At 66.5% G+C, this 55868-nt stretch carries 51 protein-coding genes and 1 pseudogene (1 of these 52 running past the window's edge); 25 read left to right on the top strand and 27 right to left on the bottom strand.

Translation table 11 applies throughout. The annotated features are described in order from the left end of the window. Positions 1-403: integrase core domain-containing protein (locus FVQ98_RS16540; RefSeq protein ID WP_147914562.1), on the top strand; the 403-nt coding region annotated here is incomplete at its 5' end. Between the two features lie 56 nt (positions 404-459). Here the strand turns inward: FVQ98_RS16540 and FVQ98_RS16545 are convergent. Together FVQ98_RS16545 and FVQ98_RS16550 are read right to left on the bottom strand one after the other, a co-directional pair. Next, a complete protein-coding gene (locus tag FVQ98_RS16545; protein ID WP_147914563.1) occupies positions 460-1437 on the bottom strand; it encodes a GMP reductase in 978 nt (325 codons plus the stop codon). Between the two features lie 121 nt (positions 1438-1558). Next, positions 1559-2236: a hypothetical protein gene (locus FVQ98_RS16550; protein ID WP_147914564.1), complete on the bottom strand. Its 678-nt coding sequence runs from the start codon at positions 2234-2236 to the stop codon at positions 1559-1561. 131 nt (positions 2237-2367) lie between these two features. Here FVQ98_RS16550 and FVQ98_RS16555 point away from each other — a divergent pair, with 131 nt between their 5' ends. Next, positions 2368-4770 (top strand): UvrD-helicase domain-containing protein, encoded by a 2403-nt coding sequence (locus FVQ98_RS16555; RefSeq protein WP_147914565.1) that lies wholly within the window; start codon positions 2368-2370, stop codon positions 4768-4770. Between the two features lie 117 nt (positions 4771-4887). Here FVQ98_RS16555 and FVQ98_RS16560 read toward each other — a convergent pair whose 3' ends face one another. From FVQ98_RS16560 to FVQ98_RS16575, 4 genes are read right to left on the bottom strand one after another with little or no spacing between them, the layout of a single operon-like run. Continuing rightward, positions 4888-6450 carry an AMP-binding protein gene (locus FVQ98_RS16560; RefSeq protein ID WP_147914566.1) on the bottom strand — a complete coding sequence of 521 codons (1563 nt, stop codon included), beginning with the start codon at positions 6448-6450 and terminating at the stop codon, positions 4888-4890. Between the two features lie 29 nt (positions 6451-6479). Continuing rightward, on the bottom strand, positions 6480-7475 hold the full coding sequence (locus FVQ98_RS16565) for a Bug family tripartite tricarboxylate transporter substrate binding protein (RefSeq protein WP_147914567.1): 996 nt from the start codon (positions 7473-7475) through the stop codon (positions 6480-6482). A gap of 38 nt (positions 7476-7513) precedes the next feature. Continuing rightward, complete coding sequence (locus FVQ98_RS16570) at positions 7514-8485, bottom strand: NAD(P)H-dependent flavin oxidoreductase (protein WP_147914568.1); 972 nt, start codon at positions 8483-8485, stop codon at positions 7514-7516. A 29-nt stretch (positions 8486-8514) separates the two neighbouring features. Then, positions 8515-9249 carry an enoyl-CoA hydratase/isomerase family protein gene (locus FVQ98_RS16575; RefSeq protein ID WP_147914569.1) on the bottom strand — a complete coding sequence of 245 codons (735 nt, stop codon included), beginning with the start codon at positions 9247-9249 and terminating at the stop codon, positions 8515-8517. Positions 9250-9351: 102 nt separating this feature from the next. On the opposite strand from FVQ98_RS16575, the gene FVQ98_RS16580 reads away from it, so the two are divergent. Next, complete coding sequence (locus tag FVQ98_RS16580) at positions 9352-10248, top strand: LysR family transcriptional regulator (protein ID WP_147914570.1); 897 nt, start codon at positions 9352-9354, stop codon at positions 10246-10248. 159 nt (positions 10249-10407) lie between these two features. Beyond that, on the top strand, positions 10408-11460 hold the full coding sequence (locus FVQ98_RS16585; protein WP_147914571.1) for a porin: 1053 nt from the start codon (positions 10408-10410) through the stop codon (positions 11458-11460). 55 nt (positions 11461-11515) lie between these two features. Here FVQ98_RS16585 and FVQ98_RS16590 read toward each other — a convergent pair whose 3' ends face one another. The 3 genes from FVQ98_RS16590 to FVQ98_RS16600 are packed head-to-tail and all read right to left on the bottom strand — an operon-like array spanning position 11516 to position 13708. After that, on the bottom strand, positions 11516-12334 hold the full coding sequence (locus FVQ98_RS16590; RefSeq protein ID WP_147914572.1) for a BPSS1780 family membrane protein: 819 nt from the start codon (positions 12332-12334) through the stop codon (positions 11516-11518). Further along, complete coding sequence (locus FVQ98_RS16595) at positions 12331-13317, bottom strand: homoserine kinase (protein ID WP_147914573.1); 987 nt, start codon at positions 13315-13317, stop codon at positions 12331-12333. Before FVQ98_RS16595 ends, FVQ98_RS16590 begins: the two co-directional genes overlap by 4 nt. Positions 13318-13345: 28 nt before the next feature. Further along, positions 13346-13708, bottom strand: coding sequence for a hypothetical protein (locus tag FVQ98_RS16600; RefSeq protein WP_147914574.1), 363 nt, complete (start codon positions 13706-13708; stop codon positions 13346-13348). A gap of 136 nt (positions 13709-13844) precedes the next feature. Between FVQ98_RS16600 and polA the strand changes: the two genes are divergently transcribed. Together polA and FVQ98_RS16610 are read left to right on the top strand one after the other, a co-directional pair. Beyond that, positions 13845-16631 carry a DNA polymerase I gene (polA, locus tag FVQ98_RS16605; RefSeq protein WP_147914610.1) on the top strand — a complete coding sequence of 929 codons (2787 nt, stop codon included), beginning with the start codon at positions 13845-13847 and terminating at the stop codon, positions 16629-16631. A gap of 60 nt (positions 16632-16691) precedes the next feature. Beyond that, positions 16692-17069 carry a hypothetical protein gene (locus FVQ98_RS16610; RefSeq protein WP_147914575.1) on the top strand — a complete coding sequence of 126 codons (378 nt, stop codon included), beginning with the start codon at positions 16692-16694 and terminating at the stop codon, positions 17067-17069. Between the two features lie 59 nt (positions 17070-17128). On the opposite strand, the gene FVQ98_RS16615 is transcribed toward FVQ98_RS16610, so the two are convergent. The 6 genes from FVQ98_RS16615 to FVQ98_RS16640 all read right to left on the bottom strand — a co-directional run bounded on the left by FVQ98_RS16615 (position 17129) and on the right by FVQ98_RS16640 (position 26590). Continuing rightward, entirely contained in the window at positions 17129-18145 is a 1017-nt protein-coding gene (locus FVQ98_RS16615; protein WP_147914576.1) for a class 1 fructose-bisphosphatase, read from the bottom strand. Beyond that, the gene (gene pepN / locus FVQ98_RS16620; protein WP_147914577.1) at positions 18142-20940 is read right to left on the bottom strand and encodes an aminopeptidase N; all 2799 of its coding nucleotides are present in this window, start codon (positions 20938-20940) and stop codon (positions 18142-18144) included. The genes FVQ98_RS16615 and pepN overlap by 4 nt, the downstream gene beginning before the upstream one ends. Positions 20941-21026: 86 nt before the next feature. Next, positions 21027-22131, bottom strand: a protein-coding gene (prfB, locus tag FVQ98_RS16625) for a peptide chain release factor 2 (protein WP_147914578.1) whose coding sequence is annotated in 2 segments (ribosomal slippage) — positions 21027-22049 and positions 22051-22131 — 1104 coding nt in all. Because the reading frame shifts where the segments join, the coding sequence is not laid out codon by codon here. 151 nt (positions 22132-22282) lie between these two features. Beyond that, on the bottom strand, positions 22283-23944 hold the full coding sequence (locus tag FVQ98_RS16630; RefSeq protein WP_147914579.1) for an L-lactate permease: 1662 nt from the start codon (positions 23942-23944) through the stop codon (positions 22283-22285). Positions 23945-24144: 200 nt separating this feature from the next. Further along, a complete protein-coding gene (locus tag FVQ98_RS16635) occupies positions 24145-24795 on the bottom strand; it encodes a response regulator transcription factor (protein WP_147914580.1) in 651 nt (216 codons plus the stop codon). Beyond that, positions 24737-26590: a sensor histidine kinase gene (locus FVQ98_RS16640; RefSeq protein ID WP_370512980.1), complete on the bottom strand. Its 1854-nt coding sequence runs from the start codon at positions 26588-26590 to the stop codon at positions 24737-24739. Before FVQ98_RS16640 ends, FVQ98_RS16635 begins: the two co-directional genes overlap by 59 nt. 150 nt (positions 26591-26740) lie before the next feature. Between FVQ98_RS16640 and dsrO the strand changes: the two genes are divergently transcribed. The 4 genes from dsrO (at position 26741) to FVQ98_RS16660 (ending at position 34447) form a co-directional block, all read left to right on the top strand. Further along, a complete protein-coding gene (dsrO, locus tag FVQ98_RS16645) occupies positions 26741-27547 on the top strand; it encodes a sulfate reduction electron transfer complex DsrMKJOP subunit DsrO (RefSeq protein WP_147914581.1) in 807 nt (268 codons plus the stop codon). A gap of 19 nt (positions 27548-27566) precedes the next feature. Then, positions 27567-28601, top strand: a complete 1035-nt coding sequence (gene nrfD, locus FVQ98_RS16650) for an NrfD/PsrC family molybdoenzyme membrane anchor subunit (RefSeq protein WP_147914582.1) — start codon at positions 27567-27569, stop codon at positions 28599-28601. A gap of 25 nt (positions 28602-28626) precedes the next feature. Beyond that, a complete protein-coding gene (locus FVQ98_RS16655; protein WP_255507831.1) occupies positions 28627-31914 on the top strand; it encodes a molybdopterin dinucleotide binding domain-containing protein in 3288 nt (1095 codons plus the stop codon). A gap of 610 nt (positions 31915-32524) precedes the next feature. Then, complete coding sequence (locus FVQ98_RS16660) at positions 32525-34447, top strand: hypothetical protein (protein ID WP_187265771.1); 1923 nt, start codon at positions 32525-32527, stop codon at positions 34445-34447. A gap of 147 nt (positions 34448-34594) precedes the next feature. Here FVQ98_RS16660 and FVQ98_RS16665 read toward each other — a convergent pair whose 3' ends face one another. Further along, positions 34595-35584, bottom strand: coding sequence for an alpha/beta fold hydrolase (locus FVQ98_RS16665; protein WP_147914584.1), 990 nt, complete (start codon positions 35582-35584; stop codon positions 34595-34597). Between the two features lie 25 nt (positions 35585-35609). Here FVQ98_RS16665 and FVQ98_RS16670 point away from each other — a divergent pair, with 25 nt between their 5' ends. From FVQ98_RS16670 to FVQ98_RS16700, 7 genes are all read left to right on the top strand, one after another. Further along, positions 35610-37514 (top strand): acyl-CoA synthetase, encoded by a 1905-nt coding sequence (locus tag FVQ98_RS16670; RefSeq protein WP_255507832.1) that lies wholly within the window; start codon positions 35610-35612, stop codon positions 37512-37514. A gap of 52 nt (positions 37515-37566) precedes the next feature. After that, positions 37567-37950: a VOC family protein gene (locus FVQ98_RS16675; RefSeq protein ID WP_147914585.1), complete on the top strand. Its 384-nt coding sequence runs from the start codon at positions 37567-37569 to the stop codon at positions 37948-37950. An 83-nt stretch (positions 37951-38033) separates the two neighbouring features. Further along, positions 38034-39092, top strand: coding sequence for an aldo/keto reductase (locus FVQ98_RS16680; protein WP_147914586.1), 1059 nt, complete (start codon positions 38034-38036; stop codon positions 39090-39092). Between the two features lie 111 nt (positions 39093-39203). Continuing rightward, positions 39204-39473, top strand: coding sequence for a hypothetical protein (locus FVQ98_RS16685; RefSeq protein ID WP_147914587.1), 270 nt, complete (start codon positions 39204-39206; stop codon positions 39471-39473). A gap of 21 nt (positions 39474-39494) precedes the next feature. Then, positions 39495-39992 carry an aminoacyl-tRNA deacylase gene (locus FVQ98_RS16690; RefSeq protein ID WP_147914588.1) on the top strand — a complete coding sequence of 166 codons (498 nt, stop codon included), beginning with the start codon at positions 39495-39497 and terminating at the stop codon, positions 39990-39992. Positions 39993-40256: 264 nt separating this feature from the next. Beyond that, positions 40257-40892 (top strand): glycerol-3-phosphate 1-O-acyltransferase PlsY, encoded by a 636-nt coding sequence (gene plsY / locus FVQ98_RS16695; protein ID WP_147914589.1) that lies wholly within the window; start codon positions 40257-40259, stop codon positions 40890-40892. Then, complete coding sequence (locus FVQ98_RS16700) at positions 40889-41248, top strand: RidA family protein (RefSeq protein WP_147914590.1); 360 nt, start codon at positions 40889-40891, stop codon at positions 41246-41248. Before plsY ends, FVQ98_RS16700 begins: the two co-directional genes overlap by 4 nt. 91 nt (positions 41249-41339) lie before the next feature. On the opposite strand, the gene FVQ98_RS16705 is transcribed toward FVQ98_RS16700, so the two are convergent. The 3 genes from FVQ98_RS16705 to FVQ98_RS16715 form a co-directional block, all read right to left on the bottom strand. Further along, positions 41340-41993: a retropepsin-like aspartic protease family protein gene (locus FVQ98_RS16705; RefSeq protein ID WP_255507833.1), complete on the bottom strand. Its 654-nt coding sequence runs from the start codon at positions 41991-41993 to the stop codon at positions 41340-41342. Positions 41994-42123: 130 nt separating this feature from the next. Continuing rightward, entirely contained in the window at positions 42124-42609 is a 486-nt protein-coding gene (locus FVQ98_RS16710; RefSeq protein WP_147914592.1) for a YajQ family cyclic di-GMP-binding protein, read from the bottom strand. 49 nt (positions 42610-42658) lie between these two features. Next, positions 42659-42925 (bottom strand): DUF2164 domain-containing protein, encoded by a 267-nt coding sequence (locus FVQ98_RS16715; protein WP_147914593.1) that lies wholly within the window; start codon positions 42923-42925, stop codon positions 42659-42661. Positions 42926-42984: 59 nt separating this feature from the next. Between FVQ98_RS16715 and murB the strand changes: the two genes are divergently transcribed. Then, on the top strand, positions 42985-44037 hold the full coding sequence (murB, locus tag FVQ98_RS16720) for a UDP-N-acetylmuramate dehydrogenase (protein WP_147914594.1): 1053 nt from the start codon (positions 42985-42987) through the stop codon (positions 44035-44037). 93 nt (positions 44038-44130) lie between these two features. Then, on the top strand, positions 44131-44562 hold the full coding sequence (locus FVQ98_RS16725; protein ID WP_147914595.1) for a hypothetical protein: 432 nt from the start codon (positions 44131-44133) through the stop codon (positions 44560-44562). Positions 44563-44690: 128 nt separating this feature from the next. Here FVQ98_RS16725 and FVQ98_RS16730 read toward each other — a convergent pair. Further along, positions 44691-44966, bottom strand: a pseudogene (locus tag FVQ98_RS16730) (RNA recognition motif domain-containing protein); the annotation flags it as partial. Positions 44967-45033: 67 nt separating this feature from the next. Continuing rightward, on the bottom strand, positions 45034-45291 hold the full coding sequence (gene infA / locus FVQ98_RS16735) for a translation initiation factor IF-1 (RefSeq protein ID WP_147914597.1): 258 nt from the start codon (positions 45289-45291) through the stop codon (positions 45034-45036). A gap of 611 nt (positions 45292-45902) precedes the next feature. On the opposite strand from infA, the gene FVQ98_RS16740 reads away from it, so the two are divergent. Next, a complete protein-coding gene (locus tag FVQ98_RS16740; RefSeq protein ID WP_147914598.1) occupies positions 45903-46100 on the top strand; it encodes a hypothetical protein in 198 nt (65 codons plus the stop codon). A 42-nt stretch (positions 46101-46142) separates the two neighbouring features. Here the strand turns inward: FVQ98_RS16740 and FVQ98_RS16745 are convergent, their stop codons facing one another. Next, positions 46143-46547, bottom strand: a complete 405-nt coding sequence (locus tag FVQ98_RS16745; protein ID WP_147914599.1) for a c-type cytochrome — start codon at positions 46545-46547, stop codon at positions 46143-46145. After that, complete coding sequence (locus FVQ98_RS16750) at positions 46544-47113, bottom strand: ferritin-like domain-containing protein (RefSeq protein ID WP_147914600.1); 570 nt, start codon at positions 47111-47113, stop codon at positions 46544-46546. Before FVQ98_RS16750 ends, FVQ98_RS16745 begins: the two co-directional genes overlap by 4 nt. A 193-nt stretch (positions 47114-47306) precedes the next feature. Here FVQ98_RS16750 and FVQ98_RS16755 point away from each other — a divergent pair, with 193 nt between their 5' ends. Next, positions 47307-48020 carry an RNA polymerase sigma factor gene (locus FVQ98_RS16755; protein WP_147914614.1) on the top strand — a complete coding sequence of 238 codons (714 nt, stop codon included), beginning with the start codon at positions 47307-47309 and terminating at the stop codon, positions 48018-48020. 61 nt (positions 48021-48081) lie between these two features. On the opposite strand, the gene FVQ98_RS16760 is transcribed toward FVQ98_RS16755, so the two are convergent. Then, positions 48082-49344, bottom strand: a complete 1263-nt coding sequence (locus tag FVQ98_RS16760; RefSeq protein ID WP_147914601.1) for an MFS transporter — start codon at positions 49342-49344, stop codon at positions 48082-48084. 592 nt (positions 49345-49936) lie between these two features. After that, a complete protein-coding gene (gene ppnP, locus FVQ98_RS16765) occupies positions 49937-50257 on the bottom strand; it encodes a pyrimidine/purine nucleoside phosphorylase (RefSeq protein ID WP_147914602.1) in 321 nt (106 codons plus the stop codon). A gap of 62 nt (positions 50258-50319) precedes the next feature. On the opposite strand from ppnP, the gene FVQ98_RS16770 reads away from it, so the two are divergent. The 3 genes from FVQ98_RS16770 to FVQ98_RS16780 all read left to right on the top strand — a co-directional run bounded on the left by FVQ98_RS16770 (position 50320) and on the right by FVQ98_RS16780 (position 52650). Next, complete coding sequence (locus tag FVQ98_RS16770; protein ID WP_147914603.1) at positions 50320-51180, top strand: RNA methyltransferase; 861 nt, start codon at positions 50320-50322, stop codon at positions 51178-51180. Positions 51181-51326: 146 nt separating this feature from the next. After that, complete coding sequence (gene cysE / locus FVQ98_RS16775; RefSeq protein ID WP_147914604.1) at positions 51327-52097, top strand: serine O-acetyltransferase; 771 nt, start codon at positions 51327-51329, stop codon at positions 52095-52097. A 52-nt stretch (positions 52098-52149) separates the two neighbouring features. Then, positions 52150-52650, top strand: a complete 501-nt coding sequence (locus FVQ98_RS16780) for a hypothetical protein (protein WP_147914605.1) — start codon at positions 52150-52152, stop codon at positions 52648-52650. Between the two features lie 320 nt (positions 52651-52970). Here the strand turns inward: FVQ98_RS16780 and mog are convergent, their stop codons facing one another. Both mog and yjgA read right to left on the bottom strand, forming a co-directional pair. Continuing rightward, complete coding sequence (mog, locus tag FVQ98_RS16785) at positions 52971-53567, bottom strand: molybdopterin adenylyltransferase (RefSeq protein WP_147914606.1); 597 nt, start codon at positions 53565-53567, stop codon at positions 52971-52973. A 35-nt stretch (positions 53568-53602) separates the two neighbouring features. Further along, positions 53603-54301, bottom strand: coding sequence for a ribosome biogenesis factor YjgA (gene yjgA, locus FVQ98_RS16790; RefSeq protein ID WP_147914607.1), 699 nt, complete (start codon positions 54299-54301; stop codon positions 53603-53605). A gap of 1147 nt (positions 54302-55448) precedes the next feature. On the opposite strand from yjgA, the gene pmbA reads away from it, so the two are divergent. Then, positions 55449-55868, top strand: partial view of a metalloprotease PmbA gene (gene pmbA / locus FVQ98_RS16795; protein WP_147914608.1) — the beginning only. 954 nt of this gene lie beyond the right edge of the window; 420 of the gene's 1374 nt are visible here — the first part of the coding sequence; it begins with the start codon at positions 55449-55451; its stop codon lies off the right edge, out of view.

Below are 55868 nucleotides of genomic sequence, written 5' to 3' on the forward strand. Positions count from 1 at the left end.
GATGCTGCCCGATGAGTCCGCCAGGAGTGCATGCGCGCACCTGCTGGCGGCGCTGCGCTACTACAAAGGCCTGCGCGTGAAGATCGAGCAGGTGATGACCGACAACGGCGCGGCCTACAAGTCCAGACGCTTTGCCAGGCTGCTGCGCCGACTGAAGATCAGGCACATCCGCACAAGGCCGTACACACCCAGAACCAACGGCAAGGCCGAGCGCTTCATCCAGACGCTGCTCAAAGAGTGGGCCTATGCGTATTGCTATCCGAGTTCACAGCACCGTGCAGACGAACTGCTGGCGTGGATGCATCATTACAACTTCCATCGGCCTCACTCAGCCACCGAACACCTGCCTCCCATCACGCGACTCGCATTCGACGGGAACAACGTGTTGAGAAACTACACCTAGGGCTGTCGGCTGATTCCATTCAAAAAACCGGCCGCGCGCGCCTGCAGTGCAGTGTCTTACATCAGCAGGTGTTCACCCGCGTTGTCGCCGCCCAGGATGACGTAGTTCACCTTGCGGATGTCCAGCAGCTTCTTGCCGCCGGCGTAGCTGATGGAGCTTTGCACGTCCTGCTCCATCTCGGTCAGCGTGTCGGCCAGCTTGCCGCGCACCGGCTCCAGGATGCGCTTGCCTTCCACGTGGCGGTACTCGCCCTTGTTGAAGTCGCTGGCCGAGCCGTAGTACTCCTTGAACAGCTCACCGTCGACCTCGACGGTCTTACCCGGCGACTCTTCGTGGCCAGCGAACAGCGAGCCGATCATGATCATCGTCGCGCCAAAGCGGATGCTCTTGGCGATGTCGCCATGGCTGCGGATGCCGCCGTCGGCAATGATCGGCTTGGTGGCCACGCGCGCGCACCATTTCAGCGCCGACAGCTGCCAGCCCCCTGTGCCAAAGCCAGTTTTCAGCTTGGTGATGCACACCTTGCCCGGGCCTACGCCGACCTTGGTGGCGTCGGCGCCCCAGTTTTCCAGGTCGATCACCGCTTCAGGGGTGGCCACGTTGCCAGCGATGATGAAGGTGTCAGGCAGCTTCTTGCGGATGTGCCAGATCATGTCGCGCACCGTGTCGGCGTGGCCGTGCGCGATGTCGATGGTGATGTACTCGGGCGTCAGGCCTTGCTCGGCCAGCGTGTCGACCGTCGCGTAGTCGGGCGCCTTCACGCCCAGCGAGATCGACGCGAACAGTCCGCGCCCTTGCATGTCGCGCACGAAGGCCACGTTGTCGATGTCGAAGCGGTGCATGACATAGAAGTAGCCGTTGGCCGCCAACTGCTGGCAGACCTTTTCGTCCACCACCGTCTTCATGTTGGACGGCACGACCGGCAATTTGAAGCGGCGCCCGCCAAAGTCGATGCCGGCATCGCACTCGCTGCGGCTTTCCACGCGGCACTTGCGCGGCAGCAGCAGCACCTGGTCGTAGTCGAAGATTTCCATAAGATTCCAAGCTCCATAGATACAGACAATCTGGGCGCTTGGTCTGACCGCGGCTTGCTGCGCCGCGCAGCGAGCGGGCACAAAAAACCGGGCCAAGAAAACTTGGGCCCGGTGATTGATTTTACGGCTTTGCGGCGCAGCGTGCTTGCGCCAGGACGACCAGCCGCCCGTGGGCGTCGGTCACCCAACCGACCACCCCCAGACGTTCAGCTCGCGCGCCTTCCGGGATGTTCATCGGCCGCCACAGCTGGTAGGGCCAGTCGGCCGAGGGTTGCGGTGCGATGGGCTCGGTCAGCAGGTTGCGCACCAACTGGCGCGGCACGGGCGAGCCCTCTGTCCCCTTCGGCAGCCATTCAACCAGCGCCAGCCACCCGATGAAAGGGCCTTTCGCGCCTGGTTTCGCGTTGAACCTGAGCGACGCGCCGACGTAACCGCCCAACGCCAAGCCGTGCTGCACGCGCAGGCGGTGCCGGCCAATGGGCTCGCTCTCGCTCTGGCTTTGCGATTGGGTGAAATGACCGCTTTCGGGCATCGGCAGGCTTTGGGCATCCAGGCGCTGTCGGGCTTCGCGGCGCGCGACGGCGGACATGGGGGCATCGTCACCACTGTCCGCCGGGACCACCCAGTCCAGCACGATGGCGCCACGCGGCGGCGCCGCGGGCGGGGCCGCGGTCCAGCACTCGGGGCAATCGGCGCTGATGAAGCGCTCTGCCAGCCATCGACGCGCGGCCTGTCCATCGCTGCTGCACGAGGAGGGTGGCTCCGCAGCGGCCGCAGCCTGCGCTGTCAGTGCGAACACGGCGGTTGCCGCGCGCAGTGCCCGCTGCGCGCGGGCCGAGCGGCGTGTGCGTGCGGGGTCAGAGCGAGGGGTTGGAGTGGGCATAGGCGACGGGAGGCTGCGCGCCGGCAACGGCTTTCTACAATCGGGTCATGTTCCCACAATCGGATGCCGCCGCCCAGGCGGAGATGCCCCTGCTGGCGGGGCTCAACCCCGAACAACGCGCCGCCGTCACCCTGCCGCCCGAACCCGCGCTGATCCTGGCGGGCGCCGGATCGGGCAAGACGCGCGTGCTGACCACTCGCATCGCCTGGCTGCTGCAAACCGGTCAGGTGTCGCCCGGCGGCGTGCTGGCCGTGACCTTCACCAACAAGGCCGCCAAGGAGATGTTGACGCGCTTGACGGCCATGTTGCCGCTGAATGCGCGCGGCATGTGGATCGGCACCTTCCACGGTCTGTGCAACCGCCTGCTGCGCGCGCACCACAAGCTGGCCAACTTGCCGCAGACCTTCCAGATCCTGGACACGCAGGATCAGCTCTCGGCCATCAAGCGCCTGTACAAGCAGCACAACGTGGACGAAGAGCGCTTTCCGCCCAAGCAGATGCAGTGGTTCATCGCCGGCTGCAAGGAAGACGGCGAGCGGCCCCGCGACGTCGCGGTGCACGACGGCGACGCGCGTCGCAAGGTCGAAATCTACCAGCTGTACGAAGAGCAATGCCAGCGCGAAGGCGTGGTCGACTTTGGTGAGCTGATGCTGCGGAGCTACGAGCTGCTGCGCGACAACGACGCCGTGCGAGAGCACTATCGGCGGCGCTTTCGCCACATCCTGATCGACGAGTTTCAGGACACCAACCGCCTGCAGTACGCCTGGATCAAGATCATCGCGGGGTTGCCGGCTGAAGGCGGTGGCGGCGCCATCATGGCGGTGGGTGACGACGACCAGAGCATCTACGCTTTTCGCGGCGCGCGCGTCGGCAACATGGCCGACTTCGTGCGCGAATTCCATGTGCAGCACCAGATCAAGCTGGAGCAGAACTACCGCAGCCACAGCCACATCCTGGACTCGGCCAACCAGCTGATCAGCCACAACAAGAAGCGCCTCGGCAAGGAGCTGCGCACCGACCAGGGCACCGGCGAGCAGGTGCGCGTCTACGAAGCACCCAGCGATTTCGCCGAAGCCGAATGGGTGGTCGACGAGATGCGCCAGCTCGTCAAGGGCGAAGGCCACGAGCGCAAGGAAATCGCCGTGCTGTACCGCAGCAACGCGCAAAGCCGCGTGCTGGAAACGCAGCTGTTCAACGCCGGCGTGCCTTACCGTGTGTACGGCGGCCTGCGCTTCTTCGAGCGCGCCGAGGTCAAGCACGCGCTCGCTTACCTGCGCCTGCTGGAGAATCCGCGCGACGACACCAGCTTTCTGCGTGTGGTCAACTTTCCACCGCGCGGCATTGGCGCGCGCAGCATCGAGCAGCTGCAGGACGCCGCACGCGACGCCGGCACCGCGTTGGTCGACGCCGTCGGCAACGTGCCGGGCAAGGCGGGCGGGAATCTGGCCGCCTTCGTCGCCAGGATCGACGTGCTGCGCGAACAGACCGAAGGCCAGACGCTGCGCGAGATCATCGAACGCACGCTGGACGACAGCAGCCTGCTGGAGCATTACCGCGCCGAGCGCGACGGCGCCGACCGGGTCGAAAACCTGGAAGAACTGGTCAACGCGGCCGAGAGTTTCGTCACCCAGGAAGGCTTTGGCCGCGACGCCGTGGCGCTACCCGTGGACGAGACGGCCGGCCTGACCCAAAGCCCAGCCAGCCAGGGCCTGGACCCCAACGCGCCGCTGCTGGACGAGCGCCTGCCCGAGCCGCCGCCCCCGGTCGACACCGATACCGGCGAAACGCGCAGCCCGCTGGCCGCGTTCTTAACGCACGCCGCGCTGGAGGCGGGCGACAACCAAGCCCAGGCCGGCCAGGACGCGGTGCAGTTGATGACCGTGCACGCCAGCAAGGGGCTGGAGTTTGATGCGGTCTTCATCACCGGCTTGGAAGAGGGCCTGTTCCCCAACGAAAAGGCGATGAGCGACTTTGAAGGGCTGGAGGAAGAGCGCCGCCTAATGTATGTCGCCATCACCCGCGCGCGCAAGCGCCTGTACCTAAGCCACGCGCAGACGCGGCTGCTGCACGGCCAGACGCGCTACAACATCAAGAGTCGCTTTCTGGAAGAGTTACCCGAAGGGTCGCTCAAGTGGCTCACGCCGCGCCACGGCGGATTTGCGTCGATGATGCCTGGTGCGCATTCAGGAGCAAACCACGCGCGCCCCGCCTGGGGGAACAGCGCTATTTACCCTGACATGGTGGCCAGCGCCGCACCGCTGCCGCCGCGCAAGGCCGAGCCGGCGCATGGCATTCGCGCGGGCATCAAGGTGTTCCACACCAAATTCGGTGAAGGCCAGGTGATGGCGGTGGAAGGCGCGGGCGACGACGCGCGCGCGCAGGTCGACTTCCCGCGCCATGGCCTGAAGTGGCTGGCGCTGGCGGTGGCGAAGTTGACCGTGGTGGAGTAGCCGGAAGGTTCTGGGGTACTCCCAAAACCATAGCTGGCAGCGCCCGCCAGTCAGCCGCTAGAGCCGGATTCGCCTGTATTTTCCGTTTCCGGCCCGCGTCTGACGGTCGCCTTCGGTTCAGGCGTAGGTCGTCGCCCCGGTGTCCTGCATGAACTGCTGGCGCAGCCCGGCCTTCAGGATCTTGCCGCTGTCCGTGCGCGGAAACTCCGTGCAGAAGCGGATCAGCTTGGGCGTCTTGATCGCACCGCCTTCGGCCTTGCAATACGCCTGAAGCGCCTGGGCGGCAGCGGCATCGCCCGCCGCGCCATGGGCCAGCTGCACCACAGCGGCGAGCTTTTCTCCGAGATCTTCATCCGGCACGCCGAACACGGCCGCATCCTGCACGTCGGGATGCGACAGGAGCGTGTTTTCGACCTCCTGGGGGTAGACGTTGACGCCCCCGGAAATGACGGTGAAGCTGCGCCGATCGGTGAGGTACAGGTAGCCGTCGGCATCCAGGTAGCCAATGTCGCCATAGGTTTTCCAGCCTTGTGGACTGATGGCGGCGCGGGTCTTTTCAGGGTCGCCCCAATAGGCGAACGACGTGGGCGCCTCAAAGTAGATGTTGCCCACCACGCCTGCGGGCTGGGGCCGGTGATCGTCATCCAGCACATGCACTGCGAGCTGGCGGGGCTTGCCCACCGAGCCCGGATGAGCGAGCCATTCATGCGAGTCGATGGCGGTGCTGCCCAGGCCTTCCGAGCCGGAGTAGTACTCGTACAGGATCGGTCCCCACCAATCGATCATCGCGCGTTTGAGCGGCACGGGGCAGGGCGCCGCACCGTGGATGGCGTGGTGATGGTGTTCCCCGCGGTAGCGCGCGCGAACGTTCGGCTCGAGCTTCAGCATGCGGTGGAACATCGTGGGCACCCACAGCGAATGCGTGCAGGCGTACCGGTTCAGACATTCGAGAGCCAGTTCGGCGTCGAAGTGCGAAAGCACGACCACCGTCGCACCGACGCTCAGGCTGGCGCTCAGGTAGCGGTGCGGCGCGCTGTGGTAGAGCGGTGAGGTGGAGAGGTACACGCTCTTCGCCGAGAGTCTGTTGGCCTGCGCCGTCGCCACGTTGCGCGGATCGGGGGCATCCCAGGTGGGCGCGGTGATGGGTTTGCGCACGCCCTTGGGGCGCCCCGTCGAGCCGGACGAAAACACCATCTCGATGCCAGGTTGCGGATTCTCCGGCAGGCTGACGGGTTGCCTGGCAAGCAGCGCTTGCCAGGGGCCGGGCGACTCGGGCTCGTCGCTGCTGAACATGACCGTGCGATCCGGTGCGAGCCGGACTGCCAGCTCGCTGCCCACGGGCGATGCGCTGTCGAGAAGGAGAAGCTTGGCGCCGGCGTTCGCGCAGATGTACGCGATGTCGGACGCCGAGGCCTTGGTGGGCAACGGTGTGTAGTACAGGCCCGCACGAGCCGCCGCGAGCATCGCGATCGCGAACGCCTCCCCGTTGGGCAGGCTGAACGCGATGCCGTCGCCGGGCTGCAGGCCCAGCCCCCGCAGCGCATGAACGCCGCGGTTGGCCTCGCGCTCGAGATCCGCATAGGTCAGCCGGCGGCCGCTGGGCACACAGACGAGGGCGTCCTTGTCGGGGTGGCGCGCGGCTGCCTGTGTGACATGCTGAATAGGCAGGTCGGAGATCATGAAACCTCGGTCAGCTCGGAAGAAAGAGGTCACTCTTTGTAGAGGTTGTAGGTCTTGATGGCATGCGCGAACACAGGCATCTGCTCGATGAGTATCTTGCGCATGGCGTCGGGCGAACTGGCTTCCAGAACGGAGCCGCGCGCTTTGAAGTACTCCTGGAGCTTCGCCTCAGAAAACACGGCGGCACACGCGGCCGAGAGTTGCTCGACGATGGGCATCGGTGTCTTGCCCGGCGCGAACAAGGCCGTCCAGGCGCGGGTCGTCACGGGGGCCAGCTTCGATTCCGCCAGCGTCGGCACCTCAGGCAACAGGGCGCTGCGCTTGGACAACAGGGTGGCGACCGGCCGTGCCTTGCCCTTGCTCTGTTCGACCAGCTCGAATCCGCCGATCATGATCTGGATGCGATTGCCGATGAAGTCGACGTAGGCGTTGGAGCTGCCCTTGTACGGCACGTGGATCATGTCCAGGTTGGCCTGCGACCTGAGTTGGGCCATCGAGACCAGCTGCGTCGAATCGCCCGTGCCGTAGGCCAGTTTGCCGGGGTTCTTGTGCACGTAGTCCACCAGTTCGGCCATCGTCTTGACCGGCACCTGGTCGTTGACATAGATGAAGTAGGCGAGCGAGCTGAAATGGCTGATCGGCGTCAGATCCTTCAACGGGTCGTACGGCGGACGCTTGGGCGTGAGCTGCGGGGTGTAGAGCAGCGCGCTGGGCGTGCCGAACATGATCGTGTGGCCATCGGCCGGCGCGCGCAGCAGTTCCTGCACCGCGATGACGCCGTCCCCGCCCGGCCGGTTGTCAACGATGACTGGCACGTTCAGGTAGGCGGCGAGAGGTTCCGCCATCACGCGGGTGGACGAGTCGCCACCGCCGCCGCCCGGGAAAGGAACGATGATCCGCACGGGCCGCGTGCCGAGCTTCTCGCTGGCGGCGAGTGCCGGGGTGGCATGGGTCAGCCAAGGTGCGACCAGAGTGCTGGCGGCACCGGCGAGCACCTGCCGGCGCCGAATCGACATGGGTTTCATGGTTTGTCTCCTCAAGGCGATTTGTGTTTATGTGAAGGTCAGGCTGCGCGCAGGTTCAAACGTGCCCGCGCCGCTTCGTACTCGTTGGCGAAGCGGTCGACCAGCTCGCCTGCGGTCGGGATGTCGTGCAGAACGCCGATGCCCTGGCCGCAACCCCAGACGTCTTTCCAGGCCTTGGCTTTGAAGCCGCCTTCGGGGCCGTTGAATTTCATCCGGGAGGGGTCTGCGCCGGGCATGTTCTGAGGGTCAAGCCCCGCTGCCACGATCGACGGCCCGAGGTAATTGCCCCACACGCCCGTGAAGAAGTTCGTGTAGACGATGTCGTCCGCAGTGCCTTCCAGAATGGCCTGCTGGTATTCGGGCCGCGCGTTGGCTTCCTGCGTGGCGATGAATGCGGAGCCCACGTAGGCGAAGTCCGCGCCGAGCGTCTGCGCCGCCAGGATCGACGCACCATTAGCGATCGAGCCCGAGAGGGCGATGGGGCCATCGAACCAGGCGCGTGTTTCCTGCATCAACGCGAACGGAGACTGACGGCCCGCATGCCCGCCAGCGCCCGCGGCCACCACGATGAGGCCGTCGGCACCTTTTTCGATCGCCTTGTGGGCAAACTTCTGGTTGATGACGTCGTGCATCACCAGACCGCCATACGAATGGATCGCGTCGTTCACCTCCGACTGGGCGCCCAGTGAGGTGATGATCAACGGCACCTTGTACTTGACACACAGCTCCAGGTCGTGCTGAAGCCGATCGTTGGTCTTGTGCACGATCTGGTTGACGGCAAATGGCGCGGAAGGACGGTCCGGGTGATCGCGGTCGTGCTGTGCCAACTCCGCCGTGATGCGCTGCAGCCATTCCTCAAAGACATGGGCGGGCCGCGCGTTCAACGAAGGAAATGAGCCGATGATGCCGGCCTTGCACTGGGCGATCACCAGTTCGGGATACGACACGATGAACATCGGGGAGGCGATCACCGGGATGCGCACGCGCGATTTGAGTTCCTGGAGGGTCATGCTGAATCTGTCGATGGAAGAAGTGAAGGTCAACGGCCGCTGAATTTGGCGGGGCGCTTCTCGCGGAAGGACGCGATGCCTTCCTTGCCGTCATCGCTGGACGCGATTCGGGCGAGAAGGCGGTTGGTTCGGTAGTTCGCTTCCATCGGCCCTTTGGGCACGGTGCTCAGCGCAAAAGCCTTCATCGCCTGCACCACCAGCGGCGCGTTGCGGTTGATGAGTTCTGCCAGGTGCAAGGCGCGCGCAGTGGCTTCGCCGTCCTCGACCACTTCGTTCACCAGGCCAATCTCTCGGGCCCGGTGGGCGACCATGGGCTCGCCAGTCATCAGCCACTGGAGGCCCGCCTTGTACTGCAGTCGACCGGGAAAGCCGCCCATCATTCCCTGGAAGAGGCCGAGCTTGGCCTCGGGGTACAGGAAATACGCACTTTCGCCGGAGACGACCATGTCGGCGAGCAGGCAGAACACAGCCGCATAGCCGATGGCGCCGCCTTCCACCGCACAGATGATGGGTTTGTCGCACGGCACCGATAGGTTGGGCATGGCCAGCGTACCCAAATCCATGGGCGGATGCTTCAGATCCATGCCCGACGAGAAGAAGCCGCCGTTGCCGGTGACGACGCAGCACCAGAGCTCAGGGTCGGCTTCCAGTCGTCGCCAGGCATCGTGCAGGCCCTGGGCCACTTCGGGGTTCCAGGCGTTGCGCACGGCAGGCCTGTCAAGGGTCACGACCAGCGTGTGGTCGCGGACTTCGAGTTGAATCATTGAGTGTGTCTCCATCTGGCCTGACGGCGATGTCACCGACGACCGCTGTGGACTCTAGGGCTTCATTGATTGGCTGGGTCTATTTGGATATAGACTTTTCCAATGAATATCACCTTGGTGCAAATGCGATCGTTCCTGGCTCTGGCCGAGTCTTTGAGCTTCAGTCGCGCCGCAGACCGGTTGGGCGTCACGCAGCCCACGCTCAGCGCCTCCATCCGCAACATGGAGGAGTCGATCGGAGGCAAGCTCTTTGACCGCGACACGCGCAAGGTGGCGCTCACGGCGCTGGGTATCGATTGCAAGCGGTTGGCGACCCAGTTGCTCGAAGAGGCAGAACGCGTCGAGAGCCAGTTGCGAAGCCATGTGCTGGGGCGGCGCGGTGCGGTGCGGATTGCGGCGCCCGCCAACCTGTTTCCCGGCTTGCTGGCGCCAGGCCTCGTGGCATTTCGCGCCGCGCATCCCGATGTGAGGCTGGAGTTCGCGGATGTCACCACCGACGAGGCCGTGCGGCGCCTGCACCTGCACCAGGTGGACCTGGCGATCGGCTTGCGCATGGACAGTGACCCCGATCTGCGCGCCCGTCCGCTGAGCCATGTGCCCTATGTGGGCATCCTGCCGGAGTCTCACCCGCTCGCCAGTCGGCGCACGCTGCGGTGGCAGGACATTCGATCCGAGGAGGTGATCGTGCTGCAGGCGAGGGACTCCGTCACGACGCGGGTCACCCAGGCACTGGGCGAGGCGGGTGTCACGCCCAGGGCGGCCTACCGCGTCAACGAGCTTTCGACCGCTGCGGCCCTGGTCAACGGGGGCTTCGGCATCGGTTTGATGGGGTACTGGTCGGCGCTGCACATGCACCGGCCGGGACTCGTGATCAGGGAGCTTTCTGCGCCGGCGTTCAGTGGCGTGGTCAGCATGATGACCCTGGCGCGGGTGGATGTGTCGCCGCAGGTGCGCGAGTTGCAGACGGCCCTGCGACGCAACGCGCCATCGCTCCCCTGAATCCCGTTCGTTCTTGGCCGGCTGCGCTCGCTTGCGTGGGCGCGTCGCTTTCGCCGACTCATAGACCAAGACAATGAACTTATAGACCTAAGTCGCAGATCGCGCCGATATCTTCGGTCGCTCTTGAAACGGACTTGAACTTTGGTTCAAGAAAAAAGAGTGAATCCGAACGAGGAGACGATGGTGACAAAGGTGATTTGGAAAGCTGTGGCGGTGGCCATGATCGGGACCGGTGGCGCGATGGCGCAGGGCTCGAATGTGACGATGTACGGGATCGTGGACGCGGCCGTGGAGCATCAGGGCGGCGTGGCCAGTGGCGATGCCACCCGGATGCGCTCAGGTGGTCTGTCGGGCGGACGTTTCGGTCTGCGAGGCAACGAAGATCTGGGTGGTGGGATGCGCGCGGTCTTCACGCTCGAATCGGGCGTCGAGGTGGACAAGGGTGCCGCATCAGATCCAGCGCGGTTCTGGAACCGGCAGGCCTATGTTGGCATCGGGGGGCGCTGGGGTGAACTGACATTGGGACGCCAGTACACGGGCAGCTTCCTGGTGCTGACGGGCTACATGCCCAAGCACTTCGCGCTGTTGTATGAACCGGTGGGAACGGTGACGACCTCTCGCGTGAACTCTTCCTTCGTCTACGACGGAAAGTTTGACGCCTTTCGCGTGCGCGCGCACGCCAGCATGAAGAGCAGCCTGCCCGGTGGCGCAGGTGCGACGCACGGCGTTGGCGTGTCGTACGCACTGGGCAACGGAAGCATTGCGGCGTACTACGACAGCGTGGACGGCGACCTGACCGACAACGGCCGCTCGCGGCGGCGGTTGTTCGGCGTGGCAGCCAAGTACAAGTGGGAAGATTTAACGTTTGTGGGTGGTTGGCGCAAGACCAAGGCGGACACAGACTTGGGCCGGATTGCCCTGCGCGATCGCTTCTGGTGGCTCGGTGTGGCGTACCGCGTCACGCCTGCGACAGAGCTGTCCGTGGCGTACTACCGCAACGACATTCGCCAGCGCGGGCCTGCCACCGATATCCGTGCGCCGCAACAGCTGTCGCTTTGGCTCATGCACAACCTGTCCAAGCGAACAACGCTGTACGCAGCAGCAGCGCACTCGCGGCATGCACCGCTCAACTTCGGGTTTGGTGGCTACACGCTGGCCGACAGCAAACGGTCTCAGACCGGGGTCGCGATGGGCATCAGACACACGTTCTGAGGGGCGTCAAGCGAGTGGTGCGAGAGGCGACCGATCGCTGGTTACGCGGTGGTGCTCAAAGGCGCGCGACGTGGTCGTTGTCTGTGGGGTCTGCTTCAAAGCTGTCGCGGAAGGTTGGCCACAGGGAGGCCATCACCATGGTGGCAATCGCCAGGCTGACGGGCAGCATGCCGGCAGCGGCGATGCGCACATTGCCCAGCACGCCGGCGACCATCAGCAACGCCAGCCACGCCACCATGGTGACCATCATCCAGCCCATGAAATAGACGAGGTAGGCGCGCAGGTTGCGCAGCACGCCAACGGCGCTGAAAAAAAGGCTCTTGACCACTGGCACATCGTGCCAGTGCACCAGCGCCGGGGCGTGCCAGAACAACACTGAAATCGGGAGGTACAGCACCGATGCCAGCATCCATTGCCGCATGGAGGCGCGCATGGCTTCCTGAACCGCCGGGTCACGCATGGTCTCCGGCGTGACCTGGCCGCCCTGGGCAGCGAGCAACTCGTTCAGCTTGCCGTCGCTCGCGAGCGAGGTAAACACCACAATCAGCATCACTGCGGCCGCATACGCAGCGCCCAGGAGCAGCATGGCGCGGGTCTTGGCGGGCGATGCGCGAAAGGCTGAAATGAGCAGGGAAGGCATCGGGAACTGACCTGCCTCCACAGCGCGCGATGCCGCCATCATGCCGACGGTGAACGCAGGCACCAGCGCAAGGCCGATGAAATCGCCAACCAGGGGCAGCCAGCCAACAACCTGGCTGAAGGCCATGAACACGAAGAAGAGCCCGGCAAATGCCAGCGGCTGCTTGAAGAACATGCGCAGGCCTTCGCGCACCCATTGCGCGCCGGTGCGGGCAGGGACGACGCGCAGCTTCATGGCAACAACGGGTCGGCCACGCGCGCGCGCAGCACGCGTTCGAAATGCGTGGGGTCGTGCGGTTTGAGCATGCTGGCTTCGCGCGGCAGGTGGAAGTCCCACAGCCGCGAGATCCAGAAGCGCAGGGCGCCTGCGCGCAGCATGGCGGGCAGCAGGCGCCGTTCGGCATCGGTCAGCGGGCGCACGGCGGTGTAGGCGGCCAGCATGGCTCGGGTGCGCGCGGTGTCGGCGCGCCCGCTGGGCAGGTCGACGGCCCAGTCGTTCAGCGCGACGGCCAGATCGAACAGCCAGGTGTCGACGCCCGCGAAATAGAAGTCGAAGAAGCCGGACAGCACGGGCTGCTCGCGCGTGCCTTCAAACATCACGTTGTCGCGGAACAGGTCGGCATGGATGGCGCCGCGCGGCAAGGCGGCGTAGGCCGAGCCGGCGGCGATGTGGTTCTGGTAGGCCAGCTCGGTGCGGATCAGGGCGGACTGGGCATCGTCCAGGTGCGGCAGGACCACGGGCACGGTCTCATTCCACCAGGTCAGCCCGCGCAGGTTGGGCTGGCGCAGCGGGTAGTCGCGCGCGGCCAGATGCGCCCGCGCCAGCATGTCGCCCACGGCAGCGCAGTGGGCAGCGCCGGGCTGCAACTCGCTTTTGCCGCGCAGGCGGTTGACCACCGCCGCCGGTTTGCCACACACAGTGTGCAGGATGTCGTCCTCGCCCGCGGCGACGGGCGCGCCGTCGGCCTTGGCTTGGGGTTCGGGCACCGGCACGCCGTGCTGCGCCAGGTGCTTCATCAGGTGCAGATAGAACGGCAGTTGCGCGTGGTTGAGGCGCTCGAACAGCGTCAGCACCCATTCGCCCTGGTCGGTCGTGGCGAAGTAATTGGTGTTCTCGATGCCGCCTTCAATGCCGCGCAGCGCCGTCAACTCCCCCAGGCCCAGGGCGCGCATCAGCGCACCGGCCTCGGCGTCGGAGACGTCGGTGTAAACCGCCATGGGTCAGATCAGGTAGAAAACGGCGCGGTCAGAACTGGATCTTCCAGACCCGGCGGCCGGGGGCACCAGGACCGGCTTCACCTGAGCCCATGTTGGTCGGGTCGGCTGGCTGCACGCTGTACGGCGGCACATTGGTCTTTGGCTGCACCGTGATGCTCTTGGTTTCACCACCGCTGCGCACCTCGTCCACGCGGCTGCCCGCGTCTTCGGTGCGGATGTGCTCCACGCGCTGGGTGCGGCGATCCAGCCGCAGTTCATCGCGTGAGACTTCCGCACCAGCCGCCCCGGCAGAGGCGGGCGCGGCAGGCGCCGGCGCCTGAGCATTGACGCCAATGGCACCTAAAAGCGCCAGAGTGGCTAGTGAGGCCCGGAAATGAACAGTTGCACGCATGCTCTGATTCTAGTGGGGGGCGCCTGCACCCCTGTAGGACGGCGTGCACAATCCGCCCATGAACGACGTGCCTTCTTCCGCCGAGACCCAAGCCCCCCCGAATGCTGCGCCCGCGACGGGCGCTGCGCGCCCCGTGATGCTGCTGGTGGACGGCTCCAGCTACCTGTACCGCGCCTACCACGCCATGCCCGACTTGCGGGCCGACCCGGCCGACCGCGCCAGCCAGCCCACCGGCGCGATCCGCGGCATGATCAACATGCTGAATAGCCTGCGCAAGGACTACGCGGAGGCGCCCTATGTGGCCTGCGTGTTTGACGCGTCCGGCCCGACGTTTCGCGACGACATCTATCCCGACTACAAGGCGCAACGCGCGCCCATGCCGGACGATTTGCGCAGCCAGATCGCTCCCATTCACGAGGTCGTTCGCCTGATGGGCTGGCCGGTGCTGGCCGTGCCTGGTGTGGAGGCCGACGATGTCATTGGCACGCTGGCCAGGGCGGGCGAGGCGCAGGGCCTGGACGTGGTCATCTCCAGCGGGGACAAGGACCTGGCGCAACTCGTGACGCCCGCCATCAGCATCATCGACACCATGAACGGCAAGCGTCGCGACGAGGCCGGCGTGCTCGCCGAATTCGGCGTGCCGGCTACGCAGATGCTGGACTACCAGACGCTGGTGGGCGACAGCGTGGACAACGTCCCCGGCGTTGACAAGGTCGGCCCCAAGACCGCGGCGAAGTGGTTGAACGAATACGGCTCGCTCGACGCCCTGGTCGCGCAGGCCGACAAGGTCAAGGGCGCGGCGGGTGAGAACCTGCGCAAGGCGCTGGACTGGCTGCCGACCGGTCGCCAGCTGCTGCAGATCCGCACCGACTGCGATCTGGCCGGTCATGTCGACGGCCTGCCTGCTCTTGATTCAATAGCTGCTCGCGCAGGTGACAGTAGCGCGTTGGCCGATTTTTATGAGAAATACGGGTTTCGCAGCCTGGCCAAGGGACTGCAGGCCGGCAGTGCCGCGGGCACGTCTGCCCAGCGCGTGGCAGCAAACGCGGGTGCGGCGGCGGCAGAGGCCCCGCAGACCGATCTGTTTGGCGGCGAGCCGGTGGCGTCCAAAGCCGGAGAAGCGTTGGCGTACGACACGGTGCTGGACTGGGCCAGTTTTGACGCCTGGCTGACCCGCATCGAGCAGGCCGAACTGACCGCCATCGACACCGAAACCACGTCGCTGGACGAGATGCAGGCGCGCATCGTCGGCATTTCGCTCAGCGTCGCACCGGGGCAGGCCGCCTACATCCCGCTGGCGCACAGCGGCCCGGACGCGCCCGAGCAACTGCCGATCGACGAGGTGCTGGCGCGGCTGAAACCCTGGCTGGAAAACCCGGCCAAGAAAAAGCTGGGTCAGCATTTCAAGTACGACCGCCACGTCTTTGCCAACCACGGCATCCAGGTGGCCGGCTATGCGCACGACACCATGCTGCAAAGCTACGTGCTGGAGGTGCACCGCCCGCACGGCCTGGCCAGCCTGGCGCAGCGCCACCTGGGGCGTGCCGGCATCAACTACGAAGACCTGTGCGGCAAGGGCGCGCACCAGATCCCGTTTGCGCAGGTGCCGGTGGACAAGGCCGCGCACTACGCCTGCGAAGACGCGGACCAGACGCTGGACGTGCACCTGGCGTTGTGGCCGCAACTCGAAAAAGAAGAGCGGCTGCGCGCCATCTACGAGCTGGAAATCGCCACCAGCGAAGTGCTGTTCACCATGGAGCGCACGGGGGTGCGCATCGACGCCGACCAGCTGCGCCAGCAAAGCCACGACCTGGGCCAGCGCATCCTGGCGCTCGAAAAAGAGGCGCACGATCTGGCCGGGCAGCCCTTCAACCTGGGAAGCCCCAAGCAGATCGGCGAAATCTTCTTCGTCAAGCTCGGCCTGCCCGTGGTCAAGAAAACCGCGACCGGCGCGCCCAGCACCGACGAAGAAGTGCTGGAAAAGCTGGCCGAGGACTACCCGCTGCCCGCGCGCATCCTGGAGCACCGCGGCCTGTCCAAGCTCAAGGGCACCTACACAGACAAACTGCCGCAGATGGTCGATGTGGCCACCAGCCGCGTGCACACGCACTATGCGCAGGCCGTGGCGGTGACGGGGCGCCTGTCCAGCAACGATCCCAACCTGCAGAACATCCCGGTGCGCACGGCCGAAGGCCGCCGCATCCGCGAGGCGTTTGTGGCCGCGCCGGGCCACGTCATCGTCAGCGCCGACTACAGCCAGATCGAGCTGCGCATCATGGCGCACCTGTCGGGCGACGAGGCGCTGCTGAAGGCCTTCACCGAAGGGCTGGACGTGCACCGCGCCACGGCGGCCGAAGTCTTCGGCGTGACCACCGAACAGGTCAGCAGCGAACAGCGCCGTTACGCCAAGGTCATCAACTTCGGCCTGATCTACGGCATGAGCAGCTTCGGCCTGGCGCGCAACCTGGGGATAGACAACACGGCAGCCAAGAACTACATCGACCGCTACTTCGAGCGCTACCCCGGCGTGCGCCGCTACATGGACGACACCGTCGCCTTCGCGCGCGCCAACGGCTATGTCGAAACCGTGTTCGGCCGCCGCCTCTACCTGCCCGAGATCAACGGTGGCAACGGCCCGCGCAAGAAAGCGGCCGAACGTCAGGCGATCAACGCACCGATGCAGGGCACGGCGGCCGATCTGATCAAGAAGTCCATGGTGGTCGTGCAGGACGCGCTGCAAAAAGAAAAGCGTGCCACGCGCATGGTGATGCAGGTGCACGACGAACTGGTGTTCGAGGTGCCCGAAGCCGAGCTCGATTGGGTGCGTTCCGAAGCCCCGCACCTGATGGCCGGCGTGGCCGATCTGAAGGTGCCGCTGCTGGCCGAAGTGGGCGTGGGGCCGAACTGGGAGCAGGCGCATTGAGGACCTGGACCACGGACTTGCACTCGTACGTCCCGAGGCCGCGTTAGGATGATTGGCTTGATGCCCAAAGAACTTCCCGTTGTTTACACCAAGCTCCGCATCGCCGAAATCCAAATGGATCGAGCGATAGCAGTTCTTCTGGACGACAACGATCTTGTGTGCGCTATTACCCTCGCAGGTGCGGCAGAAGAAATTTTCGGCAACCTACTGGCAGCGAATGGCGAAAGCGGTTGGATGACGGATGTCATCACTGACACCGTAAACATGGGCAAGAGTCTCGGCCACCAATGGAAGTTTGGCGACATCAAATGGGAAGCAAATTGGTTTCGGAACGAACTGAAACACATGACCTTCCTGGAGCATTGGACGAACTACCAATACCCGTTGAAGCTGCGCTGGAGATCGTTGGCCGCGCGGTCGAAAACCATCGCCGATTGACCGGCAACCACTCCGCCGAAGCCCTTAGATATTTGTCGCGGGTCGGCTAACAGAAGACATTACGTAGAGGTGCCTTCTAGGTGGTACTGCGTCACCCGCTCCACCTCGTTCTTGCTGCCCAGCACCACGCTGACGCGCTCGTGCAGTTGCGTGGGCTGCACGTCGAGGATGCGCTCGCGGCCGTTGGTGGCGGCGCCGCCGGCCTGTTCGATCAGCCAGCCCATGGGGTTGGCTTCGTACAGCAGGCGCAGCTTGCCGGGCTTGTTGGGCTCGCGCTTGTCCCAGGGGTACATGAAGATGCCGCCGCGCGTCATGATGCGGTGCACGTCGGCCACCATGCTGGCGATCCAGCGCATGTTGAAGTCCTTGCCGCGCGGGCCTTCCTTGCCGGCCAGGCATTCGTCGATGTAGCGCTTCACCGGCGTGTCCCAGTGGCGCATGTTGCTCATGTTGATCGCGAATTCCTTGGTGTCGGCAGGGATCTTCACGTTTTCTTGCGTCAGCACGAAGCTGCCCTGTTCGCGGTCGAGTGTGAACATGGCGACGCCGTCACCCACAGTCAGCACCAGGGTGGTCTGTGGGCCGTACACGCAGTAGCCGGCGGCGACCTGCTGGCTGCCGGGCTGCAGAAAGTCCTGCTCGGTCACGCCGGGGTGGCCATCGGGCTTTTTCAGCACGCTGAAGATGGTGCCGATGGAGACGTTGACATCGATGTTGGACGAGCCGTCCAGCGGGTCGAACATCAGCAGGTATTCACCCTGCGGGTAGCGGTTGGGCACCAGGTAGATGCTGTCCATCTCCTCGCTGGCCATGGCGGCCAGGTGTCCACCCCATTCGTTGGCTTCGATCAGCACTTCGTTGGCGATGATGTCCAGCTTCTTCTGGACTTCGCCCTGCACGTTTTCGCTGCCGGCGCTGCCCATCACGTCGCCCAGCTCGCCCTTGTTGACGCTGTGGCTGATGCGCTTGCAGGCGCGCGCGACCACCTCGATCAGCAGGCGAAGCTGCGCGGGGATCAGGCCGTCGACGCGCTGCTGCTCGACCAGGTAGCGGGACAGGGAAACTTGCTTGCTCATGACGCGGTCTTGGGTTCGGTGTCGGGGGTGGGGGCGGAGCGGGCTTCGGCAGCGTTGTCCAGTGCGGGGGCGGTGGCCTCGGCGTGTGCAACCTCGGCGGGGGCATGTTCGGCCAGCGCGCGCGTGACGACTTCGCGCACGTCGTTGCTCAGACTGGGCTTGGCGGCCACGCGGGCCAGCGCTTCGCGCGCCGCGCTGCGGTAGGGCTCGACCAGGCGCGCCCAGGCGTCCATGGCGCGCGCCAGGCGCGCAGCGACCTGCGGGTTGATCGTGTCCAGCTCCAGCACGCGGTCGGCCCAAAAAGCGTAGCCGGCCGCGTCGGTCCGGTGGAAGGCCGCCGGGTTGCCGTTGCAGTAGCTGAACACCAAGCTGCGCGCGCGGTTGGGCGTGCGCAGGTTGAAGTCCGGGTGCTTCATCAGCGTGCGCACCTGCGGCAGCACGCTGCCGTTGTGGTCGGGCGCGTGGGCCTGCAGGGCAAACCATTTGTCGAGCGCCAGCGGCTCGTGGCGGAACAGCTCGTAATAGCGCTGCAGCGCGCGGCCGGCCAGGTCGTGGCCGCTGTAGACCAGCGCTTCCAGCGCGTTCAGGCGGTCGGTCATGTTGCCGGCGTCCTTGAAGCGCTGGTAGGCCTTGCCGGGCCAGACCAGCTCACCGCCGTGCGTGGCGGCCAGGCACAGCATGTGCAGCGCCAGGCCTGCCAGTTCGCGTCGGCCGGCGGAGACCGGGTCGGGCGAATAGGCGCCGGTGTTTTCGTGCGCGTCGTAGGCCCAGGCCCAGTCAGTCTGCAAGGCCTTGGCCAGTTGCAGCTCCATCGCGTCGCAGACGGCGTGGATGCGCTGGGGGTCGACCTCGTCCAACTGGTCGGCGATGTAGTCCTCGTCGGGCAGGGTCAGCACCAGGGCCTTGAAGGCCGGGTCCAGATCGGGCTCGCGCAGCAGCGCACGCAGCGCCGCAAGATAGGCATCATTCAGCGGCTCAGCCCTAGAACCATCAGCGGGGCCAGCTATCTGTTCGATAGCTATGGACAGCGCCAGGCGCTGCCCGGCTTCCCAGCGCGTGAACGGGTCGCTGTCGTGCGCCAGCAGGTGCAGCAGCTGCTCCGGCGTGGCGTCCCAGTCCAGCTCAACCGGGGCCGAGAAGCCGCGCAGCAGCGAGGGCACGGGTTCGCTGTCGACGCCGACGAAGGTGAAGCGCGTCTCAGGTTCGGTCAGCACCAGCGTGTGGTTGCCATCGACCGGGCGCTGCCAGTGGTCCAGCTGCAGCGGCAAATCGCGCCCATCGGCGCCGACCAGACCCAGGCGCACGGGGATGACGAAGGGCTCCTTGTGCGGCTGACCGGGCGTGGGCGGGCAGGTCTGCGACAGCGTCAGCGTGTAGCTGCGCGCGGCGGCGTCGTAGCGGCCTTCGGCTTTCAGCACCGGCGTGCCGGCCTGGCTGTACCAGCGCTTGAACTGGGGCAGCAGGCGTGCCAGGTCGCTGTCGGGGTTGGCGTCGGCCATGGCCTGGGCGAAATCGTCGCAGGTAACGGCCTGGCCGTCGTGGCGCTGGAAGTAGAGGTCCACGCCCTTGCGGAAGCCATCGCGGCCCACCAGCGTCTGGTACATGCGCACCACCTCGGCACCTTTTTCATAGATGGTGGTGGTGTAGAAGTTGCTGATTTCCAGGTATTCGTCGGGCCGCACCGGGTGCGCCATCGGGCCCGCGTCTTCGGGGAACTGCGCGGCGCGCAGGTTGATGACGTCCTGAATGCGCTTGACGGCGCGGGCGCTGTCGGTGCCGGCCAGGTCCTGGCTGAATTCCTGGTCGCGGAAGACGGTCAGGCCTTCCTTCAGCGACAGCTGGAACCAGTCGCGACAGGTGACGCGGTCGCCGGTCCAGTTGTGGAAGTACTCGTGGCCGATCACGCTTTCGATCGCGTCGAAGTCGCTATCGGTCGCGGTGGAGGGCTTGGCCAGCACGTACTTCGTGTTGAAGATGTTCAGGCCCTTGTTCTCCATCGCGCCGGCGTTGAAGTCGGACGTGGCCACGACCATGAAACGGTCCAGGTCCAGCGCCAGGCCAAAGCGCGCCTCGTCCCACAGCACCGAATGGATCAGCGAGTTCATCGCGTGCTCGGTCTGGTCGAGATCGCCCGGGCGCACGTACACCTGCAGCAGGTGTTCGCGCCCCGAGCGGGTGACGATGCGCTGCTCGCGCGCTACCAACTGGCCGGCGACCACGGCGAACAGGTAGCTCGGCTTCTTGAACGGGTCGTGCCAGGTGGCAAAGTGGCGGCCCCCGTCCAGATCACCCGATTCGACCAGGTTGCCGTTGGACAGCAGCACCGGGTAGCGCTTCCTGTCGGCGCGCAGCGTGACCGTGTAGGTCGCCATCACGTCGGGGCGGTCCAGGAAGTAGGTGATGCGGCGAAAGCCCTCGGCCTCGCACTGGGTGAAGAAATCGCCCCCGCTCATGAACAGGCCCATCAGCTTGCTGTTCTTTTCGGGGTTGCAGGTGGTGAAGACCTCCAGCTCGAACGGCGCCGTGCCTTCGGGCAGGTTCTCCAGCACCAGGGTCTGGCCGTCCATGCGGAAGCTGCAGCCCTGGCCGGCCAGCACGACGCGCGCCAGGTTCAGCTCGTCGCCGTCGAGCCGCAGCGGCTGCGCGGGCACATCGGGGTTGCGGCGCAACACCATCTTGTTGAGCACGCGGGTCTTGGTCGGCTCCAGATCGAACGTCAGGTCGACGCTGTCGATCCAGAAAGCCGGCGGGGCGTAGTCTTGACGTCGGGTGACGGTGCTGTGTCCTTCGCGCATCCGAACTCCTGTTTACTGCAAATTCAATAGCTGCCCGCGCAGGTGGTTGTAGCGCGGGAGGCCAAAAACACTTAAAAAAGGCGAGGTCAGACGCCTTGCTTCAACGACGCTTCAATGAACGCATCCAGGTCGCCGTCCAGCACCTTCTGGGTGGCGCTGATTTCGACATTGGTGCGCAAGTCCTTGATGCGGCTGTTGTCAAGCACGTAGCTGCGGATCTGGTGGCCCCAGCCCACGTCGGTCTTGCTGTCTTCCAGCTTCTGCTGTTCTTCCTGGCGCTTGCGCATCTCGTGGTCGTACAGGCGGCTGCGCAGGCGGCGCCAGGCGACGTCGCGGTTGCTGTGCTGGCTGCGGCCGTCCTGGCATTGCACCACGATGCCGGTCGGGATGTGCGTCAGGCGCACGGCCGAATCGGTCTTGTTGATGTGCTGGCCGCCGGCGCCGCTGGCGCGGTAGGTGTCGGTGCGCACGTCGGACGGGTTGATCTCGATCTCGATCGAGTCGTCGATTTCCGGGTACACGAACACGCTGGCAAAGCTGGTGTGGCGGCCGCCCGACGAATCGAACGGCGACTTGCGCACCAGGCGGTGCACGCCGGTTTCGGTGCGCAGCAGGCCGTAGGCGTATTCGCCTTCGATCTTGATCGTCGCGCTCTTGATGCCAGCCGTGTCGCCGGGGGTTTCTTCTTCGACCTCGGTCTTGAAGTCCTTGCGCTCGGCGTACTTCAGGTACTGGCGCAGCAGCATGCTGGCCCAGTCGCAGGCCTCGGTGCCGCCGGCGCCGGCCTGGATGTCCAAAAAGCAGTTCAGCGGGTCGGCCGGCTGGTTGAACATGCGGCGGAATTCCAGCTCTTCGATGGCGGTGGCCGATCCGGCGACGTCTTCGCCGATGGCCAGCAGCGCGGCTTCGTCATCGTCTTCGCGGCTCATCTCGAACAGCTCGGCGTTGTCCGACAGGTTCTGCGTCAGCTCGTCCAGCGCAACGACCACGCCGTCCAGCGCCTTCTTTTCCTTGCCCAGCTCCTGGGCCTTCTTGGGGTCGTTCCAGACCGCCGGGTCTTCTAGCGCCGCGTTGACGGTGCGCAGGCGTTCGGCCTTGGCAGGGTAGTCAAAGATACCCCCGAAGCGCGTCGGTGCGCGCGCGCAGGTCGTCGATGCGGGAGCCAATCTGGTTGATGTGTTCTGCGTCCATGGTGCCAATCTCTTGTGGTGGGCGCGCAAGCGGCGTCGCGCGCGCGAAACCTTGAATTTTCTCATGTCTGCGCGCCGCCGGCCGGCCATGAAAAAAGACCGCCGAAGCGGTCTTGAATTGGCCCGGCCCCAGCGGGGCCAGTCGGTTGAATTTACTTGACCACCATCAGCGTGAACGGCCAGACGTAGGCCTGCATCGTCACGTACAGGCCAACCAGGCAGGCCAGCGCGATCGAATGGAAGAACACGTAGCGCAGGATCTCGCCTTCCTTGTTGAACCAGCGCGTGGCGGTGGAGGCCACCACGATCGACTGCGCGTCGATCATCTTGCCCATCACGCCGCCCGAGCTGTTGGCGGCGCCCATCAGGTTGGGCGACAGGCCCAGCTGTTCGGCCGCGACCTTCTGCATGCCGCCAAACAGCACGTTCGACGCCGTGTCGGAACCCGTCAGCGCCACGCCCAGCCAGCCCATCAAGGTGCCGAAGAAGGGGTAGAGGATGCCGGTGTTGGCAAAGGCCAGGCCCAGCGTGGTGTCGGTGCCCGAGTAGCGCGTCAGCGTGCCCAGCGCCAGCATCAGCACGATGGTCAGCAGCGAATACTTCACCAGCCACAGCGTCTTGAAGAAGGTCCGCACGATGGTGATGGGGTTGTACTTCATGACCAGCGCGCTGACGATGGCCGACACCAGGATGCCGGTGCCGGTCGCGGACAGCAGGTTCAGCGTGTAGACCGCGCCTTCCTTGGTCGGTTGCGGTACGACGGGTGGCACCTTCTCGATCAGGTTGTGCAGGCCGCCCATGGGGAAGGACGGTGCAAACAGCCCGTTGAGCCAGGCCTTCACCGAAGGCAGCCCCCAGAGAAACACGAACACCGACAGGATGACCCAAGGCGTCCAAGCCGCCACCAGGGCTTCGGTGCTGTGCTTCTTGATGGGCTGCGGTGGCTTGGCCTCGGCGGCGCTGGGGTCGTGGCCGCGCAACGAAGGCGAGGTCCAGACCTTCTTGGGCTGCCAGACGCGCAGGAAGCCGACCAGGCAGGCCATCGATGCCAGCGCGGCGATGATGTCCACCAGCTCCGGTCCGATGAAATTCGACACCAGGAACTGCGGGATGGCGAAGCTGACCCCGGTCACCAGAATGGCGGGCCAGATTTCCATCATGCCCTTGCGCCCCGCAAACGCCCAGATCAGCCAGAAGGGCACGATCAGGGAGAAGAAGGGCAACTGTCGCCCCACCATGGCGGTCACTTCCATGACGTCGTAGCCGTGTACCTTGGCCAGCGTGATGATGGGCGTGCCCAGCGCGCCGAAGGCCACCGGCGCCGTGTTGGCGATGAGGCTCAGCCCCGACGCGGCCAGCGGCGAGAAGCCCAGGCCGATCAGGATCGCTGCCGTGACGGCCACGGGTGTGCCGAAGCCCGCAGCGCCTTCAAAAAAGGCGCCAAAGCAGAACGCGATCAGCAGCAGCTGGATGCGCCGGTCTTCGGTGATGCCGGAGAGCGAATCCTGCAGCACGGCAAAACTGCCGTTCTGTTCCGTCAGCTGGTGCAGAAAGATGATGTTGAGCACGATCCAGCCGATCGGCAGCAGGCCGGTGAAACCACCGAAGAGTGCGGCGCGCCCGGCCATGTCGGCCGGCATGCCGTAGGCGAAGATGGCCACCAACAGCGCGGCAATGAGGCCCATGCCGGCGGCGATGTGCGCCTTGATGTGGAAGAACCCCAGGGCCGCCAGCATCACCACCACCGGAATGGCGGCGAGGAAGGTGGACAACACCATGTTGCCCATCGGGTCATAGATCTGTTGCCAAGGCATCGGATTGGTCTCCTGTTCTTAGGATGGTTTTACGAGCAACCCGTGTCCTCCGATCCGAAACCGATACCGGCAAGGGCAGCGTGCTGTCGGCGCCCGTTTGTGCGGCGCGACTTCGGTTATAGCGGGCTGTTTGCGCGCGCGCCAGCCCCTTGGCGACCACTGTGCCGCGCAACGCACACTGGGCCTGGCAGCGCCGGCTTTCAGTCCAGTGCCGTCGGGTCGCTGGAAAGCATCAGCCGCGCCAGTTCGGCGGCGCTGCCGATCTCCGCCTTTTCCATGACGTGCTGCCGATGGATATGCACGGTTTTCTCGCTGATCCCGAGTTCGCGCGCTACCAGCTTGTTAGGCAGACCGCGCGCGACGAGCCGAGCCACCTCTGCCTCGCGCGGGGACAGGCGCGCAAGACGGTCGCTGGCCTGCCGCGACCGGGCGTGGACGGCGCGCTCGGCTTCGCGTTGCCGGAGGGCGGCAGAGACGATGTCCAGTAGACGCTGGTCCTTGAATGGTTTCTCCAGGAAGTCGAAGGCGCCGTTCTTCATCGCCTGCACCGCGAGCTCCACGTCGCCGTGACCGGTGAGAAAAACGATCGGCAGCTGGATCTCGCGTGCAAGCAGGGTCTGCTGCAGTTCCAGGCCACTCATGCCGGGCATGCGGACGTCGAGTAAAAGGCAGCCGGTGTGTTCGACGTGGATCAGCCCGTCCCCCAGGTAGTCGTTCGCGCAGGCATGGCCCACCGCATCCCAGCCCATCGATTCGAGCAGGAACACCAGCGAACGGCGAAACGCCGCATCGTCATCGACCAGATGAATCTGCCAGGGGTGCGGGTCGGCTGAGAGGCGCTCTGACGTCATGGGGCAAGGTGATACTGAAAACCAGACCGGGTGGGTTGGCCGCTGGCGCAGCGTCCAGCCGGCCGCCATGCGCCTCGGCGATCGTGCGACAGATCGCCAGACCCAGGCCCATGCCGTCTGGCTTGGTGGTGAAGAAGGGCTCAAACAGCTGCGATTGTTGCGCGTCGGCAAGCGGATCGCCGAGGTCGCGCACCTCGATCCGCAGTTGGCCCGAGACCAGGGACAGGCGCACGCTGAGCCGCTGCCGCTCGGGCGGCAGCTCGCGCGTGGCGTCCCAGCCGTTTTTGAGAAGGTTGAGCAGCACCTGCTGAATCTGCAGCCCGTCCATGCTGACGGTGGTGCCGGGTGGCAGTTCGTCGACGACGTCTACGGGCGGCGCGCCCGCCTGCATGCCGCGAAACAGCGCAACGGCGTCGCGCACGACGGCATCTGGTGATACATGGGTGCGCTGGGCCACGCGCTTCTTGGCAAACGAGCGGATGCGCCCCAGAACACCCGCCGCCCGCTCGGCCTGCCCAGCCATTTCACCCGCTGCCTCCCGCACCGTCTCAGGCGTCAGGCGCTGGTTGTCTGCGCGACGGATCAGGCTTTGCGCGTAGTTGCCGATGGCCGCCAGCGGCTGGTTCAGCTCATGGGCCAGCGTGCCCGACAGTTCGCCCAGCACCGACAGCCTGGCCAGATGCTCTGCCTGCTCGCGGCTTTGCTGGAGATGGGCTTCCAGTGCCTGCCTTTCGCGCGCGGCGGCGCGCAAATCGGCCGTGCGCGCGTCAACCTGGCGCTCCACGTGGAAGGTGTACAGGCCGCCCAGGCCAATCAGGGCAAACAACCCGACGATCCACGGCCAGTAGCGCCGAACGATGGCCGTCATCGTGGGCGTGCGCAGACCCGCATAGCTGCCGATCTGCAGTTCACGCTGCAAGTCGTGCACCGCCTGGTAGTCGGCGGGTACGGTCCAGACGATCGGGCTGTCTTCACGCCGCATTTCCAGCAGCGCGATGGTCACGGCGCGGGCCAGTTCAGGATCGGTGTGGCGCAGCGTGGCGATCGGCCAGTTGGGGTAGAGGCGCGTGCTGCTGGCACAGGCGAAGCCGGTCTCGTGGCGAGGGGCCACGACCCGGAACCGAGCGCGCCACTCTGGTTTGGCTTCGATCATGCAGGCGCGCACAAAGCCTGCGTCGGCCTGGCCGCTGGAAACCGCGGTCAACACGCGGTCCATCGGCAAGCCGACGGTGCGCAGATCCAGATCGCGTGTGGGCTCAATGCCTTCGGCCGCCAGCTCGCGCCAGGCCACCTGAAAGCCTGCAAATCCTTCTTCTCCCACGATCGCAACGCGCTGACTGCGCAGGTCGGCCAGGCGCTGAATGCGCTGATCGTCCGATCGCGTGACGACGGCGGTGCCGATGGCTTGATCGGCTGAGCCAGGTGCGTCCCCGGTCTGCAGCGTCAGGATGCGCGAGGCGCCCACACGCGATTCCAGCTCGACGTAGTGCCCGGGGTTGGTGATGACGAAGTCGATGTCGCGCCCCTTGGCGGCAGCGACCAGCCCCTCGTGCGCCAGCAGACGAAGTTCGACCGATCTTCCGGGCAGCGCTTTGCTCAGCTGGGTGACAACGGGCGACCACTCTTCCACCGCGGCCTCGTTGCCCAGGTAGGCCAGCACCCCGATGCGGACCGGGGCTGCGCTTTGAGCGAGAGCCGGCCGCCAGGCCACCAACGCCAGCAGCGCAACGACGACGAGCGACAGGCGCCATGGCAGCGCCCATTGGATCAGCGGAAAGCGGGAGCACATGCGCACAGGAAACATGGCAAATCCGAGTAACCCGGTCGGCAATAGGGAAAAGTGTCTATCGGACCGAACTATTAACCGGATGGTCAATGGGGATATTGTTTCCTACAGTGAATCGTCGGCAAGAAAAAGTGGTTGGAAGCCGTTACGGAACACGAAATGAATCACCTACCTGAATCTCTTTCCAAACCCGGCCCAAGCGCCAATGAGGCAGCGCCGTCGGGCAGCAAGCGCGGACTGCTCCGTGCACTGTTCGGCCTTGGCGTGACGGCCACCGGCATGGTGGTTACCGCCGATCCGGCGGCGGCGGCCATCAACGCCCAGCCGCCGCGCCGTGGCGAGGCCAATGGCAAGCGCTACGGCATGCTGGTGGACATTCGCCGTTGCATCGGCTGCCAAGCCTGCACGGTGAGCTGCTCCCTCGAAAACCTGCCGCCGATCGGCCAGTTTCGCACAACCGTGCTCCAGTACGAGGTGGACAGCAAGGTCAACGGTGTGCCGCCCGCCATGGTCAGCCTGCCGCGGCTGTGCAACCACTGCGACGAGCCACCCTGCGTGCCGGTCTGCCCGGTTCAGGCCACCTTCCAGCGCACCGACGGCGTGGTGCTGGTGGACAACGAGCGCTGTGTCGGTTGCGGTTACTGCGTTCAGGCCTGCCCGTACGACGCCCGCTTCATCAACCACGAAACGCAAACGGCCGACAAGTGCACGTTCTGCGAGCACCGCCTGGAGGTCGGCCTGCTGCCGGCCTGCGTCGAAAGCTGCGTGGGCGGCGCCCGCAAGATCGGCGACCTGAACGATCCCAAGAGTGAGATTTCGACCCTGCTCAAGGAGAACAAGGACGAGATCAAGGTGCTCAAGCCCGACATGGGCACGCGCCCGCACGTGTTCTACATCGGTCTGCCGGACGAGTTCGTCAACGGCATCGATGGCCAGGCCGGCGTGCGCGTGCTGCCCGAGCACTGAGCCGCAAGGAGAGAACGCCATGAACATCATCGAACTGCTCACCCCTGCGTACGAGGCCGCCTGGCTGCCCTGGGCTGTCCAGTACTTCTTCTTGATCGGCATTGCGGCCACCGCCGGGCTGTTGGCGGGTTGGCTGGCCTTTGGCTCGCCGGGTTCCGATCGCGCGCGCCTGCTGCCCGCCACCGTCGTCGTGCTGCTGGTCACCGGCATCGCGGCGCCCGTGTCGCTGTTGGCCGACCTGCACCAGCCCGGCCGCTTCTGGCACTTCTACGCCTACCCGACACCCTGGTCGTGGATGTCGATCGGCGCGTTCCTGCTGCCGGTCTACGTCACGCTCGTGATGCTGTTCAGCGCCAGCTGGTGGTTGCGCAAGCTGAGCTGGATGCGCGCGATCGGCGTCCTCATGATCTTGAGCGCGCTCACCATCCTGACCTACACCGGCGGCGAAATGATGGTGGTGCGCTCGCGCCCGCTGTGGGCCACGCCGTTCCTGCCGGTCAACCTGGCGCTGACCGGAGCGCTGGGCACGTTGGGTGCCGTGCTGCTGGTGGCGCGCTGGCTGCCCGGCGGGCTCAAGGGCTTCCCCATCGGCCTGCTGCGGCGCCTGGCCCAGCTCGTGTCGCTCGCGCTGGCCGCTGCTGCGCTGGCCTGGGCCCTCCTGGGCGTGCTGGGCCACTCGCCATCGTTCACTGAGGCCATGAAGCTGTTCACCGAGTTCGGCGCCTGGAAGCTGGCGCTGATCGGCTCGCTGATCGTGGGGCTGGCGGTGATGGCGCTGATCTGGCGTCCGCTGGGCAGCCACCCCTCCAACGCCTACGGGCTGGTGGTGGCGCTGGCCCTGCTGGGTGCCGCCTGGGTTTTCCGCTGGATCGTCTTCATGGCGGTGCAGACGGTGCCCAAGTTCGGTGCGGGCCTGTACCTGCAAAGCCTGCCCTGGGGCAGCGACGGTGTGCTGGGCATGGTCGGCGTCTTTGGCCTGGTGGCTGCGCTGATCGCCATCGTCAGCACCGCGCTGTACCACTTCCCGCCCCGTGTCACGCTCGCCGCCGCCTGAGGCGCGCCAGCCAAGGAGTCATGCCATGAATGATGCAGTGAAATCCAATCGCCCCGACGGCAACCCGCCGCCGGACATGAGCAAGCGCCAGTTGATCACGCGCGGCGGCATCGCCGGCGGTGGTCTGGCCGCTTTCGCCGCCGGATACGGTGAAACTCTGTTCAAGGCCGGCAAGGGTCTGGTAACCGGCAGCGCCGGCACCGCACCGCCCAGCGCCTTGCGCGGCAACTCGCTGACACCCGAATTCCGCATCGACCCGGCCACGGGCGTGCTGACCACCCAGCCCGGCCAGACCGTGGCGATGTCCAGCTGCCTGGGCTGCTGGACCCAGTGCGGCGTGCGCGTGCGGGTTGACAACGAAAGCAACCGCATCCTGCGCGTGGCGGGCAACCCCTACCACCCGCTGGCCACCGGCAACCCGGCGCCCATGGAAATGCCGGTGCGCGAGGTGTACGCGCGCCTGGGCGGCGACACCGGGCTTGAAGGTCGCGCCACGTCCTGCGCGCGCGGTTCGTCCATGCTCGAGCAGCAGTTCAACCCCCATCGCGTGCTGCAGCCGCTCAAGCGTGTGGGCCCACGTGGCGCAGGCCAGTGGAAGACGATTTCCTTCGAGGACCTGGTCAAGGAAGTCTGTGAAGGCGGCGACCTGTTTGGCGAAGGGCATGTCGACGGCATGCGCGCCGTGTTCGACACACAGACGCTGATCGACGTCGACAACCCCGACTACGGCCCGCGCAGCAACCAGTTCTTCTTCACCGACGCGTCCAATGAAGGCCGCACCGCGCTGATCCGCCGCTTTACCGAGCAGTCGTTCGGCAGCATCAACTTTGCCAACCACGGCTCGTACTGCGGCCAGAGCTTCCGCGTCGGCGCCGGCGCCGCGCTGGGCGACATCAAGGGCATGCCGCACGGCAAGCCCGACTGGACCAGCGCCGAATTCGGTCTGTTCATCGGCACCGCGCCCGCGCAAGCCGGCAACCCGTTCCAGCGCCAGGGGCGTGAGCTGGCCGAGGCGCGTTCGCGCAAGGTCAACCCGTTCCGCTACGTTGTGGTGTCGCCGATCCTGCCGACCTCGTCCAGCCTGGCGGCCGGCAGCGGCAATCGCTGGCAGCCCATCAAGCCCGCCACCGACCTGGCGCTGGCCATGGGCATGATCCGCTGGATCATCGAGAACGAGCGCTACAACGCCGCCGCGCTTACGCAGCCCGGCCCCGCCGCGGTCGAAGCCGCGGGCGAGGGCGCCTGGACCAACGCCACGCACCTGATGGTGGCCGACCCGAAGCACCCGCGCTTTGGCACCTTCCTGCGCGGCGAAGACCTGGGCTGGCCCAAGCCCGAGGCGCCGGCCAAGCCAGCAGCAGCGGCCCCTGCAGCGCCCGCAGCGGCCAAGCCTGCTGTGGCTGCCGCGGCCGCGGCCGATCCAGGCAAGCCCGCTGCCGCCGCGGCAGCCCCGGCGCCCGCCCCGGCACCCGAAGTGCCCGACGTGTACGTGGTGCAGACCGCCAACGGGTCGCTCGTCGCCCACACGCAGCCGCAACCCGCGCAACTCAAGGTCGACACCACCCTCGACATCCCCGCCTGGGGCGAAAACGGCCAGGCCGTGCCCGTGGTCAGCGCCTTCGTGATGCTGTCGCGCGAGGCCGCCCGCCAGTCGCTGGACGAGTACGCTGCACTGTGCGGCGTGCCGCGCGCCGACATCGAGGCACTGGCGCGCGAGTTCACCAGCCATGGCAAGCGCGCCGTGGCCGATGCGCACGGCGGCACCATGAGCGGCGCAGGCTTTCAGACCGCCTATGCGATCAGCATGCTCAACACGCTGATCGGCAACCTCAATCACAAGGGCGGTCTGGTGCTGGACGCCGGTCCGTTCGGCCCCTTCGGCCCTGGCCCGCGCTACAACTTTGCCGAATTCCCCGGCAAGGCCAAGCCCAGCGGCCTGTCGCTCTCGCGCAACCGCACGCCGTACGAGAAGTCGAGCGAGTTCAAGCGCAAGAAGGCCAGCGGCGCCAATCCGTACCCCGCGCAGGCGCCGTGGTATCCGGCCACCGGCAACCTCAGCAGCGAAATGGTCGCCTCCGCGCTGAACGGCTACCCGTACAAGGCCAAGGTGTGGTTCAACCACATGGCCAACCCGGTGTACGCGATCTCGGGCTTCCGCAACGCGTTGATCGACAAGCTGAAAGACCCGCAGCACCTGCCGCTGATCGTCTCGATCAACCCCTTCATCAACGAGACCAACGCCTACGCCGACTACATCGTGCCGGACACGGTCACGTACGAAAGCTGGGGCATCTCCGTGCCCTGGGCGGACGTGGTGGCCAAGTCGTCGACGGTGCGCTGCCCGGTGGTCGAGCCACGCGTGGCGAAGAACGCGCGCGGCGAGCCGATCAACCTCGAAGCGTTCCTGTTCGCCGTCGCCCGCACGCTGAAGATGCCCGGTTTCGGCGCCGGCGCCGTCAAGGACAAGGAGGGCAACGCCTTCGATCTGGACAGCGCGACCGACTTCTACCTGTGCGGCGTCGCCAACATCGCCTTCTCGGCCGGCAAGCCGGTGGGCGAAGCCAGTGACGACGATCTTCAAGTGACCGGCCTTAAACGCCTGCAACCGCTGCTCGAAGCCAAGCTCAAACCCGCCGAATGGCGCCAGGTCGCCATGGTGCTGACGCGCGGCGGCCGCTTCGACAAGCTGGAACAGGCCTGGGAAGGCGACCACCTCAAGGTGCGCCACAGCAAGATGCTGCCGCTGTGGGACGAAGGCATCTCCAAGATGCGCCATTCCATGACCGGCGAGCGCTTCAGCGGCTGCCCCACCTGGCAGCCCACGCGCCTGGCCGACGGCACGCCCATGCGCGACAAGTACGGCGAGAAGGACTGGCCGATGCTCATGATCTCGTACAAATCGAACCTGATGAGCTCCATGTCCATCGGCGCCAGCCGTCTGCGCCAGGTGCACCCGCACAACCCGGTGTCCATCCACCGCGACGACGCCAAGCGCTTAGGGATAGCCAACGGCCAGGCCATCCGCATCGTCGGCCCGGGCGGCGCGGTGAAGGGCGTGGCCATCGTGCGCGAAGGCATCATGCCCGGCGCCATTGCCGTCGAATACGGCTACGGCCACCACGAGCTTGGCACACGCGAGCACCTGGTCGACGGCCACCCCATGCCGTCCAACGAAGCGCTGGGCGCCGGTACCAACATGAACGACATGGGCCTGGTCGACGAAACCCGCAAAGGCCACGCCAACGCCTGGATCGACACCATCTCCGGCGCCGCCGTGCGCCAGGGCGTGCCGGTACGGGTGGAAGCCGCCTGACCGGCGCTTGACCTGGTGAAAGCCCCGGGTGCCGCCACGGCTCCGGGGCTATTTTGTGCAGACCGTCGGCGGGCGCGTGAATCGGTTTTGCTATCGATGCAGGAGCTGGCTGCGCAGGTGGTTGTAGCGCTGCAGGGCGAAAAGGCTTAAAAGTTGTAGTCCTGCGCCCTGGGAGGGCCCAGCGCTTTGTCGCGTTCACACAGGGCACAACACGGCCTGTCACTGGTGCGGTGACTGCTATCTTTGCGATAGCTGCCCACGCAAGCGGTTGTAAGGCTAATGCCTGAATTTGGCCTAAAAAGCATGGCCCGAACTCGTGCGGGCGCGTGGGCCCAAGCAAGCCGTCAGATGCCGCCCGTCGCTGGCGGCCGAGCAGCCTCACCCACGCGTTGGCGCCAGCACGCCACCGCGCCCGGGCACGCATGAAAATACCAAAAAAGTACCATATTGAAACAATGGTACTTATTCGCTAGAGTGCTCACCGCGCGGCGCTTTTCTTTGCTGTCTGGGGGACAAGGGTCCACGCGCTTACCGACAACGCCCAGGAGCACCGATGTCATCCCATCCATTCCCTCAGCAGCGGCGCATCGCAGCGGCTGCGCGCCCTCCCATGCGCAAGCCAGGTGGCCACGCGGCCGGTCTGCCCATCCGTTGGGCGGTCTTGACCTTGTGCGGGGCGGCGTTGGCGCTGCCGGCGGTGGCAGGTGGTAATGGCGGCAACGGCGGCGGCGTCGGTGGCGGAGGTAATCCTGGCACTGCGGGTGACATGGCCACGGGCAGGGGTGGCGCGGGCGGCTTGGGCAGAAGCGGCGCCTTGGGTGGCAGCGGCGGTAACCCTGGTCTGGTGGTGAGTTCGGCCTACGAGAACGCGGCCGGCGCCGCTGTCGCTGGGCAAACCGGGGGCATCGGAGTCGGCGGCCCGGTAGCCTCTGGCGTGACGGGCAGCGGTGGTGGCGGTGGTGGTGGTGACGGGTTGGTCCTCAACGCCGGCGCGAGCCTTGTCAACCGTGGCGCACTGAGGGGCGGCGACGGTGGGCTCGGGGGGGACGTCGGGGGCTTTTTCGGAGGAGGAGGGGGCGGCGGTGCAGGCCTGGTGGCTTCGGGCGCGGTCACCAATTCCGGCACGATCACCGGCGGCGTCGGTGCCTCATATCGACCGCTTACTCTCCCCGGGATTGGTGGGAGTGGCGCCGGCGTGGTGGCCAGCGGCGCCACCATCGTCAATCAAGCCGGCGCCAGCATTTTGGGTGGCAGGGCCCCAGCGGTTGCGTTGACCTTTGTCAACGGCGCGGGTGCAGGCGGCAACGGCGCGGGCGGAGCCACAGGCAGCACTTTGAACGATCCCGGCGGCGGCCAATCCGGTGCGGGCATCACGGGCGACAACCTGAATATCGTCAACAAGGGCCAGATAGCGCGGGGCGATGGGGGGTTCGTTCCTGGGGTGGGGTCGTTTGGCCCCGCCAATCCGTACGCCATCTGGTTCGGCCAGGGTACCAACCGCCTGGAATTGCACCCCGGCTTCAGCTTCACCGGCATCGTGCGCGGCGACGGCGACGACGTGCTGGCCCTGGGCAGCGCGGCGGGCGATGACGGCAACATGGCCCTGCCCACGCTGACGGCGCCCGCCTATGAGGGCTTTGACGCGTACGAGAAAACCGGCCCGGGCCGCTGGACCGTGACCGGCGCGCAGGCGGACGCGGCCACGGCGGGCTGGAAGCTGGTGGAAGGCCGGCTGAACCTGAACGGCGCCCAACTGGGCGCGCTGACCCTGGCGGGCGGCGCGCTGACCGGCAACGGCCAAGTGGCCGCGCTGGTCGGCGGCCCCGGCACGGTGGCACCGGGCAATTCGGTTGGCACGCTCACGGTCACCGGCGCCACCACGCTGGCTGGCGCCACCTACGCGGCCGAGATCGACCCCGGCCCGGGCACGGCTGACCTGCTGGCGGTGAACGGCGCCAACCTGGCCGGTGGCAACCTGACGGTGACCAGCCTGGGCGGTGCGCCCGGGGTGGGGCAGACCTTCACCGTGGTCAGCGGGACGGGCATCATCGGCCAGTTTGCGACGGTCACGTTCACGGACAATTTCCCCACCGTCACGCCCGAAGTGCAGTACAGCGCGTCCCGTGTGCAGATCGTCTACAAGGCCGCGGCCCCCGCCGCGACCGTCTTGCGACTGAACCCCATCGCCAACGTCGCCCAAGGCGTGGCGCCGCAACTGTCGGGCACCAGCGTGCCGCCGGTGTCGGGCCCGGTGCAGGTCGTGCTGACGGCCGGCGCGCAGGTGGTGACCCTGCAAGCACAAATGGTCAACGGCGTGTGGACACTGACCGGCCCGGCCAACTTGCCGGTAGGCCCTGTAACGGTGCAGGCCAGCATGCCCGGCAGCAACCCGCCCGTGGCGCCGATCACCGGCCAGTTTGCCGTCACCGCCGGGCCGCCGGTCGTTGCGGTGCCGGTCAACAGCGGCTGGATGCTGGTCGCGCTTGCGGCGCTGTTGGGTGGGCTGGGCATGCGCCGGCGCCGCGCGCGCTGAAACGCGCGAAGCGCAGGCGGGTAAGGCGCGCGTGAAGCACCCCAGCCCTGCGGCGGGGTGCTTTTTTGCTTCTATTTATGTAGCTGGTCGCGTAGGTGGTTGTAGGGCAAGAGGCCGAAAAGGCTTGAAATTTCCAGATCAGCTGCCTCAACCCTGCCGCGCCGAGCCCGCTTCATGCGGCGCGTCCGGCGCGGTCAGAAAGCCCTCAATCAACGCCGCCAGCGCCTGCGGCTGGTCGTGGTGCAGCATGTGGCCAGTGTCGGCCAGCACCTCGCGGCGCAGGCTGCGCACGGCGCGCAGGCGTTCGTGGAATTCGGGCAGGGTGAAGCGATCGCCCCACCAGCCGGCCAGGCTGTCGTCGCTGGCTTCAACCATCAGCACCGGCGCGGTGATGGCGGCGTACAGCGCCTCGATTTCGTCCACGCGAAACAGCTGCGCGTTGATGACGCGGTGCGCGGCCTCGCCCAGGATTTCCCAGCGCTGGCTGCCGTCGGCCTGCAGGCGCTCGGCCGCCCACTGGCTGGCCAGCCACTGCGCCTTGTCCGCGGGCAGGCGGCGGTTGGTCTTCATCAGGCGCGCGGCCACGCCGTCCAGGCTGTCGTAGGTTTTCAGCGCGCTGTCGCCGCGGTGCAGCGCCTGCAATTCGTCCAGCCATTTGGCGTAGCGCTTGGGCGCCTGGTCGGGCCGCGTGGCGGGCATGCCAAAGCCTTCCAGGTTGACCAGGCGGCGGATGCGTTCGGGCCGGGCGCCGGCGTACATCATCACGATGTTGCCACCCATGCTGTGGCCGATCAGGTCGACCAGGCGGCCGGGCGCGTAATGGTCCAGCAGCCATTCCAGATCGCCCAGGTAGTCGGGGAACATGAAGTGGTCGACCGGCGCGCCGGTGGTTTCGCCAAAGCCGCGCCAGTCCGGCGCAATGACCAGGCGGCCGTCAAAGAAGCCGGGCGACAGCGCGTCGACGGTGAACTGGTAGGACGCGGCCACGTCCATCCAGCCGTGCACCATCACCAGCGGCGGCAGCGTGGACGCGGCGTCGCCCCACAGGCGCACGTGGTAGCGCTGGTGGCGGATGGGCAGAAACTCGCTGCGCGAGGCGCGGCGGGGCTGGTAAGGTGCGGCAGAAGAAGCATTCATCGCGCCGATTATTCAGGAGACCCCCATGCCCCAGCGACCCGCCGGCGACAGCGCCGCCGCGCTGCCCGACGACCACTACGCCGCCATGCACGCGGCCTTCCGCTGGCAGGTGCCGGCGCGCTTCAACATCGCCCAGGCCTGCTGCCGGCGCTGGGCCGCGTCGCCAGACACGGCCGCGCGCACCGCCATCGTCACGCACCGCGCGGACAGGCCGCCCGAGGCCTTCAGCTACGCCGATCTGGCGGCGCAGGCCGACCGCCTGTCGCACGCGCTGAGCCAATTGGGCGTGCAGCGCGGCGACCGCGTGGCCATCGTCATGCCGCAGCGAACAGAGACGGCGGTGGCCTACATGGCGGTATTCCAGCTGGGCGCGGTCGCGATGCCACTGTCGCAGCTGTTCGGGCCGGAGGCGCTGGCGTTCCGCCTGCAGGATTCGGGCGCTTGCCTGGCGCTGTGCGACGCGGCCTCGCTGGCCGACCTGCAATCGGTGCGCGCCGATTGCCCGGCGCTGCGCTACGTCGTTGCGCTGGGCGCGGGCAGCGCCGACCACGCCTGGGACGCGCTGCTGGCCGCCGCGCCGGCCACGCCCTTCGCCTGCGTGGACACGGCGGCCGACGACCCAGCCGTGCTGATCTACACCAGCGGCACCACCGGCCAGCCCAAGGGCGCGCTGGTGCCGCACCGTGCGCTGATTGGCAACCTGCCGGGCTTCTTGTGCAGCCAGAATGGTTTTGGTTTTGATATCGCTGACGTCAACGCGCTGGCCAGCGGCGCTTGGAACGGGCGGCAACCGGCGGCGCGCGTGCCCAGCGTGTTCTGGAGCCCGGCCGACTGGGCCTGGACCGGCGGCCTGTGGGACGCGCTGATGCCCACGCTGTACTTCGGCCAGACCATCGTCGCCTTCAACGGCCGCTTCAGCCCCGACACCGCTTTCGACATCCTGCAGGCGCACCGCGTTACGCACAGCTTTCTGTTCCCCACCGCGCTCAAGGCCATGATGAAAGCCGTGCCGCACCCGCGCGAGCGCTACACGCTGCACCTGGACACGCTGATGAGCGCGGGCGAGGCGGTGGGCGATGCCGTGTTCGCCTACGCGCGGGACGAGCTGGGCGTGGTGGTCAACGAAATGTTTGGCCAGACCGAGGTGAACTACATCGTCGGCAACTGTGCACTGAATGTGGCCCCCACGCTCCGCACTGACGTGTCTGCGCTGCCCCCCGAGGGGGCCCAAGCCGCCTTGGGGCGGCCCGGCGGCGGCTTGCCCGCGCGGGGCAGGGCACTCGGCTGGCCCGCCAAGCCCGGCAGCATGGGCCGCGGCTACCTCGGCCATCTTATTGAAGTGATCGACGACGAAGGCCAACCCTGCGCCATCGGCGTGCCCGGCGATGTGGCGGTGCGACGCACCGACGTGCATGGCGACGCCGACCCGATCTTCTTTTTGGGGTACTGGCAGAACGACGCCGCGACGCGCGCCAAGTACCTGGGCGACTGGTGGCGCACCGGCGACATGGCGCTGCGCGACGCCGACGGCTACCTCTGGTACCAGGGCAGGGCGGACGACGTCTTCAAGGCCGCGGGCTACCGCATCGGCCCCGGCGAGATCGAAAACTGCCTGGTCAAACACCCGGCGGTGGCCAACTGCGCCGTGGTGCCCAAACCCGACGCCGAGCGCGGCGCGCTGGTCAAGGCCTACGTCGTGCTGACTCCCGAATTCATAGCTGCCCGCGCAGATTTTTCTAAGGCCAGAGCCGAATTTGACCAAGAATTGGTGGCCGAGCTGCAAGCCCACGTCAAAGGCCAGTTGGCGCCCTACGAATACCCCAAAGAAATCGAATTCATCGACCAGCTGCCGATGACGACGACGGGCAAGGTGCAGCGGCGTGTGCTGCGGATTCAGGAAGAGGAACGTGCTGCCACACTCAAGGCATGAGCTCGGCTAGGCCGTTCGAAACCCAGCAGGAACGGATTGCAGGAACGCTTCCATGAACACATTGACATTGGGCCCAGTCGGCAACGTCTTTTTCTTTGTGCCCGATCTGGACGCGGCCGTCGCGTGGTACGAGGCGCTGTTGGGCCTGCCGGCCGAGCGGGCGATGCCGCAGTTGGCCGTTTGGCAGCTGGCCGCGACGCGCCTGACCCTGCATGCCGAGGACGAGTACGACGCCCGCGGGGCTCCCGCGACCGGGACGGTGCCGTATTTCGACGTGGCCGACGTGGATGCAGCCACCGCGCTTTGCGTGGCGCGCGGCGCCGTGGCGCACCGGGGGCCGAAGACCGTGTTCTCGGGCGAGCGGCTGGTGCAGATACTCGACCCGTTCGGCAACCTGCTGGGCTTGCGCCAGCCTGGGGCGGGCTCAGGCGCATAGCGCCGTCGTCGGCGGGGCCGGCGCGTACACTGCCGGGTTTACCTGCTCGCCCTCGGGCGGCGCATTTCCGGTTGTCTGATCCGATGCAAACGATTCCTCTGGGGCAGAGTGACCTGCGTGTCACGCCCATCTGCCTGGGCACCATGACCTTTGGCGAACAGGTGGCGCAGGCCGATGCCCACGCCATCCTGGACCGCGCCGTCGAGCGCGGCGTGACCTTCATCGACACGGCCGAGATGTACCCCGTGCCGCCCAGCGCCCGCACGTACGGCGCGACCGAAACCATCATCGGCCACTGGCTGGCCGCGCGGCCCGGCATGCGCCAGCGCATCGTGCTGGCCACCAAGGTCGCCGGCCCCTCGCGTGGCATGCCCTGGGTGCGCGACGGGCAGGGCATGACGGCGGCGGATATCCGCGCGTCGTGCGACGCCAGCTTGAAGCGCCTGCAGACCGACGTGATCGACCTCTACCAGATCCACTGGCCCGAGCGCCACGTGCCGTCCTTCGGCAGCATCTACTACGACCCGGCGCAGGAAAAATCGGCCACGCCGATCCGCGAGCAGCTGGAGGCACTGGCTGCGCTGGTGCAGGCTGGCAAGGTGCGCCACATTGGCCTGTCCAACGAAACGCCGTACGGCGTGCACGAATTCGTGCGCCTGGCCGAAGAGCACGGCCTGCCGCGCATCGTCAGCACGCAGAACCCGTACTGCCTGACCAGCCGCGCGTACGACAACGGGCTGGACGAAACCTGCCACCGCCTGAACGTCGGTCTGCTGGCGTATTCACCGCTGGCCTTTGGCACGCTGACCGGCAAGTACGACGCCACCGGCATCCACGCCGACAACGCGCCGCGCGGCCGCATGAGCCTGTTCGACCGCATGAAAAGCCAGCGTTGGGGCCGCGAAGCCGCGCTGGTCGCGGCGCGCCGCTACAACGAACTCGCGCGGGCGCACGGCCTGACGCCCACACAGCTGGCGCTGGCCTTCTGTTACCGCAGTTGGCGGGTGGCCAGCACCATCATCGGCGTGACCACGCTGGCGCAGCTGGACGAGGATCTGGACGCCTGGAGCGTGGACTGGTCGCCCGAGCTGCTCGCTGCCTGTGACGCAATTCGCCAAGAAATGCGCGATCCGGCCGCCTGAACTCGCTTGGCACGGCTGCACTGGGCCGGCGCGCGTGAAACAATTTCGGTTGAGGTCTATCGGGGCGGCGGTGCGATACTGCCGCCCGCCTTTCATCCTTCGCCGCCCGCCATGCCCGCCCGCCATACCGAACTCCCCCTGAACGCCGCCTCGCTCAACGCCGTGGTGGACGCCATGACCGTCGTCACGCTGTGCTTGACCCAGATCCTGACGCAGGAGCAGCGTGAGCGCTTCGGCCGCGATTTGGTCACCATGGCCGAGATCGCGGGTCGCAAGGGCAACTTGGAGCTGACCTCGATCCTGCTGGACGTGCGCGCCTCTGTGAAGACGCGCGACGAGGAACTGGACGCCGCCAACGCGGCCGGCGACGCCGCGGCCTGAGGCGCGGTCGTCCGGCGGACCATGGCCAAGTCCAAAAGCGCCCACGTCAGCGAAACGCCGGCCACGGCGCTGCTGCGCGCGCGCGGCGTGGCCTTCACCGAACACCCGTACGAATACCTGGAACACGGCGGCGCCGAGCACAGCGCCGAGGTGCTGGGCTTTGACCCGTTCACCGTGGTCAAGACCCTGGTCATGCAGGACCAGGACGCCAAGCCGCTGATCGTGCTGATGCATGGCAACCGCAAGGTCAGCACCAAGAACCTGGCGCGCCAGATCGGCGCCAAATCGGTCGAACCTTGCCAACCCGAGGTTGCCAACCGCCACAGCGGCTTTCTGGTGGGCGGCACGTCGCCCTTCGGCACGCGGCGCGACATGCAGGTCTACATCGAGCAGACCATCTTGGAGCTGCCCCGCATCGCCATCAACGGCGGCCGCCGCGGCTACCTGATCGGCATCGACCCGCAGGTGTGTGTGGACGTGCTCGGGGCCAAGCCGGTGCAGTGCGCAATCGAGCTTTGAGCGCCCTCTACGTCGTTCAGATGGTCCAATTCGGGTTTGGAGCAATCCAGGAAAGCGGAGATAGCTCCTGATATAGGAGCAACCCGCTTTGGGCGCACGAACGGTTTTTGGCTGCGCGCGACACGATCGGGGTTATCGACGTCACAGAGCGGTGCTACCGCAACTGCCACGCAGCGGATTTCTGGACCGTGCTGGCAGAATCGGCCAGTCTCGAGTGCGCGGTCGTTTCCCGCGCGCTCGGGCCGCCGATTGTCTGGAGACTGCGTGACCTTTTCCCTCTATTCCGCTCTGGCCACCGTGGCGGCCTACCTGCTGGGCTCGCTCAGCTTTGCCGTCATCGTCAGCCGCGCCATGGGCTTGTCGGACCCGCGCAGCTACGGCAGCGGCAACCCCGGCGCGACCAACGTGCTGCGTTCTGGGTCAAAGAAGGCGGCCATCGCCACCCTGGTGCTGGACGCCTTCAAGGGCTGGCTGCCTGTCATGCTGGTCAAGTGGTTGGGCGAGCCGTATGGCTTGGGCGAAGGCACGCAGGCGCTGGCGGGCTTTGCGGCGTTCCTGGGCCACCTGTACCCGGTGTTCTTCCGCTTCCAGGGCGGCAAGGGCGTGGCCACAGCCGTTGGGGTGTTGCTGGCCTTCCAGCCGTGGCTGGCCTTGGCCACGGTGGCGACCTTTGCGATCATCGTCGTCTTCTTCCGCTACGTGTCGCTCGCCTCGATCATCGCGGCGCTGTTCGCCCCCGCCTACTACCTGCTGGGCAACGGTGTGGCCTGGCCCGCGTCGGGCGCCATCGCCTTGGCGATCGCGGCCATGAGCGTGCTGCTGATCTGGCGCCACCGCGAAAACATCCGCCGGCTGCTCGCGGGTACCGAATCCAAACTGGGAAGCAAGAAAAAGCCATGACTGACCGCAACATTCAGCGCTTTCACGTCGGCGCCCGCCTGTCCGAAACGGCTGTGTTTAACGGCGTGGTCTACCTGGCCGGCATGGTGCCCGAATCGGGCGCCAGCGACATTCGCGCGCAGACCGCCGACGTGCTGGCACAAGTTGACCGCCTGCTGGCCGAAGCCGGGTCGGACAAAAGCCGCATCCTGCGCACCCAGATCTACCTGGCCGACATCGCCGACATCGGCGTGATGAACGAGGTGTGGGACGCCTGGGTCGCCCCCGGCAACGCCCCGCCGCGCGCGACCGTGGAAGCCGCGCTGGCTAACCCGGACTGGAAGATCGAAATCGTGGTGACGGCGGCGCAGCGCTGAGCGCGCGACAGGCAATATTTTGCTATTGATAAGATAGCTGCCTGCGCATACTGGGTGCGGGCCAGAGTCCGATTTTTATAGAAACTTGTCCTCAGCGCTTGACCAGCATCATCTGGTCGCCGTCGCGCCGCATGTTGAAGCGGTTGAGGACGCTGTTGCCCAGCAAGACAGCGGGCATGGCGGCGGGCGTGATGACGGCGTCCACGTCGTACACGGTCACGTCACCGATGCGCAGGTCGCGCAGCTTGACCATCCAGCCCTGCGTGCTGCCGTTGGCCGTGGCCATGCGCACCGGACGGCCATTCTTGTAGTCCAGCCGCATGCGGTCGGCCTCGCCCTGGCCGATGGCGACCACGGTGGCGCCGGTGTCCACCATGAACTGCACCGGCTTGCCTTCGATGGTGCCGGCGGTCACGAAGTGCCCGCGCGCGTCGGCGGTCAGCGCCACCCGGTCACCGCCGGTGCGCATGGCACCGCCCACGCTGGCGGGCGATTCGCCCACCCGCAGCGTGACGCGCTGCCCGTCTACCTGGACGACGGCCTGGTCGCCCGATGTGGACAGCACCTTCACGCCCTGGTGCGTCTCGCCCGGCGCCACCGCGCGCGGCGCGCCGCCGCCAACGATCAGCAAGGCCTTGTTGCCAAGCATGCCTTGCAGGGCGACGGTTTGGGCTGTTGCAGCGAGGGTGGCCAGCAGGCCAACGGCGGCGAAAAGCGCTGTTCGCTTCGGAAGAGAAGGGCGCATGGTCCGTGCAAAAGCTGATCTGTGCGGGGGTGCCGAGCAGCCGAGGCGCCCGTGCCCGGGGTCCCCCCGGGCCACCAGGCGCGTCCCCCTTAGGGGGATGGCGCGCGCAGCGCGACTCAGGGGGATTCTTCTAGTCCCTGAAGTTATCAAACGACAGCGGCAGCTCCGTCATGTCCTTGCGCAGCAGCGCCATGGCGGCCTGCAGGTCGTCGCGCTTGGCGCCGGTGACGCGCACGGCGTCGCCCTGGATCGAGGCCTGCACCTTCAGCTTGCTGTCCTTGATCAGCTTCTGGATCTTCTTGCTGTCTTCGGTGGCGATGCCGCTCTTGACCTTGATGACCTGCTTGACCTTGTCGCCGCCGATCTTCTGCACCGTGCCCTTGTCCAGAAAGCGCACGTCGACGTTGCGCTTGGTCAGCTTGCCCCGCAGGATGTCCTCGACCTGCTGCAGCTGAAAGTCGGCGTCACCCAGCAGGGTGATTTCCTTGTCTTTCAGCTCGATCGCCGCGCTCGTGCCTTTGAAGTCAAAGCGCGTGCCGATCTCCTTGGCCGAGTTTTCCACGGCGTTCTTCACTTCCACCATGTCGGGGTCGCAAACTGTGTCGAAAGAAGGCATGTGTCCTCTCCTTGTGGCTGCCAGGGCGTGTGTTCGCCGGGTGGTGCGCTCAGCGGCGCGGCCGATCGAATTTACGCCAGTATTGAAAAGCGTCTTCGTGGACTTCCAGGTCCACTTCCTGCACCCGCGCCAACAGGCGCTCCTGCACGTCGGCCACCGCCTGGTTGTAGATCAGCGGGCCGATCTCTTCCAGAAAGAAGCCGAGCAGGGCGCCCGCGGCTACGTTGCCCAGGCGCTCGTCCAAGTGTTCGGCGGTGTAGCGCATCAGCGATTCGATGGCTTGCTGGCGGTCTGGCTTGGAAATCTCGATGGCCATGGGCGGGTTGCTTGCGGTGCGCTGCTGGGCGCGCGATGGTGCGGTGCGACAATTCTCCCATGATCGTGGAACGCAACGTGCCCCTGCAGCCGCTCAACAGCTTTGGCATCGCCGCGCGCGCCGCCTCGCTGGTGCGGGTGCGCGGCGAAGACGACGTGCGCGCCGTGCTGGCCGACGCCGAACTGGCGCTGCAGCCGCGCTTCGTGCTGGGTGGCGGCAGCAACATCGTGCTGACCGGCGACGTCAAGGCCACCGTGCTGAAGGTGGAGGTGACTGGCCGCCGCGTGGTGGGTGAAGATGCCCGCCACACGCTCGTCGAATCGGGCGCGGGCGAGGTCTGGCACGACTTCGTCGCCTGGACGCTGGCGCAAGGCCTGCCGGGACTGGAGAACCTGGCATTGATTCCCGGCACCGTGGGCGCCGGGCCGGTGCAGAACATCGGCGCGTACGGGGTTGAGCTGCAGGACCGCTTTCATGAGCTGGACGCGGTCGACTTGCACACCGGCGAGCTGTTCACGCTGAACGCCGCGCAGTGCGGCTTTGGCTACCGCGATTCGGTGTTCAAGCACATCGCCGCGACCGACGACGACTTTGGCCTGGCTGGGCGTGCGCTTATCCTGCGCGTGCGCTTTGCGTTGCCCAAGGCGTGGCAGCCGGTGCTGGGCTACCTGGACCTGGAGCGCAAGATGGCCGAGACCGGCATCCACACGCCCAGCGCTCAGCAGATCTTCGACTGGATCGTCGAGATCCGTCGCGCCAAGCTGCCCGACCCGGCCGTCATCGGCAACGCCGGCAGCTTCTTCAAGAACCCCACCGTCACGCCCGAGCAGTGCCAGGACATCATCGGGCGCGACCCGAAGGTGGTGCACTACCCCATGCCCGACGGCAGCGTGAAGTTGGCGGCCGGCTGGCTGATCGACGCCTGCGGCTGGAAGGGCAAGAGCGTGGGCAATGCGGCTGTGTACGACAAGCAGGCGCTGGTGCTGGTCAACCGCGGCGGCCTGGACAACCCGGCGACCGGCGGTGAAGTGATGACCCTGGCCAAGGCCATCCAGACCAGCGTGTACGAGCGCTTTGGCATCCGTCTGGAGCCTGAGCCTGTGGTCGTTTAAGGCCGCTGGCGCTAGTGCTACTTGCGTGGCCAGCTATTGAAGATGTAGCAAAGCACGCCTGTGCGTCACATTGAGATATTTCGGCTGCGCCGCGTGCGCGACAAACCGCGCGCCTTGGCGGTGATGGAGGCCGCTGCCGCGGTGAGCGAAGACGCTGCCTGGGCGGCGCTGCACGAAGCGCTGGCCGGCGGTCGGCCCACCCTGGCCTTGCCCGACGACCAGACCGCGCGAGACTGCGTCGTGGCCTTGTCCCGGTGCGGCTTCGTGGCGCGCTTCAAGCCTGGTGACGAAGACGACCCGGGCCGGCAGGCGGAGGCGGTGATGCTGCCGCTGATCAAGCGGATGCCCACGGGGCTGGCCGATGCGGCGGGCGCTGACCTGCTGGCCGGGCGCTGGTCCGACGCGCTGCAGCTGTGCCTTCAGTACTGGCGAACGCACGCTGCGCCGGGCGCGGCAGAGCGCGCGGCGCTGGAGCGCGTGCGGATCGAGTTGGGTGTGGACGTCGGGGGCACGGGCCGCCAGTGATCGGGGCCGTGGCAGCGCCAAACGCCGAGGGCTGGCGGGCGCCAGCCGACGACGCTACGACCGGCCCAGGACGGGGCGAGCCGTGAGAAGCATCGGGGCCGGATCAGCCCCGACCAGGATCAGCGGCGGCCGCCGCCGTAGCCGCCCGAGCGCGGCTCCATCGGGCGCGCCACGTTCACGGTCAGCGCGCGGCCGTCCAGGTCGCGGCCATTCAGGCCGTCGATGGCGGCCTGGGCTTCTGCGTCAGAACCCATCTCGACGAAGCCGAAGCCCTTCGAGCGGCCCGAATCGCGGTCCATCAGCACTTTGGCCGAGTTGACTTGGCCAAACGCGGAGAAGGCGTCCTGCAGTTGTTCGTCGCGCACCGAATAGGACAGGTTGCCGACGTAGAGTTTGTTGTTCATGCTTTTCTTTCTAGGGAGACGATGCCGTGCACCTGCACGGCTTCAGGGGTGCGCAAGCTGCGCGGGTTTAGCGGGCACGGGGGCCACCGGGGCCAGGGCCGCGGGTGGCCAAGTGGCGGAAGGTGATCCGCCCCTTGTTGAGATCGTACGGCGACATTTCCAGCGACACGCGGTCGCCGGCCAGCACGCGGATGCGGTGCTTGCGCATCTTGCCGCCCGAATAGCAGATCAGGCTGTGACCGTTGTCCAGCACGACGCGAAAACGCGAATCGGGCAGGACTTCTTCAACCTGGCCCTGCATTTCAATCAATTCTTCTTTGCCCATCTGAAATCAACTCCTTGAGTGTCGTGGGTGGTCGTTCATGCCCGAGTGGCCATGGCGTCTGTGCGGCAGGCCCGTCGCTCGGCAGTTGGCCCGCGACCGCAGCAGGTATCGCCTGCGGCGTGCGGCTTGGGCGGCGCTGCTGACCGGCCGGCCGCCATGGCACATGCGGCGGCGAGCGAACGAGGGGCTGAACGGGAAAACCGGTTGCCGGACGTTGTGAGGCGGCGCAAAGCGGTTGCGGCAGCGCCACAGCGGTGAACGAAAACCGGGCGGGGATGGCCCGCGAGAAAAGAGGTAGCGCGGGTGGGGCGGGACTCGTCGAGGAAGACCAATGCGACCGATTGGCCGATGTCGAAGCCCGGGCGCCGATGCGATCTGGCCAACCCGTCCTACACCACGCATGGCAACGAGCAAGCCACGGTGGACCCAAAATTATACCGTGAAAGGCCTTGGCATGCAGATGCTGACCGAGCCGTCACGGGGCGCGGCGCGCGACCTGGGAAGCCGTCTGCGGCCGCGCAGCGTCCCGAAAACTGACACGCGTCAAGGCACTGCGGTGCGCGTCGCCCTAGCATAGCCACATGTCATCGAGCCAAAGCAGGTAGCGCGCCGTGCGCTTTTCCACCGTTATCGCGGTGCTGCTGGTCGGCGCCATTCTGGTCTTCGTCATGGCCGTGATTCGCGCGGTGGTGGTCGGCCGGATGGAAGGCATGGAGGCCGAGGCCTTTCAGTACCGCCAGAAAGCCGTGCGCGCGGCGTGGTGTGTCGGCGCGCTGGTGGTGCTTGCGCTGGTCACGGGCTGGCTCTAGAGGCAACCCACCGTACTTCAACCACGCCGACACGCCACCTCCTCAACGCCGAGCCGATGCCGCCAACGCGCGGCACTCGGGCGTGTCGTTCGCGCGCTGGAGGTAGTCGATCAGGGCTTGGCGTTCCTTCGGGTCGGCGACCCCGTCGTAAGTCATCGAGGTGCCTGGCACGACCTGGGTGGGGTGGCTGAGAAAGCGGTCGAGCGTCTTGACGTCCCAGGTCAGACCGGACGCTTTCATGGCCGTGGTGTAGGAGAACCCGGGCACACTGCCTGCGCGGCGCCCCATCAGACCGCAATGGTGAGGGCCGACCCGGTCCTGCGCGAGCGCGTGGCAGGCGACGCAGCGCTCATAGATCTGCGCGCCAAGCAGGGTGGCGGGGGCAGCGCAGGCGAACGCGCTCACACCCATCAGGCCGCCCAACACAGCCCAGTCGGCGGTGCTCATGACACGAACGCCGATGGCACGGGAACGTCGCCCACGGCCTGGCGCAGCACGGCCCAGTGCATGGCTTCGTCGCCCAGAATGCTGGCGGCGGCCTTGGCCAGTTCACGCTGACCGAACAGTGGCACGGCGCCAAGGTACGCGCTGACGGCGCCTTGCTCAAGTCGCGCTGCAAAACGCAGCACGTCTTCCTGCGACTTCAGTTGGTCGACCGGAAAGCTGTATTTGGCTTTGGCCGCCACGGGGTGACCGCCCAGCTTCTCGATGGTGCGCGCCAGAAGGTCGGCATGGGCCTTGTGGTGGGACTGAAATTCGGTGGCAAGCGCCAGCACGGGCTTTTGCAGCAGCTTGCTTTCGGCACCCAACTGGTAGGCCGCCACAGCTTCAAGCTCGGCGCCGAGTGCGGTGTTGAGGATTTGGGCATCGGCCGCATCGTGCTCACCCGAGCGCGCTGCCAGAGCCGGGCGTCCGGCCAACAGCGCGACGGCCGCGCCAGACAACACCAGGCCCGACTGGCCGAGAAACAGGCGACGTGCCGACAGGGGGTCAGGGCTCAAGAGGAATGACATGAAAAACTCCTTCGCAACGGTAGTAGGAGGCCAGGGCCCGCGGCGCCGCGGATCGACGCGCGAGGTGGTCTCCTGCATTTGGATGGAGGCGGCCGTTCGCCCGTTCCGGCCCTTCGCGTACAAGGGTCAAGCAGGCAGGGGCTGCGAAAGCGCGACGGATCGCGCGACCATCGACGCAACAGAGGAGTTCGCAATGTCCCATGCACTGGCTCAGACCATCGATCATCCGCTTGGTGAAATCAGCGATGCCGAACTCGCGCAGCGTGCTGTTGAAGGGGATGAGGGCGCTTTCGTAGCGATCATGCGGCGCCACAACCGCTTGCTTTTTCGCACGGCGCGTGCCGTGCTCAGAAACGATGCCGATGCCGAGGACGCGCTCCAGCAAGCTTACCTGCGCGCGTGGCGCGCCATCGGCAGCTTTCGCGCGGAGGCACGGCTGTCGACCTGGCTGGTGCGCATCGTGGCCAATGAAGCGCTGGCGCGTGCGCGGCGCCCTGCGTTGAAAGTGATACCGCTGGACACCGTCATGTCATCCACAGAGACGGACCCCCTGAATTGGCTGCAGGACGATGCCGACAAGCAGCCTGATCGCATCACCATGCGCACCGAGCTTCGACGCTTGATGGAAGCGCGCATCGACCAGCTGCCCGACGACTTCCGGTGGGTGTTTGTGCTGCGCGGCGTGCAGGAGCTGAGTGTGGAAGAGGTCGCGTCGGCGCTGGCGATTCCCGAAGCCACGGTGCGCAGCCGCTTTTTTCGCGCACGCGACCTCCTGCGCAAGGGGCTGTCGCAGGACTTCGACATGGCGCTGGGCGACGCCTTCGCCTTCGATGGCGAGCGCTGCGCCCGGCTGGTGGCAGCGGTGATCCCCCGGTTGACGCCGCGCCCTGGGCGAGCGGTGGCCTGAGGTTCCGCGCGCAGGCAGGGTCGAGGGGCGGTGGCAGCCTCAGCGATGCACGTTCGCTGGATCAACCGGCATGCGCCCGCAGCACGCTGCGCCCGCGCGTGCGCAGGTACAGCCAACCCACGATGCCCAGGTTCAGCAAGTTCCAGCCGATGCCGTTCAGGAAGGCCGCGCGGTAGCTGCCTGTGACGTCGAACACCCAGCCCGACATCCAGCCGCCCAGCGCCATGCCGATCAGCGTGGCCATGATCAGCGCGCCGGTGCGCGCGCCGGCTTCACGGGCGGGGAAGTGTTCGCGCACGATGATCGCGTAGGACGGCACGATGCCGCCCTGAAACAACCCGAACATCGCCGACACCGCGTAGAGCGACATCATCCCGCTCGCTGGCAGGAACATCAGCAGCGCCAGCCCCTGCAGGGCCGAGCCCAGCAGCAACGTGCGGATGCCGCCAATGTGGTCGCAGATCCAGCCCGACACCAGGCGGCTGATGATGCCGCTGAACAGCATCAGCGACAGCATTTCTGCCCCCCGCGCGGCGCCAAAACCCAGGTCGGTGCAGTAGGCGACGATGTGCACCTGCGGCATCGACATCGCCACGCAGCAGGCCACGCCGGCCACGCACAGCAGGGCTTGCGCGGTGCCGGGCGTGAGGCCAAACGGACGATCCGGCGGCCAGGGCGTGGGACGTGGCGCGGCCGGGGCGCCGGGTGCGCCGCCAATCTGAAGTTCCGGTGGCGGGCGGCGCATGGCAAAGGCCAGCAGCGCCATGCCGATGCCGCACACCAAGCCCAGTGCGACGTAGGTCGGGCGCCAGCCGTAGTGGGTGATGCCCCATTGCGCCAGGGGCGGCCAGATGGTGCCGGCGATGTAGTTGCCGCTGGCGCACACCGCCATGGCGATGCCGCGGCGCTTTTGCCACCACAGGCCGGTGTCGGCCATCAGCGGTGCGAAGGTGGCGGCGCCGCCCAGCAGGCCCAGCAGGCCGTGCGCCAGGCCAAACAGCCACACGTTGCCGCTGGCCGCGGCCAGGATGTACCCCGCGGCCACCGCGGCCGAGCCCAGCCACAGCACGCGCGCAATGCCCCAGCGGTCGGCCCACTTGCCGGTCCACAAGCCGCCCAGGCCCAGACACACCATCATGGCGGTGTAGGGCAACGATGCGTAGGCGCGGCTGATGCCGAATTCGGTCTGCACCGCCGGCAGCACCACCGACACCACGTACATCGCGCTGTTGCCCAGCGTGACCAGCAGCACGGTGACGAACAGCCGCCAGGCTGCTGTGCGCGAATCGATCAGGCTGGCGTCTGAGGGGGTGGGTGCGGACATTTGGCCAGCGTATCACCGGCGGTCGGCGTTCGTGTCGCGCCAGGTTGCGCCGCACCAAAGGCTTTGGCGCGAATACGGCGACTGCGGTCCCAGTCGGGCTGACTGAGATGGTTCATATATGGGCTGCCAACCCTTGACAATATTGCGATGACAGCTATCAATTAGGGAGCAAAGGTAGGATGTCGCCCGGTGTCAACCTGCTGAGTTTTCAAGCCGTTTCGGCCAATAGACTTGGCCATCAAGCACGCGCAGCTATCTTTGGGATAGCGTTCGACGAACACCGCGTAGCCATCCGCAGCCCAGCCACGAGCAGGCCTGCAAGCAGGAGTCGGCATGCTGCCGGTAGGCGGCGATCGATTGCCGCAAGCCATGAATGGGTGGCGAAAGCAATCGATCAAGATCGTGCGAGGCCCGTTCACGATCAATTGGCGCTGCGCGTTTCTGGCCCGTGCGTTGCTTCAGGCGCTCACCCGGTGCCTCAGACCAAGGATGGCTGGGCTATCGAAAAGGGCAGGCGATATCGGCAGGAAACCCAATGGCGGAGTGCGCAGCAAGCTATCAATTTGAAAGCTTCTTCGGCTTTTCTGATAGCTCAGGCGTAGCTGCAGATGTAGTGGTACGGCGCGTCCGTCACGCGGATGTCGAACGACGAATTGCCCGGCACGCTGAACTTCTCGCCCGTGCCCGACTTCAGCCACTGGTCGCTGCCAGCCAGCTTGTATTCGCAACTGCCGCCCACGCCTTCCATGACCTCGGCCGCGCCCGTGGTGAACGTCAGCGTCGCCGGCAGGATCACCCCCACGCTCTGCTTGCTGCCATCGGCCAGGGTATAGCCGTGCGACACGCATTTGCCGTCGAAGTACACGTTGGCCTGGGTGGTAAGGGTCACGTTGGGAATGGTCGCGGTGGTCATGGCAAAACGGGCCGAGAAGTGAACAGAACCGCGCATGTTAGCCGCGCGGCGACAATCGTCTGATGCCGTCTGCCCCCTTGCTGCAACCCCGCACCCGCTTTGTTTTGATCGAAACCAGCCACGCCGGCAACGTGGGCGCCGTCGCCCGCGCCATGAAGGTGATGGGCTTCGACGATCTGGTGCTGGTGCGCCCACGTTGGCCCGATGTGCTGACGCGCGACGAAGCGGTGGAGCGCGCCAGCGGCGCCACCGACATCCTGCAACGCGCGCGCAGCGTCGCCACACTCGACGAGGCGCTCGACGGCATGACCCATTTGTGCGCCACTGCCATGACCCCGCGCGATTTCGGGCCGCCCACGCGCGCACCGCGCGAACACTTCGGTATGCTATTAAAAAAGAAGCTGTCCGCGCAGGTGGCTGTAGGGCCAGAGGCTGATTTTTCTCATAACGATGGGCTGGACCTGACCCAGCCGCAAGGCGTGGCCTTCCTGTTCGGGCCCGAGCGTTACGGCATGGCCAACGACGACGTCTACCGCTGCCACGTCGCGCTGAGCATCCCCACCGACCCGGCCTACGGCTCGCTCAACCTCGCCGCCGCCGTGCAACTGATCGCCTACGACTGGCGCCAGGCGCTGGGCGCGCGCGGCTGGGGTTTTGGCGTGCAGCCCGCCGCCAGCCCTCCCGCGCTGGCCGACGCCGCCCAGCAAGCCGGCATGCTGGCGCACTGGCAGCAGGCGCTGGTCGACATCGGCTTTCTGGACCCGGCCGCGCCCAAAAAACTCATGCCGCGCCTGACGCAGCTGTTCAACCGCGCCCAGCCCACGGTGGAAGAGATTCACATCCTGCGCGGGATCGCGAAGGCGATGCAGCAGGCGGCAGCGACGGAAGCCGAAGCGCCTGCGCGCGGACAGGTGCCTCGCTGAGGCTGTGCGGGGACGGGCGATCAGGCCGCCCTGCGTCTCGTGCGCGCCGCCTGCCCTTGGCCGTCTGGGCCGACCCCGCTCGGTATGTGGCCCTTGCGGCAAGTCGCTGCGCCTGCCGCCTTGCGGCGGTAGACTCGCTGCCCACCATGTTCCAGCGCATCCGCTCCTACACCCACGCCATTCTCGAGCGGGACCCCGCCGCGCGCAGCGTCTGGGACGTCGTCTTTTCCTACCCCGGCTTTCACGCGCTGGTGCTGCACCGCATCGCCCATCCGCTGTGGAACGCCGGCTGGTTCTGGCTGGCGCGCTGGATCTCGCACTGGGGCCGGTTCTTTACCGGCATCGAGATCCACCCCGGCGCCAAAATCGGTGAGCGCGTCTTCATCGACCACGGGATGGGCGTCGTGATCGGCGAAACGGCCGAGATCGGCGACGACTGCACCATCTACCAGGGCGTCACGCTGGGCGGCACCTCGCTCACCAAGGGCAGCAAGCGCCACCCGACGCTGGGCAAGGGTGTCGTCGTTGGTGCCAGCAGCCAGGTGCTGGGCGGCTTCACCGTGGGCGACGGCGCCAAGATCGGCTCCTCCGCCGTGGTCACCAAGCCCGTTCCGCCGGGCGCCACCGCCGTCGGCAACCCGGCCCGCATCATCGCCGCGGACGACGCCGCCAAGCGCGAGGAAACCGCGGCCAAGCTGGGCTTTTCCGCCTACGGCGTCACCCAAAGCGACGACCCCGTCAGCCAGGCCCTGCGCGGCCTGATCGACGGCACCGCCACGCACGACCACCAGATCGCCATGCTGTGGCACGCGGTCGAACGCCTGGCCTGCCAGATGGACCCGGACTGCGTACCCAAGGAAGCGGCCAAGGCCGAGAGTTTCGAGGCCGACAAACTGAACGAGCTGGTGGGCAAGTAGGCGCACATCAGGTATGCGGAATTCGGTTGGCATTGGATCGGAGACATTGCGCATGAGATCTGCATTCAGCTTGCGCCGCCCTGCGTTCGTCATGGCGGCGGCGCTGGGGCTCGTCGGTTGCACGGCGTTGCGCAACGACTGGGTTGAGCCTACGTCCGGCCCGACCGCTCAACTGGCCGTTGCGGGCTTGCCAAACGGCACCGTGGGTTTGCATCTGTACGACGACTACCGCACCTGCAGCGGTCGGCGTCTGGTGGTCTCGTCCAACAACGACAACCGCATCCTCCCGCGCCCTGTCAAGGTGGTCGCGGGCCAGCCGCTGGCATTCACCGCGTGGGCGATCAAGCGGGGCAACCTGGGCTGCAATCAGACGGGCACTTTTACGCCGCAGGCCAACCAGCGCTATGTGGCGCAGATGATCGTCTCAGAGGCGGACTTCAGCTGTCGGCTGGTGGTCCGCACCGAAAACGGACGTCCGGTGCCCGTCAAGCCGCGCGTTATCGGTAAGCAACTCACAGTCACCGAGCAGTCCAGCTTTTGCTTAGCGGACTGAGTTTTTCAAGGCCGCAACGCGGCGCGCGGTAACGCAGTGAGCGCGGCAGCGACTGGCCTGAGTAGGCTGCGCAGTGCGGGGCCGCTACAACGCCTTACTCATGCTGCGGCGAAGCTGCGACGCGCCCCTTTAAAGCGCGGCCCGGAGTGACCGCGTCCTCCGAAACGAAGCCCCACGCGTTGCAGCGGTAAAGAGGCATACGCTATCTAAGCGGTAGCTGCCCGCGCAATCTGCCGTAGGGCGAGCACCTGTTTTAATTTGTAATTCGACTGGACTATTGTGCCAGCCCAGCAAGTGCTGTCGCCCTGGTCGTCGGCCAATCAGCCGCGCGCCGTCCGCACCGCGTTCTTCGGCCGAAACGCCTTGACCACCGCTTCGTGCGTCTCGATGTAAGGCCCACCAATCAGATCGACGCAGTAAGGCACGGCGGCGAAGATGCCGTGGACCTTGGGCGTGCCGTCTTCGGCCTTCAGGCCTTCCAGCGTTTCGGCGATGGCCTTGGGTTGGCCGGGCAGGTTGATGATCAGCGTCTGGCCGCGCACGACGGCGACCTGGCGGCTGAGGATGGCGGTGGGTACGAAGGCCAGGCTGATCTGGCGCATCTGTTCGCCAAAGCCGGGCATCTCCTTGTCGGCAACGGCCAGCGTGGCTTCGGGCGTGACGTCGCGCGGCGCGGGGCCAGTGCCACCGGTGGTCAGCACCAGGGCGCAACCGGCGTCCACCAGCTCGATCAGCGTGCGGCTGATGGTGGCCTCATCGTCGGGGATCAGGCGCGGTTCGAAGGTGACGGGGTTCTTCAGCGCGCGGCCTAGCCAGTCCTGCAGTGCGGGCAGGCCCTTGTCTTCGTAGGTGCCGCTGGAGGCGCGGTCGCTGACGGAAACGATGCCGATGGTGATGGGGTCGAAGGTGTCGCTCATGCTGGGAAAACTATGGATTCGGTCGCTGGCCGCGCTTATCCGGCGCGGCTGTCGTCGGTGTAGCCAGCCTCATCGGCGTCGATGGGCTGCACGGGCTGCGTCTCGGCCGCAGACTCGGCGCGCTCCAGCGCGTCGCGCACCAGCTGGAACAGCTCGCGGTAGGCGCGGCTTTGGCGCGGCGCCTGACCTTGCGATTCGGCCACGCGCGCGTCGCCCGGCGCGGGCGCGTCCTTGCGCGCCTGGCGCACCAGGGCGCGCAGCTGTTGTACGTCGGTGTCAGGGAATTGGCTGACCCAGGCGTTCACCGCCGCGTCTTCACCGATCAGGCGTTCGCGCCAGTTCTCGGCCGCGTGCAGGCGCAGCGTGTCCTTGGCCGAGCCCTTGCGTTGCTCGTCCAGCGCGGTGCGGATGGCGTCGACCTGCTCCTCGGTCAGCTGGCGCATCAGCTTGCCAACGTACTGGCTTTGCCGGCGCTTGCCTTCAAAGTTGGTGATGCGGTTGAGTTCCTGCAGACCGTCGATCAGCTTGCTGGGCAGATCGAGTGGGGCGAGCAAATCACTGCGCAGCGTGAGCAGCTTTTCGCCCAGCGCCTGCAGCTCGGTGCTCTGCGCCTTGAGGTCGGTCTTGCTGGGGCCATCGCCGTGCATCTCGCGTTTGAGTTCTTCGTCCAGTTCGCTGCCTTCGGCGACAAACTGGCCGCGCACGAAATAGCCTTTTTTGGGTTTGCGGGACATGGTGTGGGCGGTCGCGCGCCAGGGCGCGCGTCAATGCTTTGGATTTGATAGCTGGCCGCGCCGGATGGGAGCGCGCTGGAGGGTGATTTTGCCTTGAATTGCGAGGAGAGGTGGCGTTGGACGCCACCGCCGGGCCGAAGGCTCACGCTGCCGGCGTGCGCGGTGGGTTGTGCGAGCGGATGTGGGGTGGCGATGGCCCATGCCGCAATGTGCTCTCGGTGTGCGTTGGTGGTCCGTTCGTGCGATGCTGATGCTTCTGAATTGGGAGCTGGTTGCACTTGCGGTTGTAGGGCTGGAGGTCGATTTGTTTTGGAATCGCTTGTGGAGACAGTGAGGTGTGAGGCCGGGATTCGCCCCGGCGGGCGAGGTACTTTCTTGCTGCGCGGCAAGAAAGTACCCAAAGAAGCGCGCCCCACTGGCCGTGTCCCCATCGCGTCGCGATGGGGCAACCTGCGATGCTAGATCGGGCGGTGGCGCTGCAGAACTCGCTGCGCGCCGTTGGCGCTCCGCTCAAACAACTGCAGCGAGTCAGAGCACGCAGCGCGGGCATCCTTCGGTGCCCGCGCCCACCGCCCGCTCTGCGCTTCTCGGCACGTCCACAGGGGTGGGGAAACCATTCAGGCCATCGCTGCGCTCGGCCCTGGGTCCCCGGAGCCGAGCGCAGCGATGGCCCGAGTGGCTGTTCAACGCCCCTTGAGGCTGCGCCTGCGGCGCGGTTCTGGCGGGGTGGCGGCTGCAGCGCAGCATGCAGCCGCTTCGTGAACTGACTGGCCGCGGCTGTTTGAACGGAGCGCAGCAAGCGCGAAGTGAGTTCTGCGGCCCAGCCCGACAGGAGCGCGACGCAGGTTTGCCCCTGCGCGTAGCGCAGGGGTCGCAGACGTGGGGTCGCCTTCTTTTGCCTTCTTTTCTTGGCGAGACAAGAAAAGAAGGTGCGCCGCCGGGCGCACATCCCGGCCTCTCACCTCAAACGAGCAACTGCATTAAACCCGCGCACAGCGAAAGCAATTACAACTTCCATAGCTGCCCGCGCAAGCAGCACCAGTGCCAGCGCACAAAAAGATGGTTGCTATCCCAAAGGGCGCAGCGGCGCAAACGGTGTCGGCGGACGACACCTCAGCCCCTCAAGCGGTGTGCAAAAATCCACCCCATGCAAGACACCTCCAAGCCCCTGGCGGGCTTTTCTTATTCCCGCGGCTTTTTTGAAGACTTGGTCGATACCGCGCTGGCCCATGCCAAGAAGCTGGGCGCGACCGACGCCGGCGCCGAGGCGTCGGAGGGCTCGGGCCTGAGCGTCAGCGTGCGCAAGGGCGATCTGGAAACGGTGGAGCGCAACCGCGACAAGTCGCTGGGCGTCACGGTGTACCTGGGCCAACGGCGCGGCAACGCCAGCACGTCGGATTTCTCGCGCGCGGCGATCGAACGCACGGTGCAGGCGGCCTACGACATCGCGCGCTTCACCGCCGAAGACCCGGTGGCTGGCCTGCCGGATATGGGCGACATCGCCACTGCGGCCGAGCAGCCGGACCTCGACCTGTTTCACCCCTGGCCGATCACCAGCGAGCAGGCA

Origin of the sequence: Ottowia flava (assembly GCF_008017535.1) — a bacterium.
Lineage (GTDB): Bacteria > Pseudomonadota > Gammaproteobacteria > Burkholderiales > Burkholderiaceae_C > Ottowia > Ottowia flava.

What these genes read in the sequence shown, in the direction of transcription:
- FVQ98_RS16545 (WP_147914563.1), bottom strand. Translation starts at nt 1,437, where the DNA reads ATGGAAATCTTCGACTACGACCAGGTGCTGCTGCTGCCGCGCAAGTGC.
- FVQ98_RS16555 (WP_147914565.1), top strand. Translation starts at nt 2,368, where the DNA reads ATGTTCCCACAATCGGATGCCGCCGCCCAGGCGGAGATGCCCCTGCTG.
- FVQ98_RS16560 (WP_147914566.1), bottom strand. Translation starts at nt 6,450, where the DNA reads ATGATCTCCGACCTGCCTATTCAGCATGTCACACAGGCAGCCGCGCGC.
- FVQ98_RS16565 (WP_147914567.1), bottom strand. Translation starts at nt 7,475, where the DNA reads ATGAAACCCATGTCGATTCGGCGCCGGCAGGTGCTCGCCGGTGCCGCC.
- FVQ98_RS16570 (WP_147914568.1), bottom strand. Translation starts at nt 8,485, where the DNA reads ATGACCCTCCAGGAACTCAAATCGCGCGTGCGCATCCCGGTGATCGCC.
- FVQ98_RS16575 (WP_147914569.1), bottom strand. Translation starts at nt 9,249, where the DNA reads ATGATTCAACTCGAAGTCCGCGACCACACGCTGGTCGTGACCCTTGAC.
- FVQ98_RS16580 (WP_147914570.1), top strand. Translation starts at nt 9,352, where the DNA reads ATGAATATCACCTTGGTGCAAATGCGATCGTTCCTGGCTCTGGCCGAG.
- FVQ98_RS16590 (WP_147914572.1), bottom strand. Translation starts at nt 12,334, where the DNA reads ATGAAGCTGCGCGTCGTCCCTGCCCGCACCGGCGCGCAATGGGTGCGC.
- FVQ98_RS16595 (WP_147914573.1), bottom strand. Translation starts at nt 13,317, where the DNA reads ATGGCGGTTTACACCGACGTCTCCGACGCCGAGGCCGGTGCGCTGATG.
- FVQ98_RS16600 (WP_147914574.1), bottom strand. Translation starts at nt 13,708, where the DNA reads ATGCGTGCAACTGTTCATTTCCGGGCCTCACTAGCCACTCTGGCGCTT.
- polA (WP_147914610.1), top strand. Translation starts at nt 13,845, where the DNA reads ATGCTGCTGGTGGACGGCTCCAGCTACCTGTACCGCGCCTACCACGCC.
- FVQ98_RS16610 (WP_147914575.1), top strand. Translation starts at nt 16,692, where the DNA reads ATGCCCAAAGAACTTCCCGTTGTTTACACCAAGCTCCGCATCGCCGAA.
- FVQ98_RS16615 (WP_147914576.1), bottom strand. Translation starts at nt 18,145, where the DNA reads ATGAGCAAGCAAGTTTCCCTGTCCCGCTACCTGGTCGAGCAGCAGCGC.
- pepN (WP_147914577.1), bottom strand. Translation starts at nt 20,940, where the DNA reads ATGCGCGAAGGACACAGCACCGTCACCCGACGTCAAGACTACGCCCCG.
- FVQ98_RS16630 (WP_147914579.1), bottom strand. Translation starts at nt 23,944, where the DNA reads ATGCCTTGGCAACAGATCTATGACCCGATGGGCAACATGGTGTTGTCC.
- FVQ98_RS16635 (WP_147914580.1), bottom strand. Translation starts at nt 24,795, where the DNA reads ATGACGTCAGAGCGCCTCTCAGCCGACCCGCACCCCTGGCAGATTCAT.
- dsrO (WP_147914581.1), top strand. Translation starts at nt 26,741, where the DNA reads ATGAATCACCTACCTGAATCTCTTTCCAAACCCGGCCCAAGCGCCAAT.
- nrfD (WP_147914582.1), top strand. Translation starts at nt 27,567, where the DNA reads ATGAACATCATCGAACTGCTCACCCCTGCGTACGAGGCCGCCTGGCTG.
- FVQ98_RS16655 (WP_255507831.1), top strand. Translation starts at nt 28,627, where the DNA reads ATGAATGATGCAGTGAAATCCAATCGCCCCGACGGCAACCCGCCGCCG.
- FVQ98_RS16660 (WP_187265771.1), top strand. Translation starts at nt 32,525, where the DNA reads ATGCGCAAGCCAGGTGGCCACGCGGCCGGTCTGCCCATCCGTTGGGCG.
- FVQ98_RS16665 (WP_147914584.1), bottom strand. Translation starts at nt 35,584, where the DNA reads ATGAATGCTTCTTCTGCCGCACCTTACCAGCCCCGCCGCGCCTCGCGC.
- FVQ98_RS16670 (WP_255507832.1), top strand. Translation starts at nt 35,610, where the DNA reads ATGCCCCAGCGACCCGCCGGCGACAGCGCCGCCGCGCTGCCCGACGAC.
- FVQ98_RS16675 (WP_147914585.1), top strand. Translation starts at nt 37,567, where the DNA reads ATGAACACATTGACATTGGGCCCAGTCGGCAACGTCTTTTTCTTTGTG.
- FVQ98_RS16680 (WP_147914586.1), top strand. Translation starts at nt 38,034, where the DNA reads ATGCAAACGATTCCTCTGGGGCAGAGTGACCTGCGTGTCACGCCCATC.
- FVQ98_RS16685 (WP_147914587.1), top strand. Translation starts at nt 39,204, where the DNA reads ATGCCCGCCCGCCATACCGAACTCCCCCTGAACGCCGCCTCGCTCAAC.
- FVQ98_RS16690 (WP_147914588.1), top strand. Translation starts at nt 39,495, where the DNA reads ATGGCCAAGTCCAAAAGCGCCCACGTCAGCGAAACGCCGGCCACGGCG.
- FVQ98_RS16700 (WP_147914590.1), top strand. Translation starts at nt 40,889, where the DNA reads ATGACTGACCGCAACATTCAGCGCTTTCACGTCGGCGCCCGCCTGTCC.
- FVQ98_RS16705 (WP_255507833.1), bottom strand. Translation starts at nt 41,993, where the DNA reads ATGCGCCCTTCTCTTCCGAAGCGAACAGCGCTTTTCGCCGCCGTTGGC.
- FVQ98_RS16710 (WP_147914592.1), bottom strand. Translation starts at nt 42,609, where the DNA reads ATGCCTTCTTTCGACACAGTTTGCGACCCCGACATGGTGGAAGTGAAG.
- FVQ98_RS16715 (WP_147914593.1), bottom strand. Translation starts at nt 42,925, where the DNA reads ATGGCCATCGAGATTTCCAAGCCAGACCGCCAGCAAGCCATCGAATCG.
- murB (WP_147914594.1), top strand. Translation starts at nt 42,985, where the DNA reads ATGATCGTGGAACGCAACGTGCCCCTGCAGCCGCTCAACAGCTTTGGC.
- infA (WP_147914597.1), bottom strand. Translation starts at nt 45,291, where the DNA reads ATGGGCAAAGAAGAATTGATTGAAATGCAGGGCCAGGTTGAAGAAGTC.
- FVQ98_RS16745 (WP_147914599.1), bottom strand. Translation starts at nt 46,547, where the DNA reads ATGAGCACCGCCGACTGGGCTGTGTTGGGCGGCCTGATGGGTGTGAGC.
- FVQ98_RS16750 (WP_147914600.1), bottom strand. Translation starts at nt 47,113, where the DNA reads ATGTCATTCCTCTTGAGCCCTGACCCCCTGTCGGCACGTCGCCTGTTT.
- FVQ98_RS16755 (WP_147914614.1), top strand. Translation starts at nt 47,307, where the DNA reads ATGTCCCATGCACTGGCTCAGACCATCGATCATCCGCTTGGTGAAATC.
- FVQ98_RS16760 (WP_147914601.1), bottom strand. Translation starts at nt 49,344, where the DNA reads ATGTCCGCACCCACCCCCTCAGACGCCAGCCTGATCGATTCGCGCACA.
- ppnP (WP_147914602.1), bottom strand. Translation starts at nt 50,257, where the DNA reads ATGACCACCGCGACCATTCCCAACGTGACCCTTACCACCCAGGCCAAC.
- FVQ98_RS16770 (WP_147914603.1), top strand. Translation starts at nt 50,320, where the DNA reads ATGCCGTCTGCCCCCTTGCTGCAACCCCGCACCCGCTTTGTTTTGATC.
- cysE (WP_147914604.1), top strand. Translation starts at nt 51,327, where the DNA reads ATGTTCCAGCGCATCCGCTCCTACACCCACGCCATTCTCGAGCGGGAC.
- FVQ98_RS16780 (WP_147914605.1), top strand. Translation starts at nt 52,150, where the DNA reads ATGAGATCTGCATTCAGCTTGCGCCGCCCTGCGTTCGTCATGGCGGCG.
- mog (WP_147914606.1), bottom strand. Translation starts at nt 53,567, where the DNA reads ATGAGCGACACCTTCGACCCCATCACCATCGGCATCGTTTCCGTCAGC.
- yjgA (WP_147914607.1), bottom strand. Translation starts at nt 54,301, where the DNA reads ATGTCCCGCAAACCCAAAAAAGGCTATTTCGTGCGCGGCCAGTTTGTC.